Origin of the sequence: Paenibacillus sp. BK033, assembly GCF_004345425.1 — a bacterium.
Lineage (GTDB): Bacteria > Bacillota > Bacilli > Paenibacillales > Paenibacillaceae > Pristimantibacillus.
The window spans coordinates 228,647-286,317 of record NZ_SLVP01000008.1 but is presented as its reverse complement, the minus strand read 5'-3'; the positions used below and the strand labels follow the sequence as shown (position 1 = coordinate 286,317).

Genomic DNA, 57,671 nt, shown 5'->3' with positions numbered 1-57,671 from the left:
GTTTTGAGCAACGTCATTTCATCACCTCATTCATTTGTCACTTACGAGACTAATTCGTCCTCGAAAACGATCTCCCTGCCCGCCTGACAAAGGTAGTGGTATATCGCTAAAAGAAGTGTTCATCCGATTCGATTCGCAAAAACTGGACCGTTCGACAGTATTCAGCAAAGTCCTCAAATCAACAGCTTCATCCTTTAAAAGCGAACATTAATATAGCCTGACAAAAAATAGTTCGTAAATGGAACCTATTTTCGCAAAAAAAGGATTGACAGTCCCTAGGCTTGTCCGGTAACCTTATGAAGGTTAATTAAACAACTAGCATCACTATCATTCGTATATCCTCATCAATACGGCGTGAGGGTCTCTACAAGGAGCCAAAAATCCTAACTACGAATAAGGGATACGTGTACCATCTTCCCTTCATTCGCGGCGCGGGATTTTTTTGTTTTCCAGATTTGCTAATCCGGCGCATTCAAGGGGACAATAGGTAACACGCATCCGGACATTACGGACAACCTGGAGGGAACAAGCAATGGATCGCCTGTTTAAACTGAAGGAGCGGGGCACAACGGTTACGACGGAGCTGCTCGCGGGAATCACGACTTTTCTTACGATGGTCTATATCGTAATCGTCAATCCCGGCGTGCTAAGCGAAGCGGGAATGGACTTCCACGGCGTCTTTATCGCAACCGTCCTCGCAAGTATTGTGGCAACGCTTATTATGGGGCTTTTCTCGAATTACCCGATTGCGCTGGCGCCCGGCATGGGGCTTAACGCTTATTTCGCGTTTTCTGTCGTAGGGGGAGAAGGCGTATCGTGGCAGACGGCGCTTGGCGCGGTTTTTGTCGCCGGGGTCATCTTCATCCTGCTGTCTCTGACTTCATTCCGCTACATGCTGCTTGATGCCATCCCATCAAGTTTGAAGCATGCCATAACGGCGGGGATAGGCTTATTTATTACGTTTATCGGTCTGCAAAACGCAAAAATCGTCGTTGCTTCGCCAGCGACCCTTATCACGATGGGGGATCTGTCGCAGCCGATGACGCTGCTTACGATTGCGGGTCTTGTTATCTCGCTTATTCTGATGGCTTACCGGGTGAAGGGCTTCCTGTTCATCGGCATGATCATTACGGCTATTATCGCGGTTATTTCAGGTCAGATGCATCTGCCGGAAAAATGGGCTGCGTTGCCTACGGGCCTTAGCGCGACGGCTTTCCAGCTGGATATTGGCGGCGTGTTCCAAAACGGGCTTTATGCCGTAATCTTCACTTTCCTGCTAATTACGCTGTTCGACACCACCGGCACGATGCTTGGCGTTGCGGAGCAGGCTGGCCTGCTGAAGGACAATAAATTCCCGCGCTCGCGCGGCGCTCTGCTTGCAGATGCCATCGGCACAACAACCGGCGCATTGCTGGGCACAAGCCCAACCTCCGCCTATATCGAGTCGAGCTCGGGTGTAGCCGTAGGCGGCCGGACGGGTCTGACGGCGATTACGGTAAGCGTTCTGCTGGCGCTGACGCTCTTTTTCTCCCCGACGGTATCGGTTCTCGCGGGTATCCCGGCGATTACGGCTCCGGCGCTTATTATCGTGGGCTTCCTGATGATGAACGTCCTGCGCAAAATCGAATGGAGCGACATTGAAGAAGCGTTCCCGGCGTTCCTGATCGTTGTTCTTATGCCGCTGACGTACAGCATTGCAACGGGGATCGGCATCGGCTTTATCGTGTATCCGATTCTGAAGCTGATTCGCGGCAAGGGCAAAGAGGTTCATCCGATCTTCTACGTATTCGCCGTCCTGTTCTTTATACAGATCGGTTTCTTCAGCCACTAAAGGCTTAAGCCAGGCGGAAGAGCACAAATCCTGTCTCTTACACGTACAATAACCCATGGCATGATCATGGGAGGGGTAGGAGAATGCTTCAAATTTCGGGCAATGACGCCGGGGAGATTAACCCGTTTGCGTTAACGCCGGTCGAGCGGGACGTGCTGCAAGGCAAGCAGAACAGTCCCGTTGTCTACCAATATGATTCAATGGATGCGCTCCGGTTCGAGCTGCGCCTGCGGGACCGTACGGTAAATGCGGCGAGAATGCTGCAGGACAGCCGGGCGGACTTCGCGGTATTCCGGGAATCCAGATGCAATCCGCGTTACTGGACTCGTACGGAGAATGGCGGCTTTCAGATGAATCCCGGCGTGAGACCGTCGGATGCCATAAATGATATTTTTGAGAATGGCGAGTTATACGGGTTCGAATGCGCTACGGCGATTGTCATCCTGCTGTACAAAGCGGTGCTGGATACAATCGGGGAGCAGATGTTTAACAGGCTGTTTAATCCGCTTTATCTGCGGGATTGGAACCATGACAGCGACTTGTGGTTCATTACGACACATAACAAGAACGAATCGTATCCGGGAGACGTGATGTACTTCCGAAATCCGGATTTCGACCGGGAAACGCCGGAATGGCAAGGGGAAAACGTCGTGAAGCTGTCGGAGAACCTCTTCTTCGGCCACGGCATCGGCATCGAGTCGGGGCAGCAAATTGTGGCGGCGTTGAACAGAATGCGCGAGCCGTTCAGCATGGAGTCGGCCTATCTCGACGATCTGGTCGTCCATCCGAACTTTAAGCATCTGCAGCAGATCGCCGCTCGAGGCACCCGCTTTGCGGTAAGGTTGTAGGAAGAGTCAAGCTAGCCCATCTCAGATGCGCGCAGGTGAAATAAGACCCTCGCGGGTCTTATTTCATTTCGAACGCATGTTGCGGCGGAACAGCTGGGGCGCTTCCCCGGTAATCTTCTTAAACAGCCGCGAAAAATAAAACACGTCGCCGTAGCCTAGCGCCGCGGCGATTTCCTTGACCGTCTGCTCGGTATTGAGCAGGCGGTTTTTGGCTTCGGCCATTTTTAGCCGATGGACGTATTCATGCAGGGCGAAGCCGGTATACTCGCTGACCGTTCGGCGCAGCGTCGACAACGCCCAGTGATGACGCTCGGCAAAAGCCGCCGCGTCAAAAGGTTCAAGCAAAGTGCCGGACAAGGCCTCGAGCAGCTGGGCAAGGCGGGCCGTCTTGCCTTGAGCGGCGGGAGTGGACTGGCAGCTTTGCACCCAGTCGTAGAGGAGCGATTCGAGCGTCAGAGCTGCGCGGTCGGCATCGGCCGGGGTACCGCTGTCCATTAGCGCAAAGATGCGGTCGATCCGGTTCTGCGAGGAAGCGTCCTCGCCCGGATGCATGACCGTGTTCGGGAGGATGGGCCAATGCTCGAGCCACTCCCGGTACCGTGTCCCCTCGATGGTAAAGTAATATTCATCCCAATAGCCATCCGGGGCAGGACCGTAATCATAAAGAAAGCCGGGCTGGAACAAGAACAGACTGCCGGCCGTCACCCGCTGCGCCTCCCCATCGTCAACGCGGTAAATGCCCGAACCTCCCGCAATATAAACGATCGCCCAATATTGAAAAACCGCCCCTTGACGGAATAGAGTCCGGCCAGGCAAATGGCCCACGTTTCGAATAACAAGAGAACGAACGGACAGCTTGGCGGGATCCACCGTTAAATCGATCATGCGAAGGGGCTGCGAACTGATCATATAATCCATGATTTGAGCCATGCTGTTCATTCCTCTCTTTTTATACTCATGATAAATTGAACATAGTGCAGGTTGCAACTGATTATAGGAAACATGGAGGAGATGCTGGCAATGACGAAATTAAAGGTTGGAGTTATTGGGGCGGGGTCGATATCGGGCTCGCATTTGCATGGCTATTCGGTTCACCCCGAGGTGGAGCTTGCGGCAATCGCGGATTTGAACGGGGCACGCGCGCGGGAGAAGGCCGAAGCTTACGGCATCCCTCATGTTTACGATAACTATAAAGATTTGCTGGCGAATCCGGAGATTGATGCGGTAAGCATCTGTACCTGGAATAACAGTCATGCCGAGATTGCGGTGGCTGCTCTGGATGCCGGCAAGCATGTGCTATGCGAGAAGCCTCTGGCGAAGACGGTTGAGCAGGCGCTTGCCGTACAGGAAGCGGTCAAGCGTTCCGGCAAGCAGCTGCTTGTAGGCTTCGTCCGCAGATATGCCGACCAAGCGCAGCTTGTGAAGCAGTATGCGGAAAGCGGCCAGCTCGGAGACATTTATTACGCGAAAGCATCGGCCATCCGGCGCTTGGGCAACCCGGGCGGATGGTTTGCGGATTCCGAACGCTCGGGCGGCGGACCGCTGATTGATGTCGGCGTACATATGATCGATTTGTGCTGGTATCTGATGGGCAAGCCAAAGCCTGTATCGGTCAGCGGGAATACGTACAGCAAGCTGGGCAACCGGTCGCATATCGAAGGCTTAAGCTTCTATAAAGCGGCGGATTACGACGCTTCGCTTAACGATGTGGAAGATATGGCGAATGCGCTTATCCGCTTCGAGAACGGCGCTTCGCTGTATGTCGATATCAGCTACACGCTGCATGCCGCGCAGAACGAAATGAGCAGCAAAATTTACGGCACCAAAGGCGGAGCGGAGATTGATCCGAAGCTCGTCATCGTAACGGAGCAGTTCAATAAAATCGTAAATATTGAGCCGCAGCTGGATCATCTCTCGTTCCAGTTCCAGGACAGCTTCGATCTGGAGGTCGCTCATTTTGTGGATTGCTGCTTCGGCAAAGCCGAGCCGATCAGCCCGGTGGAGGACGGCGTAGAGCTGATGCGGATGCTTCAAGCCGTCTATGAATCGGCGGAGCGCGGCACCGAAGTGGTCTTAAATAAGGATACGGCGGCTTACGGGACCGCTGCGGCGCGGGAGGGCGTATAAGCGATGACAGATCTGGTGAAACCGAAGATTAGCAATCCGGTTGGCGTTATTGTCGAGAGCTTTGGTATTGGACTGCAGGAAGGGTTGAAGAAAGCAGTCGAGGTTGGAGCGGAAGGCGTACAGATCTACGCGGTCAGCGGCGAGACGGATCCTGCGAACTTGTCCGCTTCGGCTCGCCGCGAGCTGAAGGACCGCATTTCGTCGCTTGGCCTTACGATTTCGGCTTTGTGCGGCGATCTTGGGGGACACGGCTTCCAGGATGCGCAGGCTAATCCGGCCAAAATCGACAAGTCCAAGCGGATCCTCGAGCTTGCGCTTGATTTGGGCACCAACATCGTAACGACGCATATCGGTATCGTTCCGGATGATGCGAGTTCGCCCATCTACGCTGCGATGCAGTCTTCCTGCGAAGAATTAAGCAGCTACGCAAGCAGCATGGGGGCGTATTTTGCGATTGAGACGGGTCCTGAGCCTGCTGAGCGATTAAAGTCTTTCCTGGATTCGCTTACGACAAACGGCGTTTCGGTAAACTTCGACCCGGCGAATATGGTGATGGTAACCGGCGATGATCCGGTTCAAGGCGTTTATCTTCTGAAGGATTACATCGTTCATACGCATGCGAAGGACGGCATAAAGCTGGCGGCCGAGATTGATCCGCGCGTCGTATACGGCTACCTGGGCTTTGCGGGGATGAGCCATGACATTATCGCCGATATGGCAAGCGACGGCGCTTTATTCCGCGAGGTTCCGCTTGGGGAAGGCAGCGTTCCGTTTGACCGTTACCTGAAGGCGCTGCAGGATATTGGGTACAACGGCTATCTGACGATTGAACGCGAAGTCGGACACCGTCCGGAGGAGGATATCCGCAAGGCGGTGGAGTTCCTCCGCGCTTACCGCTAAGGCATCTATCGTTAGTTTGCCCTTAAGCAGGGGCTGCATGCCTCCGAATGACAGATTACGGTGAAAACCGTTGCAAAATGTTAATATTTAGACTGCATACGCTCCCGTATTGTCCGTTAAGATAGTAGTAATAGGCGAGAAGGGGGTAGTTGCAGATGAACGTTCCTGTTGGAGTATGGATTTTTGCAGCCATTATTGTAGTTATACTCACCTGGATGACCCTATGGGTCACAAAGAAAGCATATTCGAAAAAATGGGACGATTCCGACGTATAGTCGGATCGTAAGGAAATAGATGAGAGCTGCCAGCGAGGGTATCGTTGGGCAGCTCTTTTTCGTTCTGGCTCGCTCACGGGATTCTCCCTTAACGATGTGTGACATCGTTAAGGTGGCGAGAAAGAGTGATGGGCGAGTGCTTAACGATGCGGGATATCGCAAAATGAATGGCATTTGGCATTATCCTCACCATTAGCTTATTCTTCAAGAGAAAAATAAAAGGGAGTCCCCTTCACCATAACGGTTGATGGGGACTCCCAAAAGGTTAACCCGGAAACTCGAGAAGCGCCGGGTCGATCGCAGGTACGAGACCTTCATCGGCTGCGCGCGTGAGCAGCGTAGTGATCGCGGCATAACCGCTGCTGCCCAGGTTGCCCGTGAAGTCGTTCACGTACAAATCGATGTGCTGCTGGGCGACGGACGGATCCATTTCCTGCGCATGCTGCATGACATAATCCTTCGACGCTTCAGGATGCTTCCACGCATATTGGACGGATTGTTCGATCCAGCCGGAGATGGCTCCCAGGTCGAGAGAACGGCGGGCGATAATGGCGCCAAGCGGAATCGGCAGGCCGGTATCGGATTCCCACCAGCTGCCAAGGTCAACCAGCATGGACAGGTCATAATTCTGGTACGTGAAGCGGGCTTCGTGAATAACAAGGCCGGCGTCGATTTTGCCGTCGCGCACGGCAGGCATGATCTCGTGGAATGGCATCACGATAATTTCGCCAACGCCTCCCGGAACATTTTGCGCTGCCCAGAGACGGAACAGCAGGTAAGCAGTCGAGCGTTCGCTTGGAACGGCAACCCGTTTGCCGCTAAGGGAGGATGCGTCCTCCAGCTTGTCTTTCGTAAGAACAAGCGGGCCGCAGCCCCGGCCCAGAGCGCCGCCGCATGGCAGAAGCGCGTAGTCTTTTAATACCCACGGCAGGGCAGCGTAAGAAATCTTGAGCACGTCGAGATCGCTGTCGCCGTTTGCAGCCAGATTGTTCGTTATGTCGATATCGGCATACATCACTTCAAATTCCGGCGCACCGGGAACAAGTCCATGCGTCAGGGCATGGAATACAAACGTGTCGTTCGGACACGGGGAAAAAGCGATTTTCATCCAATAACCTCCCGTAATACGGAGCCTGCAGCTTCGAGAGCTTGAAGGGCATCCTTAATTCGCCAAGCGCTGCGGTCACGCGGGCCAACCGGATTCGAAATCGCGCGCAGCTCCAGCACGGGCAGACCCGCGCGGCGGGCAGCGGCGGCAACGCCAAAGCCCTCCATCGCTTCCGCGGCAGCGCCGGGAATCCGTTCGGCCAGCCCGGCAGCCGTCTCGGCAGAGCCCGTAACCGTAGATAAGGTAAGGACGGGGCCAAGCGCGGTCTGCAGTCCGGCAGCCTGAAGCGCCGAAGTCAGACGCTCGGCAAGCTCCGCATCCACATCGATATGAGCGGAGCCGAACCCAAGCTTGTCCACGCTGTGGAAGCCCTCCGGCGTCTCGGCGCCAAGATCGGCGGCAATGATTGCGCTGGAGACAACCAGCGTGCCCACCTCGGCACGTTCCTTAAATCCTCCCGCGATACCTACGGAAATGACGAGGCGATAGGCGTCTGGGCCTGCCGCAGCCAGGACCGTTGCCGTGCTGACGGCGGCTTCCACCGGACCAACGCCGGCTTCCATCACCTCGAAGCGGTCGTCGCCGTTAAGGCCGCGCAGGACGGCATCCCGTTCAACCGCGACGGCGGTCATGACGAGTATTTTTCCATTTTCGCTCATGCTGCAAACTCCTTTGATAGCTTAGTACTAAATTAATTATAGCGCTAAATAAAGGCGGCTGTCATTTTTTCCGGACCTCGAAAAACTCGCATTCCGCCCTTGTATAGTAGACGAGGTCGCTCACGCTGGATTGAATGACAACGATGCTGTCGTCAAAACGAATGACCGTGCCGCCGTTGTTCACGATAAAGTCGTCTTTGAATACGCGTACCGGATATTTACGCTTTACGGCCTCTTCAAAGTCCGGATCAGTCGTCAGTCTACGGTTGATAGCCAATTTTTGTTTTCGCCCCTTTCGTAAATAACGGATTCGATAAAAACAGTGTAGGCTTATTTCGGGCTGTTGTCCATGCGGAGCGAAAGGCTTGGTTTATGCGGAATGAGAGGGTACAATATAAGGAACATTCTATAAAAGCGGGAGGATAATATTCATGACCTTACATAATGACAAATTGACGGTATTTATCGGCTCTTACGCGGAAGCGGAGAACAGCGGCGTGTACCGTTACGAATTTGATGCGGCGGAAGGGACGCTTACGCTCAAGGAGCAGGTATCCGGATTAAAAAATCCAACCTTCCTTAACGTTGATGCGGCGAAAAACAGACTGTATGCCATCGCGGAAGGCGCGGATGCGGAAGGGGCGAAGGTTGGCGATGCGGTTGCTTTTTCGATCGAAGTCGGCGGTCTTGCTCCATTAAACCGTAAGCTTGCCATTACGGCGCCGTCCTGCCATATTCAGCGTGATGCGAACAGCGAATTTGTACTGCTGTGCAGCTACCATGGCGGCCGGATCAGCCTTGTGTCGCTCTCGGATAACGGGGAGATCGGCGAGATTCTCGATATTCAGCAGCATGAAGGAAGCGGCCCTCACCCGAACCAGAAGACGCCGCATCCGCACAGCACGAACTTCAGCCCGGACGGCAACTATATTTTTGTGCCGGATCTCGGGATTGACCGGATCGTCGCTTACACGCTGGACAAAGAAAACCGCAAGCTGGTCCGTCACGGCGAGACCGTGGTGCAGCCCGGTGCGGGTCCGCGCCATATGAGATTCCATCCGAACGGGCAGTTTGCTTTTGTGATTAACGAGCTGGATTCGACGATCATTTCCTTCCGTTATGATGCGTCCAAAGGTACGCTTGAGGCCGTGCAGACGGTATCGACTTTGCCGGAAGGGTTCGCTGAAGCGAATGGCACCGCGGAAATCGCGATTTCCGAGGACGGCCGTTTCCTTTATGGCTCGAACCGCGGTCATGACAGTCTTGCCGTATTTGCGGTGGACGCGGAGAGCGGCCAGCTGACGCTGGTTGGGCATGCGTCGACGGAAGGAAAGCATCCGCGGCATTTTGCCTTGGTACCGGGCGGTCAATTCGCGATTACGGCGAACAAGGATACCGATAACGCAGCGGTATTCCGCATCAGCGAGTCGGGTATGCCGGTGTATACGGGTTATTCGATCGAGATTTCCCAGCCGGTATGCGTTATTCCGGTTAAGCTGTAGCCGTATTGGTGAAGGAGAGCCCAAGTTGGTAAATAAGAGAATGGCGAGCGTAAGAATGCCGGGGGAGAGTGTATGATGCAGATTCCAGAGCATTTGTGTCAGACGATCAGATCGGTTCACGGCGAAAAAGGAGAGCAGTGGCTGGCGGGCTTCGATAAGCTGCTGCAGGACTGCGAGGAAAAATGGGGGATGACGGTGGAACTGCCGTCTCCTTTTGTTTTGTCTTATAATTTTGTTGCCCCGGCCGTGCTGCGGGACGGAACGCCCGCCGTACTCAAGCTTGGCGTGCCAAGCCGGGAATTCCGCACGGAGCTGGCGGCTCTGCGGCTATATGACGGCCGCGGCGCGGTGCGCGTGCTTGCCGCGGACGAGGAGCGGGGCGCGCTATTGATTGAGCGCGTCCAGCCTGGGCTTACGCTGGCGGAGTCGGAGCTTGGCGACGACGAGCGGACGCTCGCGGCCGCCGAGGTGATGCGGCGGCTGGCGGTTCCCGCGCCGGACGGGGGAGAATTCCCGTCCGTAGCGGACTGGGCCGCGGGCCTCGCCCGGCTGCACCAGCGGCATGGCGGCGGCACGGGGCCGCTGCCGGAGCGCGTGGTCGGCCGCGCGGAGGCGGTTTTTCGCCGCCTGCTCGGAGAGGGCGGCGGGTTGTTCTTGCTCCATGGTGACTTGCACCATGGGAATATTTTGTCTTCGGGTCATGGCGGGCCGGGATGGCTGGCCATTGACCCGAAGGGCGTGGTTGGGGAAGCGGAATACGGAACGATTCCGCTGCTCTTGAACCAGCTGCCGCCGAAGGGGCAGCGGGAAGTGATCCGGCGCCGCGCGGAGCTGTTGTGCGGCGCCCTTGGTTTGGACCACGCCAGGCTACTGGCGTGGGGTTTCGCTCATGCGGTACTGTCTACCGCATGGTGCGACGAAGACGGCGTCGGCGATATCCCCGCCGCGCTGGAGCGAGCAGCTTGGTTCGAGGAGCTGCTCGACGAGCTGCCCACTTCTTCTAACTGATGGCTCAGGCGCAATAAGAGGAAAAAACCGTGCTGCAATGGGGCAGACGCTCGAGTGTGGGGTAGAGCTGCCAAATAAGACGTGAAAACCGTCTTACAGCGGGGTGAGCCATCCGGACTAGGTGTGTTACGGAGGGTCCGACGTTCGAACGCGGGGGCTGGGTGAGCGATGACCATGGAGGTTGCCTCAAGATATGAGCGCCGATCAAGCCGACATTCGTCGGCTTTTTCCATATCGCAGAAATTTTTCTGGATGGAGCCTATTGACATTTCCAATCGTATACAGTAATTTATTGATAAATAAATAAACGAGGTTGCCTATGACGCCAAGAGAAAAAGACTTCCACGCTGTAACGAATCGGAAAGAACAGATATTAGATGCAGCTGCCTCGCTATTTGCGAATAACGGGTATTACAAGACAACAACCGCTATGGTTGCTGCAGAGGTTGGGGTCACTCAGCCTTACGTGTTTCACTTCTTCAAATCGAAGGAAGTATTGTACCTCGCTGTCCTCGAGAGAGCGCAGAAACGATTGCTACACGCTTTCTCCCAGGTAGAAGCCCCGGCGGAAATGCTCCACCATCATATGGGGGAAGCGTTCAATGAGCTAATGGCCGCTCACCGGGATGAGACGCTGCTCTGCATGCAGTCTTACACGACGCCGGAGCCGAACGTCCGCGAGATCGTGAAGCAGAGATTCGCCGAAGTGCATCAACTCATTACAGAACGGTTCAAGCGGGCGGGGATCCCGAATCCAAGCCAGCAAGCTTCGACCTTTATCGGCTGCGGCATGGTAATTACCATGTCCGAAATCCTTGAACTTCCCGTGCTTGGAGATCTGGGAGATCTAGGCCACACTGAGTAGCATCCAAAGCCGTTCCGGCTACGTGATAAAATCCGTTTGCTCCAAAGCGGATTTTTTAAAGGCTATTCATTTATTTATTAATAAATAATTAATTAAATAATTTGCGTAAGGAGGACCACGCATGCATCTGATTCGCCATCCCATCTAGATCTATATTTTTTTATGCTTGCATTTATTAATCGATAAATAAAAAACCAAAAAAAGGAGAGATTTTAACATGGTTTCTACCGCTTCCCGCGTTCGGCTGCTTGTTGTGACCTGTATCGCTTTGTTTATGGCCATGCTCGACAATCTGGTTATCGGGGTGGCGCTGCCTTCCATTCAGGAGGAATTTCACGCCAGCATGTCAGACCTGCAATGGTTCCTCAATGCGTATACGTTAGCTTTTGCGGTGCTGCTTATTCCGTTTAGCGCGATTGGCGACCGATTTGGCCGCAAAAAAATATTCCTGCTCGGCATCGTGTTGTTCACGCTTGGCTCGCTTGCTTCGGCCCTCAGTACCAGCTCCATCGAGCTGTCGCTGTCGAGGGCGCTGCAGGGGATCGGCAGCGCGGCTATCATTCCGCTCAGCTTAACGCTCGTGAATGCGGCCTTTCCTCCCGAGAAACGCGCCGCGGCTATCGGCCTATGGTCCGGTATTTCCGGACTAGGGCTGTCCATTGGGCCCTTGGTCGGCGGGATTATTATTAATGGCGCGCCTTGGGAAATGGTTTTCTGGATTAACGTGCCGGTTGGCATCATTGCCGTTATCCTTGGCGCGTTGTGGCTGACGGAATCGAAGGGTGAACGCAAGCCTTTGGACCTGCCGGGGATTGTGCTTCTGGGCGTATCGTTGTTCGGTATCGTGTTTGGGTTAATGCGCGGCAACTCCGAGGGCTGGGACGCCTTTAGCGTCTGGGGCGCCATTGCGGGCGGCGCGGCTCTGCTGCTGGCCTTTTATTTCTGGGAACGCAGCCGGAAGCAGCCGTTTGTTCAATTCGCCTATTTCAAAAGCCGGACCTACAGCGCCTACTTATCGGCGGGCTTTTGGATGAATGCCGGAATTTTTGGCGCGATCTTCCTGCTTACGTTGTTCCTGCAGCAAGCCCAAGGGTATTCGGCGCTTGGAGCAGGCGTAAGGGAAATGGTCTGGACCGTCTGCACGATGATCTGCGCACCGCTTGCGGGCCTGCTCGTCGGCAAATACGGCTCGAAAAGAATTCTGCTCTTCGGTCTGTTCCTCCAGACGGCGGCTATGATCTATTTTGCCCTTATGATTATCGGCCAAGGCGCGATCTTCCCGTTTGGCTACATCGTTCCGGCGATGGTTGCGGCTGGCGCGGGCATGGGCTTCAGCTTTACCCCGTTGTCCCACGGTATTCTGACGTCCGTTCCCGAGCATGCGGCCGGTGAAGCCAGCGGTTTGAGCAATGCTTCCCGCGAGCTGGGCGGCGTGTTTGGCGTAGCGATCAGCGGCTTGATCTTCGAAAGCGGCGGAGCCATCACTTCGCCCGAGGCCTTCGGCGATCATCTCGTTCCGGCGTTGTTTGTTCTTGCGGCCATGCTGGCGATCGGTTTCCTGTCGGTCGCGTTTCTGGTTCGCCGGGGCAAGCCTGCTGCAACTGCCGCAAGCGATACAGCAGTTCCAACGCCGCGCGTCGAAACAAGCAATTAACAATTCCTTCATCTATTATATAGAAGAAACAAGTCCAGTCCGGTCTTACAAAAGACCAGGCTGGGCTTTTTTTATGCGAAAAACGCTTCCTGCAAACGGTTACAATTTGTCGCGGGCATCGGTCCTGTCGGACTACGGGACCGCGGTTCGGAACCCTTCGGGTGTGGAGTCCATTGCCCATCGTCCTACATCTGGACTAGCTTATTTTACAATTGGTTTATAGACAAAGACGGGATTGAAGCGGAAAAACGTTATTTTCTATGAAAACGGTCGGAATTAACAAAGAGTTAGATGTTTCATAAGGGGAAATGCCTTCTTCCGACAACTCAAAAAAAGTCCGATCCTGCCTTTTCAGGGGCCAATGGACTCTGAATTAGCGTCAAACCTAGGCCAACGGGCAGGAAATCGGGAGGGCTAAGGAATATGAGAATCCTCTTATCCTTTTCACCCTCCCGGGCATTATCCCGATTATTGGACAACCGTACGGCGAAAGTCCCTTGCATGCGATTTTGGGTGCGACTATCTGTAGCAGCTCCCTCAACCTTCGGTCCCCGCGAAAGCCTGTTACTATGCGGCGCAACGCCATTTTCCCGGACGTCCTGAATCTGTGCCTCAGGTTGTGTATGAAATACTTGGCCATAAATGAAATTTGCACGTAATAAACCTCGAAATTACTGGAAATTATTCTCTCAAAACGATTAATTCTTGATTAGAAATATGAAATGCTAGGAAATTCAGCATGCCATACATAGTCAAAAAATGATAACAGCCGCCTAATTGAAAATATTACCTTCTTCCCTCTATGTCCCCATAACCCTTATGACATAATCAAAGTCGAATGTTGATGGAAAGGGATGGAGGTTATTGTCGTTTTGAGCAGCCAACTGGATTTAAAGGAAATAGTGTGGCTCATTCGGAAAAAGCTTTGGCTGGTCATTCTCGTGACCGTACTCGGTGCGTCTGCGGCGGGAGCCTACAGCGCCTGGGTGATGAAGCCCGTCTATGAAGCCTATACGAAGCTGATCGTCAATTCGACAGCGGGTCAGGCGGGATCATTCAAGCTCGATCTGAATATGATCAACACGAATTTAAGCTTAATCAACACGTACAAGGAAATTATCAAGACTCCGGCCATTATGGATCTGGTGGTGCAGAAGCATCCCGAGCTTGGGCTGACGACCCAGCAGCTGATGCATAATATCCGATTCAGCTCGGTGAACGGTACGCAGGTGGTCACCATCTCTTATCTGGACACGGATTACAAAAGAGCGGCGCAAGTCGTTAACACCGTCTCTTATGTGTTCCAGCAGCAGATCCCGCTCATCATGAAGGTCGACAACGTGTATATCCTTCATACCGCGGACTCGAACGACCAGCCGATGAAGGTGAAGCCGGAGACCAAGCTGAACATCGCGATCGGATTTGTCGCTGCCTTCCTGCTGTCGATCACGCTGGTACTGGCTCTTAATTACTTTGACGATACGTTACGGACGGAAAGCGACGTGGAACGGTATCTTGGCCTTCCTACGCTGGCAGCCATACCGAATATTAAGCAAGGCGATCTGAAGCCGAAGGCACTGGCCGCAGGCAAAATCACGATAGGAAAGGAGGGGGAGAATAGCAATGTCGCGCAGTGATCTCAAACTTCGCCCGGTTGTCGCCGAGGCTAACCCCACTTCCCCGATCTCGGAGGCATACCGTACCTTGCGTACGAATCTGCAATACGCCGAGACGGACCGCCCGCTGCAGCTTCTGATGGTCACCTCGGCGGGGCCGGAAGAGGGCAAGTCGACGACCATTATGAATCTGGCAGTCACTTATGCGCAGATGGAGAGGCGCACCATTCTGGTGGATGCGGATCTTCGGAAGCCAACGGCCCATTACAACTTTGGGCTCAGCAACCGCACGGGACTGTCGCATGTGTTATCCGGGCAGGCCGATCTTAGGGAAGTCGTCAAGGAAACCCGCATTAAGGGACTAGACGTACTGCCTTCCGGGCCGGTACCGCCGAATCCGTCGGAGCTTCTGGGATCTTCCCGAATGGAAGAGCTGCTTGGGAAGCTTCGCGAGCAGTACGATATGGTGCTGATCGACACGCCGCCGGTCCTGGCCGTAGCGGATGCGCAGGTTGTGGCAAACAAATGCGATGGCGTACTGCTGGTCGTCAATGCGCGTACCGGCAAGAAGCAGCATGCCATCAAAGCGAAAAACGCCTTGCAATTCGTGCAGGCCAGAATCGTTGGCATCGCGCTGAACCAGACGACCCATCGCGAAGCGGGACCTTACTACGAATACGCCGATCGGACGTGAGACGAATCAGACTCTAAAGCAGAACCATAAATAGATAAACGCAAAGGGAAGAGCTGATGCTTACGAAGTATGAATTACCGCAAACGTAGCTGTTTTACCGTTGGTAAAGTAATTCATTTTAGGAGGAATTAATAATGCGGGCTCATTATCGGACAAAAGTTATTGTGGCGGGGGATCTGGCAGCCGTGCTTGCCAGCTTCGCCATCGCGTATGCGCTTGAACCATCGGCGCCACAAGGCGGGGCGGTTGCCTGGCTGTCTTATGCAGCGTTAGCGGCAGTCGTAGGCTTCTGGCGGCTCCACCGTCTACGTCTTCACCGCCGGATCTGGCAGTATACCGGCATTTCGGACATGCTTTGCCTGCTGCAGGTTGCCCTGGTCTCCGCTGTTGTTCCGTTTGCTGCCTGGTGGGTGATGCAGGGTGAAGCTCATCCGCTGCTTATGCTGCATCACGCGGCAGGCACTTTTCTGCTGCTTACCGCTCCGCGCCTTGCCTGGCGCATCTTCTGCGATAAATACAGCGTGAGCAAGCCGGCAGGCGGCCGTCGCGCGCTTATTATCGGAGCGGGGAGCTGCGGGACCTTGATCGCGAAGGAAATGATGCAGAACGACGGCGTCAGCGTTACGCCGGTTGGTTTTATCGATGACGACCCGTACAAGCACCGGATGGATATCCTGGGGCTGCAGGTTCTCGGCAACCGCAAGGAGATTGCTTGCGTGGTGGAATCGCATCAAATCGACGAGATTATTATCGCGATGCCTTCGGTATCGAAGACTCAAATTTCCGAGCTGGTTAATCTTTGCAAAACAACAAAAGCGAAGCTGAAGATCGTTCCGGATCTTCAGGACATGATTGATAACCGCGGCGCGGCAGGCCGCATGCGCGATGTCAGCGTAGAGGACCTGCTTGGCCGCGACCCGATCCGTACCGATCTCGAGCACATCGCCGGATACGTGCAAGAAAAAGTCGTTCTCGTAACGGGAGCAGGCGGTTCGATCGGCTCCGAACTTTGCCGCCAGATCGCGCCTTTCAAACCAAGCAAGCTGCTGCTTCTTGGCCACGGCGAGAACAGTATTTACACGATTGAGATGGAAATGCGCAGCTCATTCCCGAATCTGCCTATCGAGACGGTTATCGCCGATGTACAGGACCGAACGCGGATCGACAGCGTGTTTGCCAAATTCAAGCCGCAGGTCGTTTTCCATGCCGCAGCTCACAAGCATGTGCCGCTGATGGAGCGTAACCCGGCGGAAGCCATCAAGAACAACGTATTCGGAACGAAAAACGTTGCCGAATGCGCGGACGCCTACGGAGCGGAACGCTTCGTGCTGATCTCGACGGATAAAGCCGTTAACCCGACAAGCGTGATGGGGACAACGAAGCGGATCGCCGAGATGTTTATTCAATCTCTCGACATGCACAGCAACACGAAGTTCGTAGCGGTACGGTTCGGCAACGTGCTTGGCAGCCGCGGCAGCGTTATTCCGCGCTTCAAGGAGCAGATTGTCAAAGGCGGTCCGGTAACGGTTACCCATCCGGAGATGGTGCGTTATTTCATGACGATCCCGGAAGCCGTCCAGCTCGTTATTCAAGCAGGCTCGTTCGCCAAGGGCGGCGAGGTATTCATCCTCGATATGGGCAAGCCGGTCAAAATTTACGATCTGGCCGTCGACCTGATCCGTTTGTCGGGCTACGAGCCGCATGTCGATATCGACATTACGTTCTCCGGCATGCGCGAAGGCGAGAAGCTGTATGAAGAGCTGCTGACGAATGAAGAAGGTCTTTCTTCCACGAAGCATAACCGGATCTTTATCGGCAGACCGGTACAGCTCAACCGTAAAGAGCTTGATTTCGAGATTCGCAAGATGGAAAAGGTGCTTGGCCAGCATCCGGACGATATCCGCGCGGTTCTGCAGCATCTGGTGCCTACCTACCGCAATGGCGGCGCAACGGCTGCAGGTTAACGCGGTTAACTAATGTTTGTCTTTTGAGGAGTGTGCAGCATGAAACTCGGCATCAAGGAGGGCAGCGCCTCGAGCGCAAGCACGGGCGCAGGCTCTATTCGAACGCTAATCGCTTCGCGGCTCGGCCGGGGAGGAGGCGCCAGCTTCCTGATCAACTCCGTTGGGATGGGATTGGCAATGCTGCTGCAGATTGCGCTGGCCCGGCTGCTTGGCGTACAGGATTACGGCATATACGCGTTTGTAACGACAGTGGTTACGTTTATGGTTTTCCCGGCGAAGCTTGGCTTTGATACCGCAACGGTAAAGCTGGTCTCCGCCTATCGGGTGAAAGGCGACTGGCCGTTAATCAAAGGGCTGCTTCGCCGAAGCAATCAAATTGGCTTTACGCTATCCGTTCTGGCCGCGCTTATCGGCATAGCCGTTGTTGCTCTGATGGACTGGGGCAGGGGCGGAACAGGCGGAAGCGAAGCTCACGCCAAGACGATTGCTTATATCGCCGGCTTTGCCGCGATTCCGCTTCTTACTCTCGCTACCTTGCGCCAAAGCGCGCTGCAGGCGATGAAGGACGCGTTATTCGCGCAAATGCCGGAAAAGATTATCCGCCCGGTACTGACGATTGGGTTTGTCGCGGCGCTTGGCGCTGCCGGCGTGAAGCTTGGAGCCGCGATGGCGCTGCTCTGCTTCGCGATAGCAACGGCCGTCACGTACGTGATTGGCGCGATTGTGCTGAAGAAGCGGATTGGCCCGCAGACGGCTGCGGTCAAGCCGAACTATGAGACGCGCGGCTGGCTGCGATTATCATCGTCGTTAATGATTAATGCCGGCATGTATTTGATTCTTGGACAATTAAACGTGTTAATGATGGGCTTTATGAGAGGCGAGACCGAGTCGGGGCTCTTCTCGGCAGCGGTCCGGCTGGCCGTCCTGGTGTCGTTTATGCTGACCGCCGTGAATATGACGGCATCGCCGCTTGTATCCGAAAAGTATGCAAAAGGCGATATGGCCGGTCTCCAGCGGGTATGCCTCCGCACGGGACGGATCGGATTTGCTTTCGCGGCGGTTGTGTTTGCTTACTTCGTCGTGCTTGGCCATTGGACGCTGGGACTTTTTGGTCCGGAGTTCACGAAGGCCTATCCGTCCCTGCTGATTCTGGCCTTCGGCCAACTGTTCAGCGCTTATTGCGGGCAGAACGGCACCGTCGCTACGATGACCGGACGCCAGAACGCGCTCACCAAAGTGCTGATCGCTGCCGCGGTCGTGAATGCGGCGCTTAATGCGCTGCTCATCCCGGCAATGGGGATGCTTGGCGGAGCTCTCGCCTCTACCCTGTCGATTATCGTCTGGAACTCGGCGGCCGTTCTGCTCGTCAGGCGCAAACCGGGCGTTCAGACGCTTGCATGGGCGCCAAGCCTGTCATTCGCAAGAAAGAGGGGGAATTACTCGTGAAGAAAGTATTGCTGGCGGGGGTTCCGAAGTCGCCGAATTTAGGCGATGGCCTCATCGCTTATACGTTAAACCGGATTATCTCCATGCGCGGCAAACATCAGGTTATTCATTTCGACCTGCTTGACGGCCGCTGCGATCAATCGATGCCGATCTACTCGGCGCGGGGCGGCCTGCATTACGCGTTAGCCGGCCCTCCGGCTTCGGCGGCCGTGCATTATGCTTCGGCACCGGCCGTGAAGCTGAACAGCGCCGGCTCGAGCAAGAAGATGACGCCGGATGCGCTCCGGCGCCTGAAGGCTTATTGGATTCACCGCAGCAAGAACGAGAAGCTGAACCGGGAGCTGCAGCAGGCAGTAGAGGAGTCGGAAGCGGTATTTATCGGGGGCGGGCATCTGCTCATCGATACGTATTGGACGTTTCCGCTGGCCGTCCGCCGCGTAGCGGAGGAAGCCAAGCGTCAAGGCAAGCCGCTTCATATTCTGCTTGTTGGCGCGCGCGGGCCTTGGAGCACGCAAGCCAAACGCTGGCTGCTTGGGGCTTGCCGGTATGCAACATCGATCGCGGTGCGGGACGAAGACTCGCGGCGTTTCCTGCTTGACCTTGATCCGAAGCTTGCGGTCAAGACGGTTACTTTAGCCGACCCGGCGCTGTTCACGCCGGAGGCCTTCGGCCTGACGGAGGCGGCGGCGGGACAGGAAAAGCCGGGGAGACGAAAGGTTGGCCTTGGCGTCATGGATCCGCATGAAATGAACCGTCACTGCGAGCTCCGATGGGAGCGCGAGGCTTGCGCCGATTGGTGGCTGCAGGCGGCGAAGGTCGCGATTGGAGCGGGGCATAGCGTAAGCTTCTTCACCAACGGCGCGGCATCGGATAACGCCTTTGTCGAGGAGTTCGTGAAGCCGCGCCTGGCTGGAGTGAAGGGTGTCGAGTTCACCCCGTATCCGACAACGGTAGAACAGCTGGTCGGCACGATTGCCGCCTGCGACACCGTTATTGCGCAGCGGCTCCACGCCTGCATTCCGTCGCTTGCAATGGGCAAGCCGACGTACGGTCTGATCTGGGACCGGAAGCTTGAGAATATTTTCGCCGATCTTGGCATGAAGAGCCAGCTGATCGACTTCCGCGAGAGCAGGCAGCAGCTTGCCGCGGCGGTGGACGGCCGGATGGCGGACTCTGGACCGGCCATTGACGCCAAGAAACTGCAGCTCTATGAACATATCGGGAGAATACTGCCATGAGCCATACCAAAATCAAAGTGCTGCATGTCGTTGGACGCATGCATCCCGGCGGCATCGAAACGCTGCTGATGAATGTATACCGGAACATTGACCGGGACAAATACGAGTTTCACTTTGCCGTACAGTCGCCGGAGCCTTCCTTCTACGATGACGAGATCCGGGCGCTTGGAGGAACCATCTTTGTACAGCCGCCGCCAAAGGACGGAATCCGTTCCTTCCGCAAGCAGCTGACGGCCAACATGAACAAATACGGTCCTTACGCCGCGGTGCACAGTCATGTATTCGGCTTCAGCGGGTACGTGCTTAAGCTGGCGGACAAGCTGGGCGTGCCGGTACGGATCAGCCATAGTCACAACACAAGCGACAGCAAGTCGACTTCGCTGGTTCGCAATCTGTACCGTTCGTATATGCGCAGCCTCATCAGTCGGCATTCCACGAATATGCTGGGCTGCTCGCGGGCGGCCTGCGAGTCGCTTTTCGGGGACGGCTGCTGGAAGGACGGGCGCGTGGACGTGTTCCCGAACGCCATTACGCTGGCTCCTTACGAGTCGCTTGTCCGGCAGAACCGCGAGGAGCTTCGCCGCCGCTTCGGCGCGGCGGAGGATGAGCTGCTGATTGGCCATATCGGCCGGTTCAGCAAGCAGAAGAATCACGCGCTGCTGCTGGACAGCTTCGCAAGCCTGGTGAAGCTGCGCCCGAAGTCCCGTCTTCTGCTCTGCGGCGACGGACCGCTGAGGGCGGAGATGGAAGAGAAGGCGCGCGGACTTGGCATAGAGAGCAAAGTCAACTTCCTGGGCCTCCGCAAGGATGTGCCGGAGCTGCTTGGCGCGCTGGACGCCTTTGTCCTGCCGTCGCTATACGAGGGACTTGGCATCGTGCTCATTGAAGCGCAAGCTGCCGGCGTGCCTTGCCTGATCTCCGAGACGGTGCCGAGGGAAGCGGATTTGCGAATCGGCTTGATCGAGCGTCTTGCGCTGAACGACCCGCCGGAGCGCTGGGCGGAAGCAATGGCCAGCATCGGCGAGCGGAGAGCCCTAAGCGGCGGGGATTGGGAGGAAAGAGCGGCTGCGCTGGGCGAGCGCGGCTACGATATCCGCGTAAGCGCGGAAAAGCTGGAGCGTCTGTATGCAGGCTGACCGTTTAGTCGATACGCGGAAAATCATGCTTGTCGGTTATTCCGTCCTGCTGATACTGACGGCGAAGTGGGCTTTTGCCGCGGATGAGAGGCTTTCGCTTATTCTTTACAGCGGGCTGCTGCTGCCGTTCTTCGTGCTCATGCGCTGGCCGAATGCGCCGGTGCTGCTGATGGCGAGCTTTACGGCTACGCTGGCGGGCAAAGCGATCTACGCGGCAACCGTTAATCCGCTGGCCGGTCCGGACGAGATCCACTATTACGAGCAAGTGACCACCTTCGAGAAGCTGTCGCAATTTATGCCGTATGCCATGGAGCAAATTCAGACCAGCTGGATGAACATTTCCGCGTACCCGGTATTCGGCCTGCTGTACATGCCTTTCTTCAAATGGCTGGAGCTGGACGATCCGCTGGCGATTATTTTGTTCAACACGGTGCTGCTCATTCTGATCGTCAACAGCACGTACAAGCTGAACGCAAGCCGCTTCGGGTACGAGCTTCCGGATCCGGAGAACGCGAAGCAGCCTTTTGTCATCGTTTCGGTAGTCGGGTTAATGCTGAGTCCGTCGCTGATGTACATGTCCTCCTTGTTCGCCAAAGACATTACCTGCGTATGGCTGGGGCTGCTTGGGGCCCTGCTGCTCGTCCGCAAGAGATGGCTGCTGTTCATTCTTGTCATCCTGTACGCGACGGGGCTGAGGGATTACGCGATTATCTATACGCTCAGCTTTTACTTCTTGTATACCCAGAAGGTCCGCACTTCCATGTGCGTCATGGCTGGAGCGGCTGGTCTCTTGTTCCTGCAAATTGGGCCGCTTGGCATCATTAACGCTACGATGCTGTCGATTTTCCTGTTTCTCAGTCCGAATCCGATCAACTTCAGCAACTGGGAGCCGGAGCTGCTGCTTCGCACGCTGGAAGCGGTGTTTATGGGCATTATCCTGATAATTTCGGTCTATCAGGCGATCGTCTACAAGGAGACGAGAAAGTTTTATCTGATGGCGGCGGCATTGATCTTCACCTATGCCTGCACGCTGGTGCTGGTCGGTTATGTCACGATTACGGGCCGCGAGCTGGACTATGGCGTCGGGACGATCGGGGATAACATGGTGCGCAAGAAGCTGCCGGTACTTCCGATTCTTTATACGATTGCTGCCTACGCCATTATGTGGTGCCGCAAAATCTTTATTCTGAAACATCGGAAAATTCAATCTTTAAAGACTAAACAAGACCGCGAGCTGAAGCAGCAAGAGGCTGCTCGAGTGCCGGCTGGAGGTGCGGCAGCACCTGCTTGGCATGATAGGCTTGCCGGCGGAAAGGGGGCGCAAGCGCATGGCGGAACAAGAACAACGACGTAGGGCAGGTGAATGGACGGGAGATCGATTGGAACGGAGTGCGGTCCATAAGACGAAAAAAAGAGGACGAGACCAGTTCGGCCGGTTCCGCGGCCTTCTGCGTATAGCGGAGGCCATGCTGAAGCCGGTGCCAAGGCCGCTGCTGCAGTGGATGTGGGTCTTAAGCGACTGGCTGCCGGATTTGCCGGGCGTCGCGATGCGGTACGTCCTGCTGAGAAGAATGGCGAAGCGCTGCGGCGACAATGTGTTAATCGGGCGCTCGGTCGAGCTCCGTTATCCGGAGCGGCTGGTCATCGGCTCGAATGTAAGCATCCATAAGCAATGCTACATCGATGCTTACGGCGGACTGATCATCGAGGATGAAGTATCGATTGCGCATCAGTCTTCGGTTGTGTCGTTCCAGCATACCTGGAACGATCCGTCGCTTCCGATCCGCGACAACCCGGTGATGGGCTCGGCTATTCGGATCGGCCGCGATGTGTGGGTCGGCTGCGGCGTGCGCATCCTGGCCGGCGTCGAGATTGGCGCCCGTTCGGTTATCGCCGCCGGCGCTGTCGTGAACAAACCGGTCGCGGCAGGCACGCTGGCGGCCGGCGTACCGGCACGCTCCGTGAAGAGCATCGGAGCGGTGACGCCTCCCGCGCCGGAAGGCGCTTAGGGCGCCATAGGCATTAGGCGCTGGAGAAGGCGCCAAAGCCGGCAAGTATTTAAGGTCCTTAAGGGACCTTAAGCTGCGGAAGTAGCAGCTGGTTTGGGTCGTTAAGGTCCCTAAGGGACCTTACGGTAATGTTGGATCCGCCCGAGGCGGCATAAACCGCCGCCGGGCATTAGAAATAGAAGGAGGGAAAGACATGAACGTGCTGTGGGCACATGACCATACGTTTTATTTTAACGAATCGGGGAAATTTTTCTCCGGCGGCAAGCTGCCTTATGCGGTATGGGAAAGGTATCTAGGCGTTTTCGACCGGATTACGGTTGCGGCCCGGGGCAAGAAAGCATCCTCGGATGAAGATATGGCGGGCAAAACGCTGTCGAGCGGACCTAATGTGGATTTTCTTGTACTTCCGTCCCTGAGCAATCCGGTCAATAAAATGACGAAGCGGGGCTACATCGAGCAGCTGCTGCAAGAAGCGATCGGCAAAGCTGACGCCGTTATCGCTCGCGTGCCAAGCGAAATCGGAGCCGAAGCGATTCGGGTTGCGCGCCAAATGGGCAAGCCTTATGCGGTTGAAGTCGTAGCTTGCGCCTGGGACGGATTATGGAATTACGGCAATCTGCAAGGCAAGCTGTACGCGCCGTTCTCGCTCAGCCAGACGCGGGCGATCGTGAAGGACGCGCCTTATGCCCTGTATGTGACGGAGCGGTTCCTGCAGCAGCGTTATCCGAATATTGGAGGCAAAACGGAATCCTGCTCCAATGTGGAAATTCCGGAGCCGGGCGACGAAGTGCTGACACGCCGGTTGGAGCGTCTGCAGGCGATGAGTCCGGATTCGCCCATGACGATTGGGCTGATCGGCTCGCTGAACGGCCGCACGAAAGGGATCGACATTGCCCTTCGCGCCATTGCCAAAGCGAAGCAGCAACTGCCATCAGCCAAGTTCCGCGTGCTTGGCGACGGGGACCCGGCACGCTGGCAGGCCATGGCCGAAAAGCTGGGCATTGGAAGCATGGTTTCTTTCGAAGGCGTACTGCCAAGCGGCGGGGCCGTATTCGAATGGCTGGATGGCATCGACCTGTATCTGCAGCCAAGCTACCAGGAAGGACTGCCGCGGGCCACGATTGAAGCGATGAGCCGGGGATGCCCGGTGCTTGGATCTACGGCAGGCGGCATTCCGGAGCTGATCCACGAGAGCTGCCTGCATCGTCCGGGCCAAGTCGGCCAGCTGTCCGAGCAGATCAAACGCGCGACGTTTGACCGCAAATGGCTGAAGGAGCAGGCAGAGGAGAACTTCGGCAAGTCGAAGCAATTCACGAAGCAGCGGCTTGATGCGAAGCGGCAGGCGTTCTGGCAGTCCTTTGGCGATATGGTGAGACAAGGGGCTTTGCAAGATTCGGTAGCGGAAGCCGCGGCCGCGGCGGAACAAGTTCTTCCGGACACAACGGAGCAAAACGAGACCTATACAGGCAGCGAAACAACAAGCACAAGCGAGAGCAGAGAAAGGGTGGGGGCTATATGACGATTTTGGTGACGGGAGCAGCCGGATTTATCGGCTTCCATTTGAGCGCGAGATTGCTGAAGGAAGGCAAACGCGTCGTAGGGCTGGACAATTTCAACGATTACTACGATGTGCAGCTGAAGCGGGACCGCTGGTCGCAGCTGGTCGCTTCGCCGTCCTTCAAGGGAGCCGAGCAGGATTTGGCGGATTACGAAGGTCTGCTGGCGCTGATCCGGGAGGAAGGCGTTACGACGATCGTTCATTTGGCGGCTCAGGCGGGCGTGCGTTACAGCCTCACGAATCCTTTTGCTTATCTGGAGACGAACCTGCAGGGCTTCGGCCATGTGCTGGAAGCGTCGCGGCAGGCGGGCATCAAGCATCTGGTCTACGCTTCCTCCAGCTCCGTGTATGGCGCCAACGTCAGCATGCCGTTCTCGGTCAGCGATAACGTCGACCATCCGGTCAGCTTGTACGCGGCAACGAAGAAATCCAACGAGCTGATGGCGCATGCCTACAGCCATTTATATAACCTGCCGACAACGGGGCTTCGGTTCTTCACCGTATACGGTCCATGGGGCCGCCCGGATATGGCGTACTTCAGCTTTACGCAGAAAATTATGGCCGGAGAGCCGATTCAGGTGTTTAACGAAGGCAAAATGCAGCGCGATTTCACGTATATCGACGACATTGTCGAAGGCATTTACCGTCTGCTCGACCGCGCGCCGCAGCCAAACGCGGAGTGGGATCGCGTCGATCCGGATCCGGGCACGAGCTATGCGCCTTACAAGGTGTACAACATCGGCAACAACAAGCCGGTTGAGCTTATGGCGTTCATCAACACGATCGAGGATAAATTGGGGCGCAAAGCCGTTATGGAGTTCAAGCCGATGCAGCCGGGCGACGTAACAGCTACCTATGCGGACATCGACGGACTGATGGCGGATGTGGATTTCCGTCCGGAAACATCGATTGAGGAAGGCATCGGACGTTTTGCCGAGTGGTACAAGTCCTATTACGGCGCCCATTCCGACCTGGAAACGGCGGTAAAGGCGGCGGGACAATGAATCAAAAAATAGCCCATATCTGCACCTCCGGCATCAGCCACAAAATTATGGGCGACAAGCTTCGGCTGCTTCAGCAGCAGGAAGGCGTACAGGTAACCTTCATCTCCTCTCCGGAGGGTGTAGACGCGGAGCTGATGAAGGAAAAAGCCTACCCGTTCGAATGGAAGCTGCTCCCGATGGCGCGGTCCATTCAACCGGTTGCCGACCTGAGGTCGATCCTTGCGATGTATAAGCTGTTCCGCCGGGAGCGGTATGACATTGTGCATACCCACACGGCCAAGGCCGGCCTCATCGGACGGATTGCGGCGAAGCTGGCAAGGGTCCCGGTTGTTATTCATACGAGCCACGGATTGCCGTTTTATGAAGGGCAGCCGAGGAAGACCTATTGGTTATACAAAATGCTGGAGAAGTTTGGCGCGGCATGCTGCGATGCGCTTGCGTCGCAGAACGAGGAGGATGCCGGCGTGCTTCGCAAGCTGGCGCCTTGGCGGCCGGTGTTCGTGGAAGGCAACGGAGTAGACCTTAAGCATTTGGACGAACTGGCAGGTAGCGTTACGCCGGAACAGACGGCGGCGCTTCGCAGGAAGCATGGAATCGACCGGGAGGAAAAGGTGCTGTTTATGGCGGCGCGTTTCGAACCGGTGAAGGACCATAGCCTGCTGCTTGATGCTTTATCGGAGCTCAAGCGGGTTGGTGCGCTGAACTGGGTAACGGTACTGGCCGGACAAGGCCCGCTGGAGGCGGAGATTAAGCTTCAGGCGGAAATGGGCGGCCTCGAGGACGATGTGCTGTTCGTCGGTCAGCAATCCTCGATTATTCCTTGGCTGGTCATGGCCGATGCCGTAACGCTCACCTCGGAAAAAGAAGGCATCCCACGCTCCTTGATGGAGGCGATGGCGTTAAGCAAGCCGGTAGTTGCCACCAAGGTGCTGGGCACGCGAGAGCTGGTGGCGCATGCCGAGACCGGATTGCTCGTCCCTTACCGGGATTCCATGCAGCTGGGCGAAGCGCTGGCGGCGATGATGAACACGCCGGAAGCAAGGAAGCGGATGGGCGATGCGGGACGACGGCGGATAGAAGCGGCGTTTACGGAAGCCCGGGTAGTCGAGCGTCTGATGCGGCTGTATCGCAGTACGAAGGTCCAAGTGGATCGGAGCCGCGGACTAGGGGCTAGGCTGAATGCCTTCGGCAAGCGCTTGTTCGATCTGATTGCCAGCGTACCGGCTGCGTTGCTGCTGTCGCCCGTGATGCTGGTCGTAGCGCTCCTGGTGAAGCTGAAGCTGGGCTCGCCGGTATTGTTCAAGCAGCAGCGTCCGGGCAGGTACGGCAGTCCGTTCTATGTGCTGAAGTTCCGCACGATGCGGGATGCGTACGACCGGTTCGGCCAGCCGCTGCCGGACGAAGCGCGGCTGACGTCCTTCGGCAAGCTGCTGCGCAAGCTGAGTCTGGACGAGCTGCCGCAATTATTCAACGTGATTCGCGGGGATATGAGTCTGGTGGGGCCTCGGCCGCTGCTGATGGAATATCTCCCGCTCTATACCGAAGAGCAAGCGCATCGCCACGATGTCCGTCCGGGCATTACGGGCTGGGCGCAGGTGAACGGCCGCAATGCCGTCTCCTGGGAGGACAAGTTCAAGCTTGATCTCGCGTACGTGGAGCGGCGAAGCATCTGGTTTGATTTTCGCATATTGGTACGGACTGTGGGGAAGGTGCTGAAGCGCGACGGAATCTCGAGCGCGGGACAGGCCACCGTTCAAAAATTTACGGGAAGCAGAGAAATGGGGAATGCATCATGATTAGCGGTCATACGGAGCAATACCGGGTAATGGAGGAGCCGGCAAGACGCCCTCTCATCGTTGTGGGTATGGGTGGACATGGCCGGGTGCTGATGGATATCGCCCGGGTATCTCAGACTTACCGGTTGGCGGCAGTCCTCGACGACCGCTTCTCAGGCGTCGAGCTGCGAGGCGGCCTGCCGTATGGTCCAATCGCGACGCTGAAGCATTTTCTCGCGGATGAGCCGGGCATGCACGTGGTGATCGGCATCGGCGACAACCGGACGAGACGGGCCATCGTTGAGATGCTCGCTCTGCCCGAGTCCTCTTACGCCGTGCTGGTTCATCCCGCGGCGGTTGTCGCGGAGGATGCGCACATCGGACTTGGCGCCGTGGTGATGCCCGGCGCTGTCATCGGCCCGGGCGCCGTAGTTGGCGCGCACGCCATCATCAACTCCGGCGCGGTCGTCGAGCATGACGCGCTGGTCGGCCCGTTCGCGCATATATCGCCGAACGCGACCATGGCCGGCGCCGCCTCCGCCGAGGAAGGCGCGCATATCGGCAGCGGCGCGGTGCTCATCCCGCGCATCCGCGTCGGCAGCTGGTCCGTGCTTGGCGCGGGCGGCGTCGCCGTCCGGGACATCCCCGGCGGCAAGACAGCAGTAGGCGTTCCGGCACGGGTCGTGCCGCCACGCCTCAGCGTGGAAAAGGCGCTGTAGGACTGCGCGAATGAGGCGGTATAAGGCCGAAAACAGCCTTGCATGCACTAGCCGCCGCCATGGCAAAAGCACCGCCGTAAGGCGGAAATCCCCTTACGGCACATCCCGCGCCGCAGCTTCGCCGCTGGCGGCGCAGCAAACCAAAATCAAGCGCGCGGCGCTGCCAACGCGAGCCGCGTGCACCACATAGCCCGCCCTGACAGAGGCGGGCAGCACAAAGAGGAGCTGATCGCGACGTGAACAACAGTCGAATCTATTTATCCCCGCCGCATTTGGGAACGCGGGAGCGCGAATACGTAGAGTTAGCCTTCCGCACGAACTGGATCGCGCCGCTTGGTCCCAATGTCGACCAGTTCGAGCGCGAGCTGGCGGAGAAAGTGGGAGCGAAGGGGGCAGTTGCGCTGTCCTCCGGCACCGCGGCCATCCATATGGCGCTTAAGCTGCTGGGAGTTGGACGCGGCGACCGCGTTTTCGTCTCCTCGCTTACGTTTATCGCAAGCGTGAATCCGGTGCTGTACGAAGGCGGCGTGCCGGTCTTCATCGACTGCGACGCCGAGACCTGGACGATGTCGCCGAAGGCGCTCGAGCGCGCCTTCGAGGAAGCGCATCGCAACAAGCAGCTGCCTAGAGCGGTTATCGTCGTTCACCTGTACGGGCAAAACGCCGACATGGACGCCATCAACCGGATTTGCGCCAAATACCGCGTGCCGGTCATTGAAGACGCAGCCGAATCCCTGGGCACCACGTACAAAGGCCAATCCAGCGGTACCCATGGCAAATTCGGGATCTACTCCTTTAACGGCAATAAAATCATTACCACCTCCGGAGGCGGCATGCTGGTCTCCGACGATACCGCGGCATTGTCGAAGGCGCGCTTCTGGGCGACGCAGGCCCGCGAGCCGCAGCCTCATTACGAGCATGCGGAGCTGGGCTACAACTACCGTTTGAGCAACGTGCTGGCGGGTATTGGCCGCGGACAGCTGGAGCTGCTCGACGAACGGGTAGATGCACGCAGAGCGGTGTTTAACCGCTATAAGCATGCTTTTGCGGATATCGAAGGCATTGCCATGATGCCCGAAGCGGAATACGGCCGCTCTACCCGCTGGCTGACGACGATGACGATCGATCCGATTATCACGGGCTGCACGCCGGCCGATCTGTTGGAGAAGCTTACCGAAGCCAATATCGAAGCGCGCCCGGTATGGAAGCCGATGCACCGCCAGCCGCTTTTGCAATATTACCCGTACTTCCCGCATGAGCCGGGCAGCAGCGTGTCCGACACGCTGTTCGAGCAAGGCATCTGCCTGCCGTCGGGCTCCAGTCTCACGTGGGATGAGCAAGACCGCGTCATCACCTGCATCAAACAAACCATTCAAATGAAATCGAGGAGGATGTCCCATGAAAGTGCGTAAAGCGATAATTCCAGCTGCCGGTCTCGGCACCCGATTCCTGCCTGCAACGAAGGCTCAACCGAAGGAAATGCTGCCGATCGTGGACAAGCCGACTATCCAATATATTATCGAGGAAGCGATCGCTTCCGGCATCGAAGACATTCTGATCATCAGCGGCCGCGGCAAGCGGGCGATCGAGGACCATTTCGACAAAACGTTCGAGCTGGAGGACATGCTGGCCAAGAAAGGCAAGACGAAGGAGCTCGAGCAAATCCGCGGCATCTCCGAGATGGCGAACATTCACTACATCCGTCAAAAAGAGCCAAAAGGCCTCGGCCACGCGATCTGGTGCGCGCGCAGCTTTGTGGGCAGCGAGCCGTTTGCCGTCCTGCTCGGCGACGATATCGTACAGTCCGAGGACCCTTGCCTCAGCCAGCTGATCCGCGTCTATGACCGCTACCAGTCTTCGGTTGTTGGCGTACAGCGCGTTGCCGACGAGGATGTATCCAAATACGGGATTATCGCTCCTCGCGGATCGTCGATCGAGCCGTCGGTCTTTTTCCTGGACGGTCTGGTGGAGAAGCCTTCGAAAAAAGCCGCTCCTTCCAACTACGCGATTATGGGCCGTTACGTCCTGTCGCCGGAAATCTTCGATATTCTCGAGCATCAAACCCCGGGCGCGGGCGACGAAATTCAGCTGACCGATGCGATCAAGAAGCTGAACGACCAGCGCAACGTGCTTGCTTACAACTTTGAGGGCGTTCGTTACGACGTGGGCGACAAGTTCGGTTTTATCAAAGCGCAACTCGACTTCGCCCTTCAGCGCGATGATCTGCAGAAGGATGTGCTGGGCTACCTGCAGCAAGTGTACGAGAAGCATTTTATTACGAAGGCGGCGAACTAACATGCGGAAAATTACAGTAATCGGTACCGGATACGTCGGTCTTGTCTCGGGCACTTGCTTTGCCGAGGTAGGTAACCGGGTCATCTGCTGCGACGTGGATCAGCGCAAAATCGACCTGCTCAATAGCGGTGTCATTCCGATCTATGAGCCGGGTCTCGAAGAGATGGCGCTTCGCAACAAGGAGCAGGGCCGCCTGCTCTTTACGACCGAAGTAGGCGAAGCGATCGAAGCTTCGGATATCGTGTATATCGCGGTTGGCACGCCAATGTCGGAGACGGGCGAAGCGGATATGCGTTACGTCATGTCGGCGGCGAAGAAAATCGGCGAGCATCTGAACGGCCACAAAATCATCGTGAACAAAAGCACCGTGCCGGTCGGCACAGGCGAGCTTGTGCGCGAGGTTGTTCAGGCGAACAAGAAGTACCCATGGACCAGCTTTGACGTCGTGTCCAATCCGGAGTTCCTTCGCGAAGGCACGGCCTTGTCGGATTGCATGAACATGGACCGCGCCATTATCGGCTCGGACAATGCGGAGGCGGCGGAGAAGATCGCGCAGCTGCATGCGCCTTTCAACACGCGAATCTTCAAGACGGATCTGGAAAGCGCTGAGATGATCAAATACGCGGCGAACACGTTCCTCGCGACCAAAATTTCGTTTATCAACGCCATCGCGAACATTTGCGAGAAAGTCGGCGCCGACGTTGAAGACGTAGCAAAGGGCATGGGCATGGACAGCCGGATCGGCGAAAAATTCCTTCAGGCCGGCATCGGTTACGGCGGGTCCTGCTTCCCGAAAGACACTTATGCTTTAGCGCATATCGCGGACAAGTCGGGGTATGATTTCGAACTGCTGAAGTCCGTTATCAAAACAAATCATCGCCAGCGTTTCGTTGTCATGGACAAGCTTCGCGAGACGCTTGGCGGACTTGCGGGCAAGCAGATTGCCGTGCTTGGCCTGGCATTCAAGCCTAACACGGACGACATGCGCGAAGCGCCTTCCTTAAGCATTATTCCGGAGCTGCTGAAGCAAGGAGCGGTTGTTCGCGCGTTTGATCCGATTGCAGCCGAAGCGGCAAAGAAACAGCTGCCAGCGGAGGTCGCTTATCTGGAGTCGGCGGAGCTTGCGGCAGCGGGCTGCGATGCTTGCGTGATTTTGACGGAGTGGAATGAAGTACTGACCATGGATTTGGCGAAAGTCCGCGACCGGATGAAGCAGCCGATCATCATTGACGGACGCAACAGCTTTGATCCGAAGGTTATGGAGCAGCACGGTTTTGTTTACTATTCGGTGGGTCGCCGTCCGGTTAATCGCCATGAGGCGGAGCGCAAATCCGTGAATTTGTAGGGAAAGCCTTCGGTGAACCTCTAACGAACTGCTAATCCTGATCTCGAAAGGGGGTGAGCGCTTGAATGAAAGTCCGCTTCGGCCGGGCGGATGGAGTGCAGGTTTACCTTATAAACGAAAATACAGGAAATGCAGAAAATGCAGGAGGAGGAAGGTATGAAAAAGAAATTCCGGGCGCTGATAACGCTGGCTGCTACGGCTTTGCTTGTGCCGGCGCTGATCGTGAACGCTTCGAGCGCGGCAGCGGCATCCAAAGCGCCAACAGCTGCCGTTAACGCGAGCTTTTTCTCGCAATCGTCGTTCCAGCCGCTTGCCAATACGTTCATTCAGAAGGTTATTCAGAACTTTGCGCAAGAAGTGCAAAAGGCAGTGGAGAGCATTCAGAACGGCAAGGGCAACAACGGTAAAGGCAACAGCGGCAACAGCGGCAACAACGGCAACAACGGCAACAACGGTAACCACGGCAACAGCGGCAACAACGGCAACAACGGCAACAACGGCAACAACGGCAACAACGGCAACAACGGCAACAGCGGCAACAGCGGCAACAACGGCAACAACGGCAACAGCGGCAACAGCGGCAACAACGGCAACAGCGGCAACAGCGGCAACAACGGCAACAACGGCAACAACGGCAACAACGGCAACAACGGCAACAACGGTAACAACGGCAACAATGGCAATAACGAGAAAAAAATCCAACAGGTGTACAATGACACTTCCGCGAAGCTGTTCCAGCTGCGCAACCAGTGCCAGGCTGGCCTGACGGACATCGCGGTTGAGTTCACGACGTTAACGTCGACGCATGAGAAGACGGAATTGTACAAGACGGGTACCGCTGCGTTCAATAGCTGCACTAGCCAGTACAAAGTGATCATGGACGACGCAGCTGCAAAAATCGTTGCTCTTGGCGGCGAGCCTTCGATCCTTGAACCGATGCAAGATCGTTATCAACAAGAGATCATCGCAGGCCGTGCACAGCTTAACGCTATCGTAGGCAAATAATTTTATTCGCCTAGCAAGAAGAACCGCGCAATCGAGGAGATCCTCTATTGCGCGGTTTTTTCTATCCTCATTTCGGATTATAATAGGTACGGAAACGGAGGTTGTCAGCATGATCATCAGAGAGCTTCAGGAGAAGGACAACGCAGCCATTGAACGCGTCATCAGAGAATGCCTGATCGAGTTCGGAGGCAATCGGGAGGGGTTGGCCTGGGCCGACGAGAGCCTGAGCCGCTTGTCCGACTATTATAATCGCGATGGCAGGGCCTATTGGGTCATTGAGCAGGACGGAGAGGTTGTGGGCGGCTGCGGAATTGCGCCTTTTGCCGACTCGGAGGAAGTTTGCGAGCTGCAGAAAATGTATCTTTTCCCGGCGGTACGCGGTACGGGCATGGCGGCAAAGCTGCTCGATACGGCGTTAACCTTTGCCCGGCTTCATTATAAACAGTGCTATCTGGAAACGCTGCAAAATATGCATGCCGCTAACCGCTTTTACGCCAAGCACGGCTTCGAGTCGCTGTCTGCGCCGCTAGCCGGATCGGAGCATTTTGCCTGCGATGCCTGGTATATTAAAGGTCTGGAGGGTGTTTAAACGATGCGTCTCAACATTCGGTTCGTCCCCGTTGAACCAGCCGATCTCGACACCGTTCAGGATATTGTGAATTCGAATACCGCCTATAATCTCATGGAGAACGGTCGCCCCGAGCGCTCTCGCGAGGAGCTTCTTGAGCAGCTTTCTCCAGACCAGCACAGTCTGCTGATTCGGCTGGATGGCCGTGCTATTGGGTTGTTGCAATACTTGGACGAGAATCCGAAGGATGGTTACCCATGGCTTGGCCTTCTCATGATTCACGACCGGCTGAAAGGGAAAGGCTACGGCAAGGCTGCTTACGCTTCCTATGAGCAGCGGCTTAAGCAGGAAGGGAAACAGTCCGTACGCATCGGCGTTATTCCCGAAAATGAACCCGCCAAACGGTTTTGGGGCTCCTTGGGATTTCAATATTATGCGACCAAATTGGCCAACATCGGCATTGAGGTTGATTGCTATGAGAAGGCTTTATAAGTGAGCAGGCGGAAACCGTCTGCTTTTTTGTTTTTATTTGGAAACTTTTAGATGCGGTGAACGTCCTATTTATAGGAGGTGGGGATTTGCGGAGGTTAGTATATAGTCTGTTCTTGGGCATGATCTTCCTGCTAAGCGCATGCGGCCAGGCGGAAGAGGTTCGGCATATCGAAGCTTTTGGCATTGAAGTCATGGAGCAGAATGCGGAAGGACTGTATGAACCAGCGGGGTTTAAGAAAGTGAATTCCATCATGACGACAAAGGCAGACAAGAATTATACGAGGGTGGAGCTGAAGTCGGTTGAAGACTTCTACGATACGGGAGGCAAGTACGTCAAAACCGTCATTACGCACGAACAGGGTTATAAGTCGAACGTACTGGATACCAAGGATGGATTTCATCGAACGGAAGAGCTTCACGAGCCGTCAACGATTCTGATCCCCGACGAAGACGCCGAGAGCTTCCGGGGAGATCAATTGTCCGGTGAAGAGCTCGAGCAATTAGAGAAGCATGTTCAGTCTTTCATGAAGCTGGTTGATTAAGCAGGCGAATTCGTCTGCTTATTTTATTTAGGCCAAAACCGTTTGCTCCTCCCGGAAGTCTAATAAGTAGATGCGGAAATGGCAGGGGAGGAAGCGTGTGGGAAACGAATTACTGGTGGCCGCAGCGAGACGGGGCGACGATGCTGCCTTTTATAGTCTCATTACGCAGCACAAGGAGAAGATGTACCGGATTGCTTATTCGTATTTGAAAAACGAAACCGATGCCCTTGAGGCCGTGCAGGAAGCGACCTGCCGCGCGTATATGCAGATTCGCAAGCTGAAGGAGCCGGAGTATTTCGGCAGCTGGCTGATCCGGATTCTGATGAATTACTGTGCGGACGAAGCCAAGCGGAAAACGCGAAGAGCGGACGGACAGCAAGCAGTGGCTGCTGCTCTTGATCCGCATGCGGCAAATGGCGAATCGGCCTTGCTGGAGCGGGTGATGCTCGAGTCGGCGGTGGAGCAGCTGGATGCGAACTATCAGAAAGTGATTCAGCTGAAGTATTATCACGATCTGACCATTACGGAGATTGCGAGAACGCTGCAGAAGCCGGAAGGGACGATCAAGACTTGGCTGCATAAAGCGCTAGGCGGGCTGCGGCAGCGGCTGGGGAAGGAGGGGGAGCCGAATGGATGAGTATCGGGATGAACAAGCGCGGGAGCTTCCGGAGCTGGAGGCGATGAAGGAATACATGGAGGACATTCCCATACCTTCCGAGATTGACGCGAGGATATGGAGCGGCATAAGGGCCGGCCGGCAGCGCAGAAGACGAAGAGTATTTTCCAGAGTGGCTGCTTATACCGCATGTCTATTGCTTCTCGTATCGGTTGCGTCCGTTCGGTTCTCTCCCGAGGTAGCCGCGTACGTGGGGGAGATACCAGGCCTTAAGCCGTTTGTCGAGCTCATTCATTACGATAAGGGCCTTGAACTGGCCATAGACAATGACTTTATGCAGCCAGTAGGTCTCTCGGAAGAACAGGACGGGATTAAGGTAACGATTGACGGTATGATCGCCGACGAATCGAGAATCATTGTGTTCTATACGTTAGAGAATGTAGATGAACGGAAGAGTGTTGTTAATTTCAATGGAGCTAGAATATCTAATGTTGAGCATATATCTAGCTCGTACGGTTCCGGTGCGTTTGAAGAGGACTGGAAGATAAGGCAAGATACAATAGAATTCCAGCCCCAAGACGGAACTCGCTTGCCGGATACGTTGGAGCTGGAACTGAAGCTCAATAAAGTCAGCGAAGCTGCAACAACGGATATAGAATGGCATTTTTCTGTTCCTGTAGATAAAGCGAAGTTTGAAGGAATGAAGGAAACTTACGATTTGAACCAGACTGTCGCGGTTGAAGGCCAGAAAATCACTTTCGGGAAGATGACAGTCTACCCAACAAGAATCGGGGTTGAAGTAAATTATGATCCGGCCAATACGAAGAAGCTGTTCTACCTCGATGATCTTCGGCTTGTAGATGAAAGAGGTGAAGCGTTCAGTTCGATAATGAATGGCATATCCGGGTCTACTATAAACGAGAACAGCCAAGTACTGTACTTCCAGAGCAATTACTTCAAGAAGCCCAAGCATCTCTATTTGCGGGCGAGCAGTATTCGGGCGCTGGACAAAGATAAACTGGAGGTGAAGGTTGACCTCGAACGCAAGCAGCTGCTTGCCAGACCGGACAGCCAGCTTACTCTGAAAGACATAGGCACTAGTAGCGAGGATGGGCAGGACATTCTTGTTTTCGAACTGAAGAACAACGATCCGCTTGATCAGGATCGCATGTATAGTCTATTTGAAGGCGCGTTTAAGGACGCTGCAGGCCACTCTTTCGAATCGCATATGACGGGTACCTCGGGCAATGGGGCAGATACCGAGTACCAATTCTATATTCCGAAGGAGAAATACCAGAGTCCGCTTACGCTTCATATTCAGGATTATCCGACTCGGATTCACGGGGACATTGATATCCAAATTAAATAAAATGCAATCGACAAGTAAGGGCTGCCGTCATCGGCAGCCCTTACTTGCACGAATGATCTTCTATTGAAGTTGATCCGGAACTTCATCCTTATGCGGCGTGCTGACTTCAGCGAATAGATTGCGGCTGCCGGAATTTACTGCCGGGGGTGCAACGGCTTGCGGGAAATAGGATCGTAACAGGCTTTCGATATCTCTTATCGTGGCAGGCTTTGCATGCGGATAAAGCTCATAGCCAAGCTCTCCGTTGACCTCGATTGTCGCCGATTTTACGTCCTGGAAAGCCGAGATTTCGTGCATGCGCAATCTCTTCTCCAGATCGTCTACGGATATGCGCAGCTTTCTCAAATTGTTTGTTATAACCTCTCCATTCTCGATAACGGGTACGGCAAATCCCTTTAGCAATCGCTCGGCAGTGTTGGATTTTAGCGTTAGCCATTCGACCCCTACAAGAACGAGAACAAACACCGCGGCTGCTGCTATCGTCTTTAAGGCTCCTTTTCCGCTTACCTCCGAGCCCATAATTGCGCCTATCGTCAGCAAGATCCCCAGCTGGGGCATGGTCATTTGCGAAATCGATTTACGCCCGGCAAGACGAAGAAGAATGATGCTGACCGCGGCGAATAAAAAGGCTAGACCTAACATGTATAGCATGCGATTCCTCCTGATCTCATTCTAATCCTGTAAAGTAAGTATTTGCATGGAGGCTTTTAAGTATCAGGAAAGAAATAAAGAAGTAAGGCTGCCGGATTAAACGGCAGCCTTACTTCTTTACTCCGACAACAGAAAGTCCAGAACAGCGCTCTCGAACGCATCCGGAAACTCCACATTAGGGAGATGGACGGCGGGCAGCATAAGAAGCCTTGCGTGCGGCACCGTCTCGGCAAGTGATTCGCCGTGACTTGGCAGCGTCACCGTATCATTCTGACCTGCGATGACTAGTGTCGGGCTGCTGATAAGAGCAGCGGTCCGGCGCATATCCATGTCGCGGATTGCGGCCCAGCTGCCTCCGATTCCTTCCGCGCGGGTGGCGAGGACCATCCGGTGGAAGGCAGCGACAATCCCGCTCTTCGAATCGATCATATTCGAAGGGAACCAGTTTTTGATAAACGTATCGGCGAAACCGTTCAAGTTCTCTGCTTGCAGGACGGAAGCAATCAATCCATCCCACTGCTCGGCAGGTCCCAGATAGGACGAGGTATTGCTTAAGATCAGCCGGCTGATCCGTTCGGGAGCGTGGATGCCAAGCCATTGCCCGACGGCACCGCCAAGCGACAATCCGAGAAAATGGACGCGGTCGATCCGAAGCGAATCGAGCAGCTCGATGACATCTCTTCCCAATCGGTCGAAGGAATAAGGCCCGGCTGGCGTATCCGAGTCGCCATGACCGCGGTAATCATAGCGCAGCACGCGGAAATGCTCCCCGAATGCTTCGATCTGTCCTTCCCACATATTCATGGAAGTAGCAATGGAGTTCGCCAGCATAAGTACCGGCTTATCGGCTGCCCCATCGACTCGATACGCTATTCGAACGCCGTCTCCGGTGGTGAAAAAGCTTAAGCCATTCGTTCTATTTGTTTCATTAAAGGTCATTGTCATCATCATCCATCTCCTTCATTGGTTATTAGTGACAGTTTATTGGAATCGGCTTACAATTCACATAAGAGGATTAAGGAATTTGGCGCTCGAAAACTTAATGATTACGTTAGTAGCTGTCCCAAACCTTTAAAATTAGAGGTGATCTATTTCATGGACCAAATTGATCATAAAATACTGTCGATTCTTCATGATAACGCCAGGATTACGATCTCGGAGATGAGCCGCATCATTGCCATGTCGCAGCCGGCCGTCACCGAGAGACTCCGTAAGCTGGAGGAGCAGGGAGTCATAACGGGCTATCGGGCAGAGCTGTCCTTATCCAAGCTTGGCAAGTATACAACGGCGTTTGTATTGTTTAAGTCGAGCCACTGCAAGGAATTCGAAGCCTTTAGCGAGGCCGCCCCTGAGATCGTGGATTTCTACCGAACGAGCGGGGAGTACAATTATTTATTGAAGGTCGTGACGGAAACAAGCGAAACCTTGGAGAGCTTCCTTGAAAAATGCCATACCTATGGATTTTCTTCGACTCTAGTCGTACTCTCCACCCGGTTCGAGGATAAACTTTTTTCCGCAATTCTCCCTAACCAAGCATAAAACCCGAGCAAACCGCGTACTTAGTGAAGCAAGACTTCCTAAGCATCGCGGTTTTTTTGTTCCTTCGTAGGCGTTTTGTTTTTGCGCAAAGATGCCATACTGAACGAATAGCGAGTAAGGATACAGGTTTTTAAGGAGTGATAGCAGATGAAGCTGTACGACTGCGCCATTATCGGAGGCGGACCGGCTGGGCTTAACGCAGCGCTTGTGCTGGGCAGGGCTAGACGGCACGTTGTGCTGTTTGACGATAACAAGCCGCGGAATGCGGTGACGCGCGAATCGCATGGATTTATTACAAGAGACGGCGTAAAGCCCGATGAATTCCGGCGGCTTGCCCATCTGGATATAAGCAAATATCCTTCCGTCAAGGTGGTTCGGACCAAGGCCGTGGATATGGTAAAGCGGGGGCATGCCCTGTTTCTCGTGCAGGCAAGCACCGGAGAGGTGTATCAGGCGCGGACGATTATTCTGGCGCTAGGACTAAAGGAAAAGCTGCCCGATATTTCGGGCGTCGCCGATTATTACGGCTCGTCCTTATTCAGCTGTCCGTATTGCGACGGATGGGAAATGAGAGACCAGCCGCTTGCCGTCATCTCGGAGAATGAGTCCCACCGCTTCTCGATGGTATCCACGGTCTATAACTGGAGCAAAGATCTGATTGTGTGCACCAATGGGGTTGGATCGATTGAGCCGCAGCAGCGGGCGAAGCTTCTGAGCCGGGGGGTACGGATCTTCGAGCAGCGAATTGCTTCTCTGAGAGGAAAAAGCGGCCGCCTGCAAAAGATCGTCTTTGCCGACGGGACGGAAGTGGCCCGTACGGGAGGTTTTGTAACGTCGAACTGGTATCTCCCTATCCGGGGTGCCGAGAAATTAGGCTGCAGATTAAACGAAAGCGGCGGTCTGGCGATAGACGATTACGGAAAAACGACGGTGGAGCATGTCTACTCCGCAGGCGATGCGGCCACGATTTCGCCCGCCCAGCTTGTGGTTGCGGCTGCCGGAGGGAGTAAGGCGGCGATGAGCGTTAACACCGCACTGACCCATTTGGATTTTTAAGCGCCATGTTATTTAAGTGTTATAATAACTAACATAAATCATTGCGCAGAACGTTTCTACCTGCTAAAATCTTGATGAATTGCTAGCTGATTGATAGATTGCACGAGCAGCTCAATTTGTGCTAGGCCAATGTTGAGAGAGGTGGAGTGGACCATGGGGAAGCGGTTATCGGTACTTCTGGCAGCGGGAATTCTCGTCATGACGATGGCAGCATGCGGGGCCAACAAGGAAAACGGCAGCAGCAACACGGCAAGCGGCGGCGATCAACCAAGCAGCACTGCCAGCGAGAAGGTGTACAAGTTCGCGACCGACGCGGCTTATGCGCCAATGGAATTTATGGATAAGGATAAAATTTCGGGCTTTGACGTTGATTTTCTGAAGGCGGTTATGGAGGAAGCGGGACTGAAGTATTCCATCACGAATACCGGCTGGGACGCGATGCTGACGGAGGTGCAATCCGGCAAAAGCTATGATGCGGGAATATCGAGCGTATCCATTACGCCGGAGAGGGAAGAGTCTTATGACTACTCCATTCCTTACTTTGAATCCACCAATATGATTATGGTGAAGGAAGACAGTACGGTTGCCAGCGCGGCTGATCTGAAAGACAAGAAGGTAGCGGTTCAGGGCTCCACGACGGCGGATACGTTGATGTCCGGCATTATGGGCAACGACAATACCGACCTGAAGCGGTTCGACAGCAATGCGGTGGCGATGCTCGAGCTTGATTCGGGCGGGGTGGATGCCGTTGTGGCCGATATCGCGATTGTCCGCGAATATATGAAGAATAATCCGGAGCGCAAGCTGAAGGCGATCATGGACACGGCGAGCTTTGGTTCGGAGTTTTACGGCATTTTGCTTCCGGCGGGCAGCGAGCTGAAGGCGAAGCTGGATCCGGCGATCAAGACGGTGCTCGAGAACGGCAAGTATACGGAAATTTATAAAGAATGGTTCGGGGAAGAGCCGAACGTCGACAATGTGCTAAACGCGAAGTAAGCAGCATAAGGCATGCGTAATGGGATCAAGTTGCGCATGCTTTTTTCTTGACCGGGGAGGACGAGCGCATGCATTTTCGATTCGATATTATCGTCGACTATATTCCGTTATTGCTCAAAGGGGCCGCGCTGACGATTGGGATCTCTGCGCTTGCGATTGCGCTGGGCACCATGCTGGGGCTGGCCGTCAGCTTTGGCAAAATGTCGTCCAGATGGTATCTCAGCTGGCCGACGAGCGGGTATATTCATTTTTTTCGCGGTACGCCGTTATACGTTCAAATTCTGATCGTGCATTTTGGGCTTGTGCCCGCTTGTATTGGACATACCGATGCCATTGTTGCGGCGATTACCGCTCTTGCTTTGAACTCGGCCGCCTATACGGCGGAAATTTACCGGGCGGGCATCCAGTCGATTGATAAAGGACAGACGGAAGCCGCGCAATCCCTTGGGATGACCAGCGGACAGACGATGAGATTTATTATCCTGCCGCAGGCGGTGAGACGGATGATCCCGGCTTTCGGCAATGAATTTGTCGTCCTCATCAAGGATTCCTCGCTAGTTGCCCTAATTGCCGCGCCGGAATTAATGTACTGGAGCAATGTGATGCGGGGCCAGTATCTGCGCGTGTGGGAGCCTTATCTTGCGGCCGCCTTTATCTATCTGATTCTGACTTACTCGCTTAGCAAGCTGCTGGGCTGGATGGAGAAGAAGGGGGTGGCGGGATGACGGCGGGACCGATTATTGCTGTAACTGGAGTCCATAAGTCGTTTGGAGCGAATACCGTTCTGAAGGATGTGTCCATGCAGGTAGCGCCTGGGGAGGTTGTTGTCATTATCGGCCCTTCCGGCTCGGGGAAGTCAACGCTGCTCCGCTGCCTGAATGGACTGGAGAAGCCGGAGGGGGGCGAGATCCGGATTGAAGACCGTTCCTTGCTCGAGGCCGGGTCAAGCATTACCGGGATCCGATCGCGAATGGGGATGGTATTCCAGCAGTTTAACCTGTTTCCTCATCTTAACGTGCTTGGCAATATTACGCTCGCTCCCGTGCGGGTACGCAAGCTGGAACCGGCGAATGCGGAGAAGCTTGCTTTGTCGCTGCTTGGCAAGGTAGGTCTCGCCGAGAAAGCGGGACAGTTCCCGGCATCGCTCTCCGGCGGACAGGCGCAGCGGGTTGCGATCGCACGGGCGCTCGCTATGGAGCCTCGCATTATGCTGTTCGACGAGCCTACTTCGGCGCTTGATCCCGAGATGGTGGGCGAGGTGCTCGCCGTCATGAAGGAGCTTGCGGCGGAAGGGATGACGATGGTCATCGTTACGCATGAGATGGGCTTTGCCCGGGAGGTCGGGCATCGGGTGCTGTTCATGGAGCAAGGGATGATCGTGGAGGAAGGAACTCCGCAGCAGCTGTTCGACGAACCGCGGCAGGAGCGGACGAAAGCTTTTTTATCCAAGGTGCTGTAGCAACCGGCTTGCGAAGCGCATAAGGTGAAATCTCCGCGGAAACCCTACTAGTGGCAAAGGAGGGGATTGAAGCGATGGAATCCACTAGCGAATTTGTGGCAAAGGTTCATGCCACGCAAGCCAAGCAGAAGAAAAACCAGGTCCGTTACGGCAAAGGCAAGGCTTCCCAAAAGCTGCAAAACGTGCAGCATACGAACAATCCATAACTTGAAGATCCGTTCCGCCCGGAGCCTTGGTCAAATCCCAAGGCCGGGCGGATTGCGCGATTAGCGGAAAAGGCTTATCCATGGATTGACAAAAGAAGGCGGTTGCGGCATCATAAACATATGAATAGTTGTTCATATATATAAAGTGAGGTGCCAGTCTTATGAGTCATGAACATAACCATAACGAGCAAGAAGGGGAGCATAAGCATTCGCATTCCGGCAAGGGGCATGCGGATAGCTGCAGCGGCGGACATCACCATGGCCACGGCCACGGTCACGGGACACATGGTCATGACCATGGACATCACGGGCATCATCATCACTTTGATATGTCGGGCAACAAGACCGGACTATTTATCGCGTTAATTATTACGGCGGGCATTATGGTATTGGAGTTTGTCGGGGGACTGGTGACCAACAGCCTGGCGCTGTTGTCGGATTCGGGGCATATGCTGAGCGACGTGAGCGCCTTGGTGCTCAGCCTTGTGGCGGTATGGTTCGCGGCGCGCCCGGCTTCGGCGGTTCGCACGTACGGTTTTCACCGGTTCGAGATATTGGCGGCTTTATTTAACGGCATTACGCTTGTAGTTATTTCGGTCTTTATTATTTGGGAGGCCATCGGCCGATTGTTTGATCCGCCGACTGTGGCAAGCGGCTCGATGATGCTGATTGCGGCAGTTGGCCTGCTTGCCAACCTGGCGAGCGCCTGGGCGCTGCTGCGCAAAGGGGATGTCCATAACAACCTCAACGTCCGAAGCGCTTACCTTCACGTGCTGGGCGATGCGCTTGGCTCGGTAGGGGCCGTGCTTGCGGGGCTGCTGATCTACCTCTTCGATTGGAATATCGCCGATCCGATTATTTCGATTGTCGTTGCCGTTCTGATTGTAAGAAGCGCGTGGAGCGTGTTGAAGCATACCGTCCACATTCTGATGGAAGGGACTCCGGTGAACGTGGACGAGAAGGAGATTCGCGCGGCGCTTGGAGAGATCGAAGGCGTCGTTGACGTGCATGACCTTCACATCTGGACGATTACGTCCGGTCTGGACTCCTTGAGCTGCCACCTGCAGGTCGCGGACGGAACGGACTGCCAAGGGGTGCTGCAGGCGGCGATCGCGCTGGTCGAGGAACGCTTTGGCATTCAGCATTCCACGATTCAAGTGGAAAGCTCGCGCATCCGGCATATGGAGCTGCAGGTCTAGCGGCAGCTCCAAGGTGCAGCGGTTAGCGCAGCAAGCAATGTGCAATGGCTATTGTGCAGCGGTATCTTGAGCGTTGAAGCTGCTCTGTGCAGAAGTGGAAGTACTGCCGTTCGCCTACGTTGCATGAAATGCAGGATAAAGATGCGCATTGCCCCAGTAACCTGAACGATACTGCACGGAATGCACTATATTCGTGATTTGTAGCTCTAATCGGTTCGAATTGACGTAATATCCTGCATTCTGTGCAGCGTAATTTCTCTATGGGCCTGCAAATGTGCGTGTATCCTGCATATCGTGCAGTGTAATTTCAGCAAGCCGTTCGGCTGGGGAGGTATAGCGATTTACATAGGCATAGCCCGTAGATTCTTATCAAGACCAAGCCTGAACATGCCCCGCCAAACGCAAGAACGCCGCCCTTCATGGGGCGGCGTTTTATTTTAGCATATTAAAGATTGATATAACGGTCGAAGATTGCGCCGAAATCTTTTACTTTGTACTGCTTCTGCGCGCCCTCGAGCCAGTTGAATGCGGATTGGTTCAGCTTGTTGAACGCATCGGCTACATCGTAGTCGCCTTTATGGGCATGGCTAAGCGTCGAGGAAGCGAGCTCCAGGCTTTGGCGGGCAAAGCTGAGGCTGATTTCGTTCTCGTGGTGGATCTCGGAAATTTTGATAAGGGATTTGTACAAGTCCTTCACTTGCTCGATATGCTTCTTATTCACGTCGATGGAGAACGGTACGGAGCCAATCACGAATTTGATCTCGACGTCCAGGTCGACCGTGCCGGCCGTCTCCAGGGCTACGTTGCCGATCTTGTTCGTTGCGTAAGGGTAACGGTGCAGCATGCGTTTCTTGCTGACCGCGCTGGTGCCGTCCAGATGAATAAGGGCCAGGTTGGTGAAGCAGTATTCGTCGGTTTTCGACTTGATCAGAAAATAAATCTTTTCCCCGTCTTCGTGCATCACGTAGTCATCGGAATCCACCTTATCATAATTCTCCGGCCGGATAACCGACCCGATATCGCTGAGGCCGAGTATGTCGGCAGCTACTTTTCCGAACAATCTTACCATTCCTCTCCCTATGTAGATTGAATCACTCTACCATTATATATGCGGAATGGGGGATTATTCTAGATGATCCTAAACGCGGCTTAAGACCGCTCGGCGGCGGCTTTGGAGGCGGCCATTTTTTCCTCCATGTGCTGTCTCTTTACCAGAACGGCGGCAATCACCAGCATAACGCCGTTAATAATAAACACCCATTTAATCGGGATAATGCCGCCTAGCACGCCCCCGATAACAGGTCCAAGCATGGTAGCGAACTGGGTAGCCGACTGGTTCAAGCTGAAGGCCCGGCCGCGGAAGCTTGTCTCCGTCGACTTCACGATCATCGCATTAATAGCGGGAGTTACCCCGGCGAAGAACAGGCCGTATACGAAGCGCAGAATGCCGAATTCGGCAATATGCCCGACGAAGAACTGCAGGCAGTTGCCGATCCCTCCGCCAAGCAAGCCGATAAAGAGCACCTTCGAGAAGCCGATTTTCGACCCGAATTTACCCCACTGCGGAGCGGCGATCAAGGTCGCAATCCCGACGGCCGAGAACACAATCCCGGATTGCAAGGAAGCATCATGCTCGTTTGTCCCTAGCTGCAGCACGTAGACGGTAAGCAGCGGCTCGAGAATCATAACCGAGAACATCGCAAGTCCGGACATGCCAAGGAGCGTCAGGAAGGCTTTGTTATGCGAGGCATGCTTCAGGTCGTCCAGAACGGAGGAGCGCACGCCGGAGCGGTTGAATTTATGCTCGGTAGCGAAGAAGGTTGCGATTAACGCTGCCACCAGCACGATACAGCCGGAGAAAACAAACGATTCCCGGTTCCCGATGTAATGGCTGACCGTACCGCCAATGAGCGGTCCCATAATGCCGCCCGTCGCGCCGGAGGTTGCCATGATGCCAAGGGCGTAGCCGGATTTCTCCTCCGGGGTATTCGTTGCGACGAGGGCGATAGCCGCCGGCACGTAGCCGGCGAGCAGGCCCTGGAACACCCGGAGTATAAGGAACACATACGGATCTTTGATAAAGAACGTAATGAAATAAAGTGCCGCTAAGCTGAAGCCCGAACGAATGAGCATCGGCTTGCGGCCGTATTTGTCAGCTAGCGATCCCCAATAAGGCGCGATAAGCGCACTGGCTAGAAACGTAATGCCAAACGCGAATCCCGACCACATTTCCAGATGGCTATTCACTCCGAGATCATTATGCAGGAACAGCGGGATGAACGGAATTGAAACCGAATAGGCCGTGCTGCAAAAGAAAACACCAATCCATAAAACGATCAAATTGCGTTTCCACGAGTAAGGCTGGGTCATGTCAGTCACATCCTAAAGAGTACGTCAGAGTACGATTTTTCTTTTATTGTAAACCTATTTTTACCGAATCTCCATGTTCGGCGGAAAAAACCGTACTTTTGTCCTTGCGGCCCATGAGAAAAAGCCTCCGTTATGCAAAGCAGGCGGAAGCTTAATGGGCGCTATGAGATTAATGCCGCAAGGCTTCCAGCAGGCAGGCGTTAAACAGCTCCAGCTCCTCGTAAAAAATGGCGTGCCCGCTGTTATCGAACCTGAGCAGGATGGAGTTTGGAATCGTTTCCTTCATGATGATAGCCAGCTCGAAGGGACAGACGCGGTCGTATACCCCGTGGAAAATGTACGTCGGCACCTTGATCCGTGCCAGATCTGCCTTTACATTCTCGTCTCGCAAAGTATATCCGCAGGCGATGATGGCGCGTGGCGACTGGTCAAGCTGGACGGAGTCGAACCATTGCCGGAACGGCGGCGACGGTTCGTTATGGAAGAACAGCTTGCCGAATTCCTGCAGCATAAGCGGGCGGTCTCGGTACGCGAGACCGATGAGGGCATCCAGTCCCTGGGGCGGCATGCCCTGCGGAAAGCCGGGCTGCTTCGTAATATAGGGGGCGGCCGCGGCGAACAGGAGCAGCTTGCCGACGCCATGCCCGGCATGCCGTCCCATGTAACGGACAGCTACCGCACCACCCATCGAGAAGGCGGCTAGGGTAAGCTCTTTGAAGCCTAACGTATCGATAAGGCAGCGCACATCATCGGCCATCCGATCCAGGCTGTAGCTCTCCCATGGAGAGTCCGATTTCCCAAAGCCCCGGAGGTCCATCCGGATGCAGCGATAGCCGTATTTGGGCAGTTCGTTAATCTGGTATTCATACATACGGTGATCCAACGGATAGCCGTGCACGAACAGGATTGGCTGCCCTGCGCCCGTGTCCTCCACGTACAGACTGACGCCCGGCTCCACATCAATATAATAGTTCAAGGCTTTCGTCTCCTTCTCCTAAAGCGGAATCGTTCTTTGTAGTAAAGGTATGAGCCGTTCCGCTACGTTAGAAGAAAGCGGTCAAGCCGATGTGCTCGGAGATTCGAATAGAAGGCAAAAGCTGTGATCGGGGTCTCCGGTGCTGCCGCAGCCGCGAAAAAAAAGCCGTCCACCTGAAGGTGGACAGCCTCAACTTAGATACGCGCCATATTCATCAGGCTGCTGTAGGCAACCGTGCGGTTGCGGCCGTCGCGCTTGGCCTGGTAGAGTGCCTGATCGGCGAATTTGAACAACTCGACAACTTCCTCCGCCGCATCGGGGAAGGTCGCGACTCCAAGCGACATCGTCACCGATTCGCCGATCGGGGTGACGGACTGCTCGATCCGCCGCCGGATCCGCTCCGCGACCTGCACAGCTTCCGCCTCTGTGGCATGAGGCAGCAGCATCGTAAACTCCTCGCCGCCGTACCGGCAGCAATAATCGTCCGGTCCCTTCTCGCTTACCATGACGCCTGCCACAAATTTCAGCACTTCATCGCCCATCTGATGGCCATGCCGGTCATTTACGTTCTTGAAATGGTCAAGGTCCATAATAATAACCGAGAACGGCGTGCCCTGCTGCAACCATAAGGTTGTGATCGCCCCCATGGTCCGGCGGTTCGTCAGGCCGGTGAGCGCATCGGTATTCGCTTCGGCATGCAGCTCTTCCTTCTGCGCGCGCAGCTTATTGAAGGCAACGGCGACCGTATCGACAAGCTGATTCGCTTCATAATTCCAGCTGACATCCGCCTGCAGCGGCTTCAGCGCTTCATCCCCGCCGGAGAGGCGGGAGGCGTAGGTAGCCAGCCGGTTAAGCGGATGCGCCAGCTTGCGGGACAGCCAGAACGAGAGAAGAACGAGCAGCAGAACGAACGGTGCGGAGAACTTCGTCATCTCGCGGATGACGTTTTCCGAAATATTCGTAATATAGTCCTGCGGCGTCTGCGAGACGATCCCCCAGCCCGCAGCCGGTACCGGCGCAAAGCCCGCAAGGAAATTTTGCCCCTGCGAGTTGATGATGCGCTGCGCGCCGGACATTCCCTTCATCAGCTTCCGGACAACCGGATTGCTGCTCACATTTTCCGAGATGCGGTCTTTGTCCGGGTGATAGATCAGGTTGCCGGCGGAATCCACCACATAGAAGTAGGAACCGTTTGTGGTGCTCGCCTGAACGCCTAGAATATCGCGGAAAATATTCGCTTGCTGCAGGTAGATCGATCCGCCGACAAAGCCTTTGTAATTGCCGTTATGGTCGAAGATCGGCGAGCTTACCATAACGATCAGCCGGTTGGTTATGGCATGGAACGGCTTCGATATATACGGCTTCTTCAACCGGAGCGATTCCGTTGTCGCTTCCGAAGTCGGCTTGCTGCCTATGAGATTCAGGTTGTTGGGCGAAGTAGAGACAATAACGCCGTTCTTGTTCACAATCGTAAGCGAGTTGAAATAAGGGCTTGTCCCCATAAAGAAATCCAGCTGGGACAAGACATTCCGATCGCTTAGCTCGATGTCCGAGAAATAATCCGCGGTCACCTCGAGACTCTTCTGCATGGATATAACAAGCGACTGCGTCGTTTTGCTTAAGTTCAGCGCCGCAATGCCGTTCATTTCGATTGTATTGTTGAAGAGCGACTTTCGCTCGGTGTTATATCCGATAATGGTACTGATGAAGATGGTAATCAGAACGGATAGGATGACGACAAATGAAATAATAGAGGACAGCTTAAAGCCTTTGCGCGGCCGTATCTTATAGACCATGGATGGCAGGCGATGCTCCTTCCTAATTCTTACTAAACGATAGTGTATCATTTTTTGTCGAATGTTACGATAATCATTCTAAAAAACAGTGATTCTGTCGAATCGCAGTTTTAGCTGCGGTAAAACGGAACGCTCCCGGTTAATGACGATCAGCTGATATAGGCCGGGAACGGCAAAAATGCCCATCCGGCCCGCCGCATGCAAGGGATGCGGAAGGAGCGGACGGGCATTAACGCCATTAACCTTTAACGGCGCCGGCTACAACGCCTTTAACGATATATTTTTGCAGGAAGATAAACACGACGATCGAAGGCAGAACGGCCATGACCATGGCCGTCATCGCAAACTGCCAGTCCGACGTATATTGGCCAACGAAGGTGTAAGCCGCAAGCGTCAGCGTCTTCGTATCCGGCGAGCCGTTAACCATAAGGAGCGGCAGCAGGAAGTCGTTCCAGATCCACATCACGTCGATAATGACGATCGTTGTGGTTACGGACTTCAGCAGCGGGAAGATCACGCTGAAGAAGAGGCGGAAGCCGGAAGCGCCGTCAATCGTTGCGCTCTCGTCGATTTCTTTCGGAATGCCTTTAACGAAGCCATGGTAGATGAACACGGCCAGCGGTGCGCCGAAGCCCCAGTACAGAAGGCCAAGTCCCCAAGTGCTTTCGGTAATGTAAAGCTTTTGGGACAGCTTAAGAACGGTAAGCATAATCGACTGGAACGGAATCAGCATCGGCATAATGCAGAGCATGTAGATCAGGCCGCTCCATTTCGATTTCGTGCGGGCCAGCTTATAAGCCGCGATCGAGGAAACGAGGATAATCCCCACGAGACCAAGCCCGGTGATTACGAAGTTGTTCAGGAACAGCTTCGGGTAGTTGATGACGTTCCACACATGCTCGTAGTTGCCGAACGACAGCTTGGTCGGAAGAGCAATGACGTCTCTCATGACCTCGCCAAAGCTCTTGAACGAGTTAATGATCGCCAGGAACAGCGGATACAGGAACAACAGAGACAGGAGGACCATCACCACTTCGAGCGTGATGCGTCCGGCTTTGGATTGACGGTTCATTATGCCTCAACCTCCCTGCGTTTGAAGATCGTCAATTGAATAACGGTAATGATGAGCACGGCAACGAACAGGATCAGCGCTTTGGCCGTACCGTAGCCGTACAGGTTGTTCTGGAAGGTATCGCGGTAGATATCGTAAGCGATACTGTAAGTCGTGCCGCCGGGACCGCCGCCGGTGAGCGACAGGATGACGTCGAATACTTTGATCGAGTTCGTCAGGGCCATAAAGACCGAGATCGTAATCGATGGAGCCAGAAGCGGCAGGATTACGCTGAAGAAGCGGCGGACTGGGCCAGCCCCGTCAACGGTGGCCGCTTCCTTCAGATCATCCGGCACCGACTGCAGGCCGGCGATGTAAATCACGAGATAGAAGCCGATCGATTGCCAGATGGATACGAACAGGACGGAGATAAAGGCTAGTCCCGGTTCACCCAGCCAGCTGAGCTTGAAGATGCCCCAGCCCGTGCTTGCGCCAAGCGATTCGAAGCCTTGCATGAAGATGAATTTCCAGATGAAGCCGACGATAACAAGGCTCAGGATGTACGGGATGAAGAATGCCGCACGCAGCCAAGACGTTGATTTGAGCTTCATGTCGAGCACCAGTGCCAGCAGAATCGCGAACACGTTAATGAGCACAATGTAAAGAACCGCGTATTTAATCGTGAACCATGCCGATTGGGTAAAGTTCGTGTCATGCAGGAAAATTTGCTTGAAGTTATCAAGTCCGATAAATTTAGGATGCTTGGAGATCCCGTTCCATTTGGTCAGGGAATAGCGGATCGTCATCGCGAACGGAATGTAGAAGGCGATCGCGATACAGATGAGAACCGGCAGCGTGAACAGCCCGAACTCGATTTTCTCGCTTACTTTTCTCCCCATTTTCTTAAACATATTTGCACCTCTTCTCGATGTCGTCAGTTGTCGCCTCGTATGTCCGGATGTCGTTGGCCGACTATACATCAGTACCTTATTCGATATACTGTGTATTATAATTGCGCCTTAAGGCAGCCAAAATGGATATATGAAATCTGTTAGGGGTAAAAAGGTGAACTGTACGGCAGGCACCTTTGAGCATGGGGGAGTGGATGGTTATCGCAAATCATATCGCAAAAAGCTGGAGCGTCTTGACCGAGCGTGTGTCCAGCCGATTGGTGAACAAGCTTATTTTGCTTTTTACGACGATCATTATTCTGGTTGTGGGGTCCTTGACCTTCATCTCGTACAAAATGCTGCAGCGGGAAGCGCTTAATAACAGCATTGCCAGCACGTCGAACAATTTGCTCCTCGTCAACAAGAATCTGGAGGATTACCTTGACGGGATGGAGCAGCTGTCGCTCCCGCAGGTGAATTACGACGAGCTGGCTTTTGCCATTACGCATGCGTCCACGGATTATGCATCCAAAATGTACGTGGAGGATTACCTGCGAAACATGTATTTCTCCCGCAGCAACGAGGATCTCGAAGCGATTTATTTGTATTTCGTCAGGAGCGGCACGTACTACACGATTGCCAAGGAGAACTTCGATATCAAGATCCGGTCGGGCCAAGCGGACAATATACCAACGATGTCCTGGTACAAGCAGGCGATGGACAGCGGGACGAATCAGGCGTATCAGTCCTTCCTTCTGTCGAACGAGGAACGGGGCTACGATATGGACCCGAGCCGCAGCTTTATGGCGTATCACCGGGTGCTTCGTTCAATCTCGACCCGCGCTCCTCAGGCGGTAGTGTCCTTTTATTACAACAAGAGCACGATGAATAAAATCATGCAGGACATACCCGAGGACAGAGGCCAGCATCTGTTCTTCCTAAGTCCTGACAATGTGCCGTTCGCGCTGGATGACAGAACGTTCTATGAGTCGATGGAGGGCAGCGGCTTGATGAAAGGGATTAAGACGGACGGAACGGAAGCCAACGGCCTAACCTGGAATTCACCGGAAAATAACAAATATCTGGTCGTCTATAACGTAGGGGCGCAGGACGGGTGGAAGTTAGTGAAGCCGATTCCTTACAAAGAGCTTTATGCGGCCGCGAAGACAACCCGTAACTTGAACTTTATGATCGGTCTCTTGTTCCTGCTGCTGGCGGTTGTGCTGATCACGTATTTCTCCAATGCGGTCACCAAGCCGCTCAAGCTGCTCTCGCAGCAGATGAAGCGCTTTAGTACCGGGGATTTCGAGGCTTCCACAGAGGTTGTCGGCCGGGATGAGCTGGCTTATCTGTCCCGCCAATTCAATCAGATGGTCAGCCAGACGAATGAGCTTATCAACGAGCGCTACAAGATGAAGCTGGTGGAGAAGAACGCCATCTTGAAGGCGCTCGAGGCGGAGATTAATCCGCATTTCCTCTATAACGCGCTGCAAGCGATCTCGACCAAGGCGCTGAAGGCGGAGCGCTTCGATATCGCGGACATGGTGGACGCGCTGGCGCTTACGCTCAGGTATTGCATCAGCGGCAAGGATATCGTTCGCGCGAGCGAGGAGCTGCTGCATATCGAACGCTACATGTCGCTGCAGAAGGCGCGGTTCGGAGGCAGGCTGCAGCTGGTCATCGACTGGGACCGGGACCTCAAGGAGCTGGAGCTACCTAAGCTGTCGCTTCAGACCTTGGTGGAAAATGCCATCAAGCATGGGGTCGAGATGGTCTCCAGTCCCGTAACCATCCGGATCAGCGCAAGGGCGTCGGGCGGTCATGCCTTCATTATCGTCAGCGACAACGGACCCGGCTTTGCGCCGGGCAGGCTGAAGGACGTGCTCGAATCGTTCGAGGGCGACTGGAATGAACGGACGGAGGAAGAAGGAAGCGTCGGTCTGGTTAACCTGAATACGCGGCTCAAGCTGCTGTACGGAACAAGCTCGCAGCTGGTGATCCGGACAAGTCCGACCGGCACGGAAATGGAAATGCTAATACCGCGGGGAGGCGGGCAATATGTATAAAGTTCTTATTATCGACGACGAGGAACCGCTTCGCGAGGCCATACGGATTCTGGGCGACTGGAAAGGCCTTGGCGTGGGCGAGGTGCTGGAAGCTACCGACGGCAAGATGGGGCTTGAGATGATGGCCAGCCATTCGGTGGATCTTGTGATGGTGGATATGAAGATGCCGGGCATGAGCGGCGCGGAGCTGCTGCAGGTGCTGGAGCAGGACTACCCGGATCTGCCGGCCATCGTGATTAGCGGATATAACGATTTCGAATATACCCGGCAGGCTATTCGCTCGAAGGTTGTCGACTATCTGCTCAAGCCGATTAACCGGCAGGACCTGAATGCCGCGCTGCGCAAGGCGGTCGATCTGCTGGAAGCGCGCCGCGTTCGGGAGAGCGAGTTCATTAACCGCAATATTACCCTCAATATGTCCCTGCCCAAGCTGAAGGAGAAAATGTATCTGTCCATTATCGACCGCAGCTTCCGCAGCCAGACGAACGAGGCTTTCCTTCCGCTGATCGGGGCGGATGATCCGGACAACCGGTTCGCCGCGGTCGTGCTGAGGATGCTGAATATGGAGAAGGTGCGGAAAGCCCGGTTCCATTCGGACGTGGACCTGCTTCATTTTGCCGTGGGGAATATGCTGAACGAGATTGCGGGCGAGTACTTCCAGGCGTTTAGCTTCGCCAGTCCCAAGCTGGACCGCGAGCTTATCGTCATCTTGACGATGAAGGGCGCTTACCAGGAGGATATCGCGTACCGCTCGCTGCACCAGATGAACAAAGCGCTGGCGGCGCTTCAAGATCTGCTTGGCATCGTGGCCGTTGCGGGAATTGGCACCCCCTGCGAGAGCATTATGGAAATTGCCTCCTCTTACGAGACGGCCAAGGCGGCGATCAACGGAATTGATCTGCTGAAGCTGAAGGGGTACTTTGTGGCCAATACCGTCATGAAGTCCGTTAACGAAAGCTATCCTGTAACAGGTCGAATTCAGTTGTTCCGGGCGGCGCTGGAGTCCGGCAATACGGCTGGGGCGAAATCGATTCTGTCCGAAGAGCTGAGAAAATGGGGCGGCGCCGAATTGTTTACGATAGGGGAAGCGGATCAGTCGCTGGCCCGGTTCATTATTTTGCTCAACGATATCTCGCTGGAGCTTGGCGTGCCCAGGGACAAGCTGCCTTTAATGGAGGAGCATCCGGTTCGCTTCATGGGCTTGTCCGACGACTTTGCGAGCTATGAGCAGTTCAGCCGGCTGCTGGAGGATGCGCTTCACTTCTACTTAGAGCAGATCCGCCTGACGCAGTCCGCGAATCGTCCCTTCGAGATTGGAGATATTAAAGCGTACATCGATAACCGGTATTACGAAGACATCAAAATTTCGATGTTCGCTGATAAATATTTTCTAAGCCGGGAATATATAATGAAGCTGTTCAAGCAGCAGTTCGGATGCGGGATCCATGAGTACGTGCAGCGTATTCGAATGGACAAGGCGAAGGAGCTTCTCGACGATCCAAGCCTGAAGATCCAGGATATTTCCGAGATGCTTGGCTACAAGGACAAGAATTATTTCAGCAAAGCATTCCGGAATTATTTCTCCATTTCGCCGACGGAGTATCGAACCGCTCGCAAGGAAGGATAAAAAGTGAACTAGGGCAACACTCCGCTTTTTTACCCTTAACTAGTCACTTATGTGCATTTTTATCCCGATCCTTATTCATTATGATAAACGTGTGCATAAGGTCAGCTACAATAACAGCCCGCCAATCGTGGACGGGAAGTCAGAAATGCTGGCAACTATGAGAAACGGGGGCGTTACAATGTTCAAAAGAATAGCTTCGGTGTCGCTCAGCCTTGCGCTGGTCGGCGGCATGCTCGCTGCTTGCGGCGGCAACAATGGCAATGAAACAGCTAATAACGGTGGTGCGGCGGGTAATGGCGCGGCTTCCGACAAACCGGTAACGATTAACATGTTCACAGCTTCTCCGGAGTACACGGATGCGTTCAACGCGTACATCGCCGAGTACAAGAAAGTGAAGCCAAACGTAACGATCAACCTTGAAATCATGCAAGCCGATTACAATACAGTGTTGAAATCCAAGATCGCTTCGGGCAGCACGCCTGACGTGTTCCAGACAACGGCTGGCGGTGACATCGATACTTTCGCTGAATACAGCGCGGATCTGACCAACGAGCCTCTTGCGGCTGCGATGACGGACGGCGTTAAAGCCAACATGACTTCTTCGGACGGCAAAGTACTGGGTCTGCCTGTTAAAGGCAACCTGATGACGCTGATCTACAACAAGAAGCTTCTGTCGGATGCAGGCATCGCCGAGCCTCCTAAAACGATCGCAGAGCTGAACGATGATATCGCGAAGCTTGAAGCGAAGAAAATCACGCCATTCGCCAACGCTTATAAAGAGTGGTGGGTATGGAAGCACATCTTCCAACACTATGTAAACGCAGCTGCTGAAGATGCGGGTATCGCGCCTAAAGAGCTGGTACAGCAATTCATCGACGGCAAAACAACGTTCAACGATCATCCGGTTCTGAAGGACAACTTCTTCAACTTCATCGACCTGACCGTTAAACACGGTACGGACAAGCCGCTTGAGCGCGACAGCAACGCGGAAGTCAGCGACTTTGCGCAAGGCAAAGCAGCGTTCATGACGGGTAAAGGCGCATGGGATGAGGAAGCGATCAAGAAAATCAGCCCGGACATCCAAATCGGCATCGCCGGCTACCCTGTAAGCGACAAGCCTGAGCAAGCGCAAATCGTTACAGGCGCCGACCAAGCGCTTCGCATCAACAAAGATTCCAAAGTAGCCCGTGAAGCGATCGACTTCTTCAACTGGCTGTACACTTCGGACTACGGCAAGCAATGGTTCTCCAACGTAGCGAAGGTCATTCCGCCAATCAAGGACGCTCCGCTTCCTGACCTGGATATGCCTAAGCAAATGGAAGAGATCCTGAAAACGCAAAAATCCGGCGACCTGTCGGTTAACTACTCGCTCGATACGTTCCATCAGAAATTCGGCGAAATCATGCAGGCTTACATCGGCGGCAGCAAGAAGAAAGATCAAGCCATCAACGAAATCCAGACTGCATGGCAGCAATTCGGGTCGGCCGAATAAGCTACTTTAACGAGGGGCTGTCCCAGAAGCCAATGGCTGATGGGACAGCCTCTTTTTTAATGGTTGGTGGGCCGGCTAATTAGGGGCCTGAGCCTTCCGCGGCGCTAGCAGGTTGGGCGGCTGCATGGCGCATGCTTTGCCCATTGGGGCAAGCCCCATCGGCGGGGCTAGCGGGCTGATGATGCGTGCGTTGCCCATTGGGGCATGCGCCACCTGTGGCTAGCGTGCTGACGAGGCATGCGATGCCCATTTGGGGCATGCGCCACTGCGTGGTTAGCGTATTGATGAGGCATGAGATGCCCATTTGGGGCATGCGCCACCTGTGGGACGTAACGAAACTGGGTAACGTGATTTGGCCTATTTTTTTCAGATTGAGCATGGTTTGATGGTGAATAGCGTGTCTGAGTTTCGTTAGAGTTGAAAAAGCAGCGAATTTAGCGAAATAAGCATCTGTAGTTTCTTTAGAAACGGAAAGGCGGGAATAGGAGATGGAGAAATTGGCTACGGCGGCGGGGATTAACAAGATCGAAGAGAATGGCCTGCATTTGGTATATGAGGTGCGGGAGAATGGCGATGTGCTGCTGCTTCACTTCGGCGCGTTGCCTTGGATGGAGGAGTCGGTTGCGGCTGTACAAAAAGAAGGCTTCCGCCTGCTGGAGCTGCAATTAACCGGCGAGGACCGGGCGGAATATCACGGCCGTACGCACCGTGCTTCGCAGCCGGGGCTGCGGATGGTGCATGACGGATTATCTGATACCCGCAATGAGTTCGGACGGAAGCTGGTGCTTGGGCTCAAGGATCCGGTTACCGGCGTAACGGCCTTGTGGAACGTTCAGTTCTATGACGGCGCTCAGGTTGCGCGCTGCTGGACGGAGATTGTGAATGGCGGCGGTAAGGAAGTAGGCATAGAGTACGTATCTTCCTTCGCGTTGACCGGCTTTGATAAAGACGGCGAAGGGGACCGCGATGACAAGGTAACGGTAACTCTCGCGCATAACGCATGGCAAAGCGAGCTGCAATGGCGGACGTATACGCTGCCGGAGCTTGGCATGTCGCATCTGATCGACCGCGGCTCGAAACGTCTCGCGTTCAGCAACACCGGTTCTTGGTCGGCGGCTGAGCTTATTCCGATGGCCATTATGTCGAACACGGCTTCGGGTGAAAGCCTATTCTGGCAGATTGAGCATAACGGTTCGTGGCATTGGGAGCTGACCGATCAGGTCGACCGTTTGACGCTGCTGATCAGCGGACCAACCGAGCATGACAACCACTGGTGGCTGAAGCTGGCTCCGGGCGAGAATTTCGTATCCGTACCGGTTGCGATTGGCGCGGTAGAGGGCGGAGTCGAGGAAGCGGCCGAACAGCTGACTGTATACCGCCGGCGCATCCGCCGCGAGAATGACGATAACAAGCTGCTTCGCGTTATTTTTAATGACTATATGAACTGCTTGTGGGGTTCGCCAACGACCGAAAAGCTGCTTCCGCTCATAGATGCGGCAGCTGACGTAGGCTGCGAATACTTCTGTATCGATGCAGGCTGGTACGCACCGGGCGAATGGTGGGATGGCGTAGGCCAGTGGCTGCCTTCGGAGGAGCGTTTTCCGGAAGGGATCAAATACGTGCTCGATTATATCCGCAGCAAAGGAATGATTCCCGGCTTGTGGCTTGAGCTTGAAGTCATGGGCATCAACTCGCCGAAGCTGGCGGATACCGATGACAGCTGGTTCTTCATGCGTCACGGGAAGCGGGTGAAGGACCGCAGCCGCTACCAGCTGGATTACCGCAATCCGGCCGTTATCGCGCATGCGGATGAGGTCATCCGCCGCTTGGTCGAGGACTATGGCGTAGGCTACATCAAGATGGACTACAACATTAACGCGGGTATCGGTACCGAGACGGATGCGGACAGCGTTGGCGACGGTCTGCTCCAGCATAACCGTGCTTATCTGGCTTGGCTGGACGGCGTGTTTGCGCGTTATCCTGAGCTAGTGATCGAGAACTGCTCCAGCGGCGGCATGCGAATGGACTATGCGATGCTGAGCCGCTACAGCATTCAGTCGACAAGCGATCAGGAGGATTACGTGAAATACGCGTCGATCGCGGCGGGTGCGCCTGCCGTACTGACGCCG

At 54.8% G+C, this 57,671-nt stretch carries 54 protein-coding genes, 1 pseudogene and 1 riboswitch (2 of these 56 running past the window's edge); of the genes and pseudogenes, 41 read left to right on the top strand and 14 right to left on the bottom strand.

Annotated features, from left to right (window positions below; translation table 11 throughout):
- A protein-coding gene (locus tag EV294_RS23905) for a MerR family transcriptional regulator (protein ID WP_132311431.1) crosses the window boundary here: on the bottom strand, positions 1 to 17 show its beginning. The gene continues 958 nt to the left of window position 1, outside the view; the window shows 17 of its 975 coding nt (coding positions 1–17); its start codon is at positions 15 to 17; the stop codon falls past the left edge of the window.
- 294 nt (positions 18 to 311) lie between these two features.
- Positions 312 to 410: riboswitch (purine riboswitch) on the top strand.
- A 122-nt stretch (positions 411 to 532) separates the two neighbouring features.
- Between EV294_RS23905 and EV294_RS23900 the strand changes: the two genes are divergently transcribed.
- Entirely contained in the window at positions 533 to 1,831 is a 1,299-nt protein-coding gene (locus tag EV294_RS23900) for an NCS2 family permease (RefSeq protein ID WP_132311429.1), read from the top strand.
- Positions 1,832 to 1,914: 83 nt separating this feature from the next.
- Positions 1,915 to 2,679, top strand: a complete 765-nt coding sequence (locus EV294_RS23895; RefSeq protein WP_132311427.1) for a protein-glutamine gamma-glutamyltransferase — start codon at positions 1,915 to 1,917, stop codon at positions 2,677 to 2,679.
- Between the two features lie 63 nt (positions 2,680 to 2,742).
- On the opposite strand, the gene EV294_RS23890 is transcribed toward EV294_RS23895, so the two are convergent.
- Positions 2,743 to 3,609, bottom strand: coding sequence for a helix-turn-helix domain-containing protein (locus EV294_RS23890; RefSeq protein ID WP_132311425.1), 867 nt, complete (start codon positions 3,607 to 3,609; stop codon positions 2,743 to 2,745).
- A gap of 90 nt (positions 3,610 to 3,699) precedes the next feature.
- On the opposite strand from EV294_RS23890, the gene EV294_RS23885 reads away from it, so the two are divergent.
- A complete protein-coding gene (locus EV294_RS23885) occupies positions 3,700 to 4,806 on the top strand; it encodes a Gfo/Idh/MocA family protein (protein WP_132311423.1) in 1,107 nt (368 codons plus the stop codon).
- 3 nt (positions 4,807 to 4,809) lie between these two features.
- Positions 4,810 to 5,706 (top strand): sugar phosphate isomerase/epimerase family protein, encoded by an 897-nt coding sequence (locus EV294_RS23880; protein ID WP_207918187.1) that lies wholly within the window; start codon positions 4,810 to 4,812, stop codon positions 5,704 to 5,706.
- A gap of 540 nt (positions 5,707 to 6,246) precedes the next feature.
- Here EV294_RS23880 and EV294_RS23875 read toward each other — a convergent pair.
- The 3 genes from EV294_RS23875 to EV294_RS23865 all read right to left on the bottom strand — a co-directional run bounded on the left by EV294_RS23875 (position 6,247) and on the right by EV294_RS23865 (position 8,025).
- On the bottom strand, positions 6,247 to 7,089 hold the full coding sequence (locus EV294_RS23875; protein WP_132311421.1) for a 1,4-dihydroxy-6-naphtoate synthase: 843 nt from the start codon (positions 7,087 to 7,089) through the stop codon (positions 6,247 to 6,249).
- Positions 7,086 to 7,748 (bottom strand): futalosine hydrolase, encoded by a 663-nt coding sequence (locus EV294_RS23870; RefSeq protein WP_132311419.1) that lies wholly within the window; start codon positions 7,746 to 7,748, stop codon positions 7,086 to 7,088. The genes EV294_RS23875 and EV294_RS23870 overlap by 4 nt, the downstream gene beginning before the upstream one ends.
- A gap of 61 nt (positions 7,749 to 7,809) precedes the next feature.
- Positions 7,810 to 8,025, bottom strand: a complete 216-nt coding sequence (locus tag EV294_RS23865; RefSeq protein ID WP_132311417.1) for a hypothetical protein — start codon at positions 8,023 to 8,025, stop codon at positions 7,810 to 7,812.
- Between the two features lie 154 nt (positions 8,026 to 8,179).
- On the opposite strand from EV294_RS23865, the gene EV294_RS23860 reads away from it, so the two are divergent.
- The 26 genes and pseudogenes from EV294_RS23860 to EV294_RS23735 all read left to right on the top strand — a co-directional run bounded on the left by EV294_RS23860 (position 8,180) and on the right by EV294_RS23735 (position 36,168).
- On the top strand, positions 8,180 to 9,250 hold the full coding sequence (locus EV294_RS23860) for a lactonase family protein (RefSeq protein ID WP_132311415.1): 1,071 nt from the start codon (positions 8,180 to 8,182) through the stop codon (positions 9,248 to 9,250).
- A gap of 72 nt (positions 9,251 to 9,322) precedes the next feature.
- Positions 9,323 to 10,258: an aminoglycoside phosphotransferase family protein gene (locus EV294_RS23855; protein WP_132311413.1), complete on the top strand. Its 936-nt coding sequence runs from the start codon at positions 9,323 to 9,325 to the stop codon at positions 10,256 to 10,258.
- 319 nt (positions 10,259 to 10,577) lie between these two features.
- Entirely contained in the window at positions 10,578 to 11,123 is a 546-nt protein-coding gene (locus EV294_RS23850) for a TetR/AcrR family transcriptional regulator (protein ID WP_132311411.1), read from the top strand.
- A 217-nt stretch (positions 11,124 to 11,340) separates the two neighbouring features.
- Positions 11,341 to 12,777, top strand: coding sequence for an MFS transporter (locus EV294_RS23845; protein WP_132311409.1), 1,437 nt, complete (start codon positions 11,341 to 11,343; stop codon positions 12,775 to 12,777).
- Positions 12,778 to 13,649: 872 nt separating this feature from the next.
- A complete protein-coding gene (locus EV294_RS23840; protein ID WP_132311407.1) occupies positions 13,650 to 14,414 on the top strand; it encodes a YveK family protein in 765 nt (254 codons plus the stop codon).
- The gene (locus tag EV294_RS23835) at positions 14,401 to 15,087 is read left to right on the top strand and encodes a CpsD/CapB family tyrosine-protein kinase (protein ID WP_132311405.1); all 687 of its coding nucleotides are present in this window, start codon (positions 14,401 to 14,403) and stop codon (positions 15,085 to 15,087) included. Before EV294_RS23840 ends, EV294_RS23835 begins: the two co-directional genes overlap by 14 nt.
- A 134-nt stretch (positions 15,088 to 15,221) precedes the next feature.
- Positions 15,222 to 17,051 (top strand): polysaccharide biosynthesis protein, encoded by a 1,830-nt coding sequence (locus EV294_RS23830; protein ID WP_132311403.1) that lies wholly within the window; start codon positions 15,222 to 15,224, stop codon positions 17,049 to 17,051.
- A 39-nt stretch (positions 17,052 to 17,090) separates the two neighbouring features.
- Entirely contained in the window at positions 17,091 to 18,497 is a 1,407-nt protein-coding gene (locus EV294_RS23825) for an oligosaccharide flippase family protein (RefSeq protein WP_132311401.1), read from the top strand.
- Positions 18,494 to 19,735: a polysaccharide pyruvyl transferase family protein gene (locus EV294_RS23820; protein ID WP_132311399.1), complete on the top strand. Its 1,242-nt coding sequence runs from the start codon at positions 18,494 to 18,496 to the stop codon at positions 19,733 to 19,735. Before EV294_RS23825 ends, EV294_RS23820 begins: the two co-directional genes overlap by 4 nt.
- On the top strand, positions 19,732 to 20,871 hold the full coding sequence (locus EV294_RS23815) for a glycosyltransferase family 1 protein (protein ID WP_132311397.1): 1,140 nt from the start codon (positions 19,732 to 19,734) through the stop codon (positions 20,869 to 20,871). The genes EV294_RS23820 and EV294_RS23815 overlap by 4 nt, the downstream gene beginning before the upstream one ends.
- Entirely contained in the window at positions 20,861 to 22,225 is a 1,365-nt protein-coding gene (locus tag EV294_RS23810) for a hypothetical protein (protein ID WP_132311395.1), read from the top strand. The genes EV294_RS23815 and EV294_RS23810 overlap by 11 nt, the downstream gene beginning before the upstream one ends.
- On the top strand, positions 22,200 to 22,880 hold the full coding sequence (locus tag EV294_RS23805) for an acyltransferase (RefSeq protein WP_132311393.1): 681 nt from the start codon (positions 22,200 to 22,202) through the stop codon (positions 22,878 to 22,880). Before EV294_RS23810 ends, EV294_RS23805 begins: the two co-directional genes overlap by 26 nt.
- Before the next feature lie 193 nt (positions 22,881 to 23,073).
- Complete coding sequence (locus EV294_RS23800; RefSeq protein WP_132311391.1) at positions 23,074 to 24,399, top strand: glycosyltransferase family 4 protein; 1,326 nt, start codon at positions 23,074 to 23,076, stop codon at positions 24,397 to 24,399.
- Positions 24,396 to 25,442, top strand: a complete 1,047-nt coding sequence (locus EV294_RS23795; RefSeq protein ID WP_132311389.1) for an NAD-dependent epimerase — start codon at positions 24,396 to 24,398, stop codon at positions 25,440 to 25,442. The genes EV294_RS23800 and EV294_RS23795 overlap by 4 nt, the downstream gene beginning before the upstream one ends.
- Positions 25,439 to 26,503 (top strand): annotated as a pseudogene (locus EV294_RS30770) (glycosyltransferase family 4 protein); the annotation flags it as partial. The gene EV294_RS23795 and the pseudogene EV294_RS30770, both read left to right, overlap by 4 nt.
- Before the next feature lie 114 nt (positions 26,504 to 26,617).
- Positions 26,618 to 27,238, top strand: a complete 621-nt coding sequence (locus EV294_RS30765) for a sugar transferase (RefSeq protein ID WP_279513603.1) — start codon at positions 26,618 to 26,620, stop codon at positions 27,236 to 27,238.
- Entirely contained in the window at positions 27,235 to 27,936 is a 702-nt protein-coding gene (locus EV294_RS23785) for an acetyltransferase (protein ID WP_347813058.1), read from the top strand. Before EV294_RS30765 ends, EV294_RS23785 begins: the two co-directional genes overlap by 4 nt.
- 236 nt (positions 27,937 to 28,172) lie before the next feature.
- A complete protein-coding gene (locus tag EV294_RS23775; RefSeq protein WP_132311383.1) occupies positions 28,173 to 29,348 on the top strand; it encodes a DegT/DnrJ/EryC1/StrS family aminotransferase in 1,176 nt (391 codons plus the stop codon).
- The gene (galU, locus tag EV294_RS23770) at positions 29,335 to 30,231 is read left to right on the top strand and encodes a UTP--glucose-1-phosphate uridylyltransferase GalU (RefSeq protein WP_132311381.1); all 897 of its coding nucleotides are present in this window, start codon (positions 29,335 to 29,337) and stop codon (positions 30,229 to 30,231) included. Before EV294_RS23775 ends, galU begins: the two co-directional genes overlap by 14 nt.
- A gap of 1 nt (position 30,232) precedes the next feature.
- Positions 30,233 to 31,576 carry a UDP-glucose 6-dehydrogenase TuaD gene (tuaD, locus tag EV294_RS23765; RefSeq protein ID WP_132311379.1) on the top strand — a complete coding sequence of 448 codons (1,344 nt, stop codon included), beginning with the start codon at positions 30,233 to 30,235 and terminating at the stop codon, positions 31,574 to 31,576.
- 156 nt (positions 31,577 to 31,732) lie between these two features.
- Complete coding sequence (locus tag EV294_RS30545; RefSeq protein ID WP_207918186.1) at positions 31,733 to 32,581, top strand: hypothetical protein; 849 nt, start codon at positions 31,733 to 31,735, stop codon at positions 32,579 to 32,581.
- Positions 32,582 to 32,690: 109 nt separating this feature from the next.
- Entirely contained in the window at positions 32,691 to 33,170 is a 480-nt protein-coding gene (locus EV294_RS23755; protein ID WP_132311377.1) for a GNAT family N-acetyltransferase, read from the top strand.
- Positions 33,171 to 33,173: 3 nt separating this feature from the next.
- The gene (locus EV294_RS23750; protein ID WP_132311375.1) at positions 33,174 to 33,641 is read left to right on the top strand and encodes a GNAT family N-acetyltransferase; all 468 of its coding nucleotides are present in this window, start codon (positions 33,174 to 33,176) and stop codon (positions 33,639 to 33,641) included.
- Positions 33,642 to 33,727: 86 nt separating this feature from the next.
- A complete protein-coding gene (locus EV294_RS23745; RefSeq protein WP_243711772.1) occupies positions 33,728 to 34,183 on the top strand; it encodes a hypothetical protein in 456 nt (151 codons plus the stop codon).
- A 97-nt stretch (positions 34,184 to 34,280) separates the two neighbouring features.
- Positions 34,281 to 34,820: a sigma-70 family RNA polymerase sigma factor gene (locus EV294_RS23740; RefSeq protein WP_132311373.1), complete on the top strand. Its 540-nt coding sequence runs from the start codon at positions 34,281 to 34,283 to the stop codon at positions 34,818 to 34,820.
- A complete protein-coding gene (locus tag EV294_RS23735; protein WP_132311371.1) occupies positions 34,813 to 36,168 on the top strand; it encodes a DUF4179 domain-containing protein in 1,356 nt (451 codons plus the stop codon). Before EV294_RS23740 ends, EV294_RS23735 begins: the two co-directional genes overlap by 8 nt.
- A 60-nt stretch (positions 36,169 to 36,228) precedes the next feature.
- Here the strand turns inward: EV294_RS23735 and EV294_RS23730 are convergent, their stop codons facing one another.
- Together EV294_RS23730 and EV294_RS23725 are read right to left on the bottom strand one after the other, a co-directional pair.
- Positions 36,229 to 36,819 (bottom strand): DUF421 domain-containing protein, encoded by a 591-nt coding sequence (locus EV294_RS23730; RefSeq protein ID WP_132311369.1) that lies wholly within the window; start codon positions 36,817 to 36,819, stop codon positions 36,229 to 36,231.
- Between the two features lie 117 nt (positions 36,820 to 36,936).
- Positions 36,937 to 37,767 carry an alpha/beta fold hydrolase gene (locus tag EV294_RS23725; protein ID WP_243711771.1) on the bottom strand — a complete coding sequence of 277 codons (831 nt, stop codon included), beginning with the start codon at positions 37,765 to 37,767 and terminating at the stop codon, positions 36,937 to 36,939.
- Positions 37,768 to 37,914: 147 nt separating this feature from the next.
- On the opposite strand from EV294_RS23725, the gene EV294_RS23720 reads away from it, so the two are divergent.
- From EV294_RS23720 to EV294_RS23690, 7 genes are all read left to right on the top strand, one after another.
- Positions 37,915 to 38,358 (top strand): Lrp/AsnC family transcriptional regulator, encoded by a 444-nt coding sequence (locus tag EV294_RS23720; RefSeq protein ID WP_132311365.1) that lies wholly within the window; start codon positions 37,915 to 37,917, stop codon positions 38,356 to 38,358.
- Positions 38,359 to 38,505: 147 nt separating this feature from the next.
- A complete protein-coding gene (locus EV294_RS23715) occupies positions 38,506 to 39,414 on the top strand; it encodes an NAD(P)/FAD-dependent oxidoreductase (RefSeq protein ID WP_132311363.1) in 909 nt (302 codons plus the stop codon).
- 153 nt (positions 39,415 to 39,567) lie between these two features.
- Positions 39,568 to 40,410, top strand: coding sequence for a basic amino acid ABC transporter substrate-binding protein (locus tag EV294_RS23710; protein WP_132311361.1), 843 nt, complete (start codon positions 39,568 to 39,570; stop codon positions 40,408 to 40,410).
- A 68-nt stretch (positions 40,411 to 40,478) separates the two neighbouring features.
- Positions 40,479 to 41,135 (top strand): amino acid ABC transporter permease, encoded by a 657-nt coding sequence (locus EV294_RS23705; protein ID WP_132311359.1) that lies wholly within the window; start codon positions 40,479 to 40,481, stop codon positions 41,133 to 41,135.
- Positions 41,136 to 41,146: 11 nt separating this feature from the next.
- Positions 41,147 to 41,869 carry an amino acid ABC transporter ATP-binding protein gene (locus EV294_RS23700; protein WP_132311490.1) on the top strand — a complete coding sequence of 241 codons (723 nt, stop codon included), beginning with the start codon at positions 41,147 to 41,149 and terminating at the stop codon, positions 41,867 to 41,869.
- Positions 41,870 to 41,943: 74 nt separating this feature from the next.
- Positions 41,944 to 42,075, top strand: coding sequence for a DUF4023 domain-containing protein (locus EV294_RS23695; protein ID WP_127499156.1), 132 nt, complete (start codon positions 41,944 to 41,946; stop codon positions 42,073 to 42,075).
- A 161-nt stretch (positions 42,076 to 42,236) separates the two neighbouring features.
- Entirely contained in the window at positions 42,237 to 43,274 is a 1,038-nt protein-coding gene (locus EV294_RS23690; protein WP_132311357.1) for a cation diffusion facilitator family transporter, read from the top strand.
- Positions 43,275 to 43,719: 445 nt separating this feature from the next.
- Here EV294_RS23690 and EV294_RS23685 read toward each other — a convergent pair whose 3' ends face one another.
- The 6 genes from EV294_RS23685 to EV294_RS23660 form a co-directional block, all read right to left on the bottom strand.
- Positions 43,720 to 44,334 (bottom strand): PH domain-containing protein, encoded by a 615-nt coding sequence (locus EV294_RS23685; RefSeq protein ID WP_132311355.1) that lies wholly within the window; start codon positions 44,332 to 44,334, stop codon positions 43,720 to 43,722.
- Between the two features lie 89 nt (positions 44,335 to 44,423).
- Positions 44,424 to 45,644 carry an MFS transporter gene (locus tag EV294_RS23680; protein ID WP_132311353.1) on the bottom strand — a complete coding sequence of 407 codons (1,221 nt, stop codon included), beginning with the start codon at positions 45,642 to 45,644 and terminating at the stop codon, positions 44,424 to 44,426.
- A 169-nt stretch (positions 45,645 to 45,813) separates the two neighbouring features.
- Positions 45,814 to 46,620: an alpha/beta fold hydrolase gene (locus EV294_RS23675; RefSeq protein WP_132311351.1), complete on the bottom strand. Its 807-nt coding sequence runs from the start codon at positions 46,618 to 46,620 to the stop codon at positions 45,814 to 45,816.
- A 194-nt stretch (positions 46,621 to 46,814) separates the two neighbouring features.
- Positions 46,815 to 48,416 carry a sensor domain-containing diguanylate cyclase gene (locus tag EV294_RS23670; protein ID WP_132311349.1) on the bottom strand — a complete coding sequence of 534 codons (1,602 nt, stop codon included), beginning with the start codon at positions 48,414 to 48,416 and terminating at the stop codon, positions 46,815 to 46,817.
- A 238-nt stretch (positions 48,417 to 48,654) separates the two neighbouring features.
- Positions 48,655 to 49,488, bottom strand: coding sequence for a carbohydrate ABC transporter permease (locus tag EV294_RS23665; protein WP_132311347.1), 834 nt, complete (start codon positions 49,486 to 49,488; stop codon positions 48,655 to 48,657).
- The gene (locus tag EV294_RS23660) at positions 49,488 to 50,378 is read right to left on the bottom strand and encodes a carbohydrate ABC transporter permease (protein WP_132311345.1); all 891 of its coding nucleotides are present in this window, start codon (positions 50,376 to 50,378) and stop codon (positions 49,488 to 49,490) included. The genes EV294_RS23665 and EV294_RS23660 overlap by 1 nt, the downstream gene beginning before the upstream one ends.
- 182 nt (positions 50,379 to 50,560) lie before the next feature.
- Here EV294_RS23660 and EV294_RS23655 point away from each other — a divergent pair, with 182 nt between their 5' ends.
- The 3 genes from EV294_RS23655 to EV294_RS23645 all read left to right on the top strand — a co-directional run bounded on the left by EV294_RS23655 (position 50,561) and on the right by EV294_RS23645 (position 55,542).
- A complete protein-coding gene (locus EV294_RS23655) occupies positions 50,561 to 52,423 on the top strand; it encodes a sensor histidine kinase (protein WP_243711770.1) in 1,863 nt (620 codons plus the stop codon).
- Entirely contained in the window at positions 52,416 to 54,050 is a 1,635-nt protein-coding gene (locus EV294_RS23650) for a response regulator (protein ID WP_132311343.1), read from the top strand. Before EV294_RS23655 ends, EV294_RS23650 begins: the two co-directional genes overlap by 8 nt.
- Before the next feature lie 178 nt (positions 54,051 to 54,228).
- Positions 54,229 to 55,542 carry an ABC transporter substrate-binding protein gene (locus EV294_RS23645; RefSeq protein ID WP_132311341.1) on the top strand — a complete coding sequence of 438 codons (1,314 nt, stop codon included), beginning with the start codon at positions 54,229 to 54,231 and terminating at the stop codon, positions 55,540 to 55,542.
- A gap of 75 nt (positions 55,543 to 55,617) precedes the next feature.
- Here EV294_RS23645 and EV294_RS30935 read toward each other — a convergent pair whose 3' ends face one another.
- On the bottom strand, positions 55,618 to 55,740 hold the full coding sequence (locus EV294_RS30935; protein WP_279513601.1) for a hypothetical protein: 123 nt from the start codon (positions 55,738 to 55,740) through the stop codon (positions 55,618 to 55,620).
- 290 nt (positions 55,741 to 56,030) lie between these two features.
- Here EV294_RS30935 and EV294_RS23640 point away from each other — a divergent pair, with 290 nt between their 5' ends.
- On the top strand, positions 56,031 to 57,671 hold the 5' portion of the coding sequence (locus EV294_RS23640; RefSeq protein WP_132311339.1) for a glycoside hydrolase family 36 protein. It continues 477 nt past the right edge of the window; the window shows 1,641 of its 2,118 coding nt (coding positions 1–1,641); it begins with the start codon at positions 56,031 to 56,033; the stop codon falls past the right edge of the window.

What these genes read in the sequence shown, in the direction of transcription:
- EV294_RS23900 (WP_132311429.1), top strand. Translation starts at nt 533, where the DNA reads ATGGATCGCCTGTTTAAACTGAAGGAGCGGGGCACAACGGTTACGACG.
- EV294_RS23895 (WP_132311427.1), top strand. Translation starts at nt 1,915, where the DNA reads ATGCTTCAAATTTCGGGCAATGACGCCGGGGAGATTAACCCGTTTGCG.
- EV294_RS23890 (WP_132311425.1), bottom strand. Translation starts at nt 3,609, where the DNA reads ATGGCTCAAATCATGGATTATATGATCAGTTCGCAGCCCCTTCGCATG.
- EV294_RS23885 (WP_132311423.1), top strand. Translation starts at nt 3,700, where the DNA reads ATGACGAAATTAAAGGTTGGAGTTATTGGGGCGGGGTCGATATCGGGC.
- EV294_RS23880 (WP_207918187.1), top strand. Translation starts at nt 4,810, where the DNA reads ATGACAGATCTGGTGAAACCGAAGATTAGCAATCCGGTTGGCGTTATT.
- EV294_RS23875 (WP_132311421.1), bottom strand. Translation starts at nt 7,089, where the DNA reads ATGAAAATCGCTTTTTCCCCGTGTCCGAACGACACGTTTGTATTCCAT.
- EV294_RS23870 (WP_132311419.1), bottom strand. Translation starts at nt 7,748, where the DNA reads ATGAGCGAAAATGGAAAAATACTCGTCATGACCGCCGTCGCGGTTGAA.
- EV294_RS23860 (WP_132311415.1), top strand. Translation starts at nt 8,180, where the DNA reads ATGACCTTACATAATGACAAATTGACGGTATTTATCGGCTCTTACGCG.
- EV294_RS23855 (WP_132311413.1), top strand. Translation starts at nt 9,323, where the DNA reads ATGATGCAGATTCCAGAGCATTTGTGTCAGACGATCAGATCGGTTCAC.
- EV294_RS23850 (WP_132311411.1), top strand. Translation starts at nt 10,578, where the DNA reads ATGACGCCAAGAGAAAAAGACTTCCACGCTGTAACGAATCGGAAAGAA.
- EV294_RS23845 (WP_132311409.1), top strand. Translation starts at nt 11,341, where the DNA reads ATGGTTTCTACCGCTTCCCGCGTTCGGCTGCTTGTTGTGACCTGTATC.
- EV294_RS23835 (WP_132311405.1), top strand. Translation starts at nt 14,401, where the DNA reads ATGTCGCGCAGTGATCTCAAACTTCGCCCGGTTGTCGCCGAGGCTAAC.
- EV294_RS23830 (WP_132311403.1), top strand. Translation starts at nt 15,222, where the DNA reads ATGCGGGCTCATTATCGGACAAAAGTTATTGTGGCGGGGGATCTGGCA.
- EV294_RS23825 (WP_132311401.1), top strand. Translation starts at nt 17,091, where the DNA reads ATGAAACTCGGCATCAAGGAGGGCAGCGCCTCGAGCGCAAGCACGGGC.
- EV294_RS23815 (WP_132311397.1), top strand. Translation starts at nt 19,732, where the DNA reads ATGAGCCATACCAAAATCAAAGTGCTGCATGTCGTTGGACGCATGCAT.
- EV294_RS23810 (WP_132311395.1), top strand. Translation starts at nt 20,861, where the DNA reads ATGCAGGCTGACCGTTTAGTCGATACGCGGAAAATCATGCTTGTCGGT.
- EV294_RS23805 (WP_132311393.1), top strand. Translation starts at nt 22,200, where the DNA reads ATGGCGGAACAAGAACAACGACGTAGGGCAGGTGAATGGACGGGAGAT.
- EV294_RS23800 (WP_132311391.1), top strand. Translation starts at nt 23,074, where the DNA reads ATGAACGTGCTGTGGGCACATGACCATACGTTTTATTTTAACGAATCG.
- EV294_RS23795 (WP_132311389.1), top strand. Translation starts at nt 24,396, where the DNA reads ATGACGATTTTGGTGACGGGAGCAGCCGGATTTATCGGCTTCCATTTG.
- EV294_RS23785 (WP_347813058.1), top strand. Translation starts at nt 27,235, where the DNA reads ATGATTAGCGGTCATACGGAGCAATACCGGGTAATGGAGGAGCCGGCA.
- galU (WP_132311381.1), top strand. Translation starts at nt 29,335, where the DNA reads ATGAAAGTGCGTAAAGCGATAATTCCAGCTGCCGGTCTCGGCACCCGA.
- tuaD (WP_132311379.1), top strand. Translation starts at nt 30,233, where the DNA reads ATGCGGAAAATTACAGTAATCGGTACCGGATACGTCGGTCTTGTCTCG.
- EV294_RS30545 (WP_207918186.1), top strand. Translation starts at nt 31,733, where the DNA reads ATGAAAAAGAAATTCCGGGCGCTGATAACGCTGGCTGCTACGGCTTTG.
- EV294_RS23755 (WP_132311377.1), top strand. Translation starts at nt 32,691, where the DNA reads ATGATCATCAGAGAGCTTCAGGAGAAGGACAACGCAGCCATTGAACGC.
- EV294_RS23750 (WP_132311375.1), top strand. Translation starts at nt 33,174, where the DNA reads ATGCGTCTCAACATTCGGTTCGTCCCCGTTGAACCAGCCGATCTCGAC.
- EV294_RS23735 (WP_132311371.1), top strand. Translation starts at nt 34,813, where the DNA reads ATGGATGAGTATCGGGATGAACAAGCGCGGGAGCTTCCGGAGCTGGAG.
- EV294_RS23730 (WP_132311369.1), bottom strand. Translation starts at nt 36,819, where the DNA reads ATGCTATACATGTTAGGTCTAGCCTTTTTATTCGCCGCGGTCAGCATC.
- EV294_RS23725 (WP_243711771.1), bottom strand. Translation starts at nt 37,767, where the DNA reads ATGATGACAATGACCTTTAATGAAACAAATAGAACGAATGGCTTAAGC.
- EV294_RS23720 (WP_132311365.1), top strand. Translation starts at nt 37,915, where the DNA reads ATGGACCAAATTGATCATAAAATACTGTCGATTCTTCATGATAACGCC.
- EV294_RS23715 (WP_132311363.1), top strand. Translation starts at nt 38,506, where the DNA reads ATGAAGCTGTACGACTGCGCCATTATCGGAGGCGGACCGGCTGGGCTT.
- EV294_RS23710 (WP_132311361.1), top strand. Translation starts at nt 39,568, where the DNA reads ATGGGGAAGCGGTTATCGGTACTTCTGGCAGCGGGAATTCTCGTCATG.
- EV294_RS23705 (WP_132311359.1), top strand. Translation starts at nt 40,479, where the DNA reads ATGCATTTTCGATTCGATATTATCGTCGACTATATTCCGTTATTGCTC.
- EV294_RS23695 (WP_127499156.1), top strand. Translation starts at nt 41,944, where the DNA reads ATGGAATCCACTAGCGAATTTGTGGCAAAGGTTCATGCCACGCAAGCC.
- EV294_RS23690 (WP_132311357.1), top strand. Translation starts at nt 42,237, where the DNA reads ATGAGTCATGAACATAACCATAACGAGCAAGAAGGGGAGCATAAGCAT.
- EV294_RS23680 (WP_132311353.1), bottom strand. Translation starts at nt 45,644, where the DNA reads ATGACCCAGCCTTACTCGTGGAAACGCAATTTGATCGTTTTATGGATT.
- EV294_RS23670 (WP_132311349.1), bottom strand. Translation starts at nt 48,416, where the DNA reads ATGGTCTATAAGATACGGCCGCGCAAAGGCTTTAAGCTGTCCTCTATT.
- EV294_RS23665 (WP_132311347.1), bottom strand. Translation starts at nt 49,488, where the DNA reads ATGAACCGTCAATCCAAAGCCGGACGCATCACGCTCGAAGTGGTGATG.
- EV294_RS23660 (WP_132311345.1), bottom strand. Translation starts at nt 50,378, where the DNA reads ATGTTTAAGAAAATGGGGAGAAAAGTAAGCGAGAAAATCGAGTTCGGG.
- EV294_RS23655 (WP_243711770.1), top strand. Translation starts at nt 50,561, where the DNA reads ATGGGGGAGTGGATGGTTATCGCAAATCATATCGCAAAAAGCTGGAGC.
- EV294_RS23650 (WP_132311343.1), top strand. Translation starts at nt 52,416, where the DNA reads ATGTATAAAGTTCTTATTATCGACGACGAGGAACCGCTTCGCGAGGCC.
- EV294_RS23645 (WP_132311341.1), top strand. Translation starts at nt 54,229, where the DNA reads ATGTTCAAAAGAATAGCTTCGGTGTCGCTCAGCCTTGCGCTGGTCGGC.
- EV294_RS30935 (WP_279513601.1), bottom strand. Translation starts at nt 55,740, where the DNA reads ATGGGCAACGCACGCATCATCAGCCCGCTAGCCCCGCCGATGGGGCTT.